Below are 57,671 nucleotides of genomic sequence, written 5' to 3' on the forward strand. Positions count from 1 at the left end.
CCAAGAGGAAGAACGGCGCGCGGCCAATTCGCGAGTCGGCCGAAGCCCGCCTGTTTTCCCTGCGGGCCTTGCGCGTGAGGCCAGTCGGTTGAGCGTTTTGAAGGGGTCATTTGAAGGGGGTGCTGCATTGCAGCATCTGGCTTGCGCAGGGTGTTCTTCTGGTTTGGGACCGGGGGCGCAGCGCAAGAAGAAGGAACAGGCGGACACCTACAGCGTGCCCGTCGCCTCCGGCCTGATCGCCGGCAACGCCCTGATTTCGGTCCTGATCATCCTGCTGGCCGCGCTGGTGGTGGCGATGAAGTAGGCACCCCGTCGGAATTTCTGCCAGCGCCATGGCCCGCCGGCACGGCGGAAAGCCGGGGGATGCCTCCCGGCTGGCTTTGTCGCCCCACTTGAGGGGTCGGATTCCCGAGCCTCCGCTGTGATTTTCGCCAACTCGTCCGTGGCGAATTGACCGGATGCCAACCCCTCGGGCAAACTTTGCTGTGATGCCAAGTCTTTCTCCGTGCCCGCTGTCTGGCCGACCGGAGGTCCGGATGCGGACCGACCGGGACGGCGGGGGTGGACTCGTGGGGCGGACCTTCGACGTCAAGCGCTTCGCAATCCACGACGGTCCCGGAATCCGCTCGACGGTGTTCTTCACCGGCTGCCCGATGCGCTGCGCGTGGTGCCACAACCCGGAGGCCTTCGCGCTGGTCGAGCCCGGGCATGCGGAGTCGGAGCTTTGCCTGCGCGACTGGACCGTCGAGGAGCTGGTCCGCGAGCTCGAGCGGGACATCCCCTACTACGACCGTTCGGGGGGCGGGATCACCCTTTCCGGCGGGGAGCCGCTGGAACAGGCGGAGTTCTCGATCGAGCTGCTGAAGACCTGTCGGCGTCGTGAGCTGCACACCGCGCTGGACACGAGCGGCTGCGCGGAGTCGGGAGTGCTCGAAAAGGCGGCGGCGAACTGCGACCTGATCCTCTACGACCTCAAGGCGATCGACGACGAGGTGCACCGCCGGTGGACCGGCGTGAGCAACGTGACCATCCTCGAGAACCTGGAGATGCTGGACGGCCTCGACGTGGAGACCTGGATCCGCGTGCCGCTGATACCCGGGGTGAACGACGATCCGGATGCCATCGAGGCAATGATCGGGTTCCTGCGCGGGACGAGGTTCCGGCGGGTATCGGTGCTGCCCTATCATCGGATTGCGGCGGGAAAATACGCTCGGCTGGGACTGACGAACCGGATGGCCGGCGTGGAGCCGCCGAGCGGGGAGGAAGTGGAAGCGGTGCGGGCGCAATTTGCCGGGGCGGGCTTCGACCCTTGGGTCGGTCGTTAGTTTTCAAATCCACATCCCATGAACGAACGAATCCGGAAACTGCGGGAAGCCACACTGGCGGCGGTGCCGCGGATCAGCAACGAGCGGGCGAGGATCGTGACCGAGACGGCCGCCTCGCCGGAGTTCGCGCGCGCCTCGGTGCCGATGCAGCGGGCGATGGTCTTCGCCAGCATCTTCGACCGCAAGGAGCTGTATCTCGGCGAGGGCGAGCTGATCGTCGGCGAACGCGGGCCGGCACCTGCGGCGGTTCCGACCTATCCCGAGATCTGCATCCACACCGCGGAGGACCTCGAGATGCTCGATGGACGCGAGAAGATCCCCTACCGGGTCGGCGCGGAGGAGAAAAAGGAACACCTGGAGACCATCCGGCCGTTCTGGGAGGGCCGCTCGCAGCGGGAGCGCATGTTCCGCGAGCTGCCGCCGGAGTGGCACGACTGCTACGAGGCCGGGATCTTCACCGAATTTCAGGAGCAGCGGACGCCGGGCCACACGGTGCTCGGCGACACGATCTACCGCAAGGGGATGCTCGACCTGAAGCTCGAGATCCGCGACGCGATCGCCGCGCTCGATTTCGAGGCCGATCCGCTGGCTTACGAAAGGCGCGAGGAACTGCGCGCGATGGACACCTGCGCCGACGCCCTGATCCGTTACGCGCAGCGATACGCCGGCCGGCTCGATGCCGAGACCGGGAATTGCGCGGATGACGAACGCGCGGCGGAGCTGCGGGCGATGGCGGAGGTCTGCCGCAAGGTGCCGGCCAACGCACCGGAGAATTTCCACGAGGCGCTGCAGTACTACTGGTTCGTCCACGTCGGCGTGGTCACCGAGCTCAATCCCTGGGACTCGTTCAACCCGGGCCGGCTCGACCAGCACCTGTGGCCTTTCTATCAGAAGGGGCTCGAGGACGGCACGCTCGACGAGGAACGGGCCCGCGAACTGCTGCAGGCATTCTGGATCAAGTTCCACAACCACCCCGCCCCGCCGAAGGTCGGCGTGACAGCGGCGGAAAGCGGCACCTACACCGACTTCGCGCTGATCAACGTCGGCGGCGTGAAGCCCGACGGCAGCGACGCGGTGAACGAACTCAGCTTCCTCATCCTCGACGTGATCGAGGAGATGCGGCTGCTGCAGCCGAGCTCGATGGTGCAGGTGTCGAAGAAGAACCCCGACCGCCTGCTCCGCCGCACCGCGCGAATCGTGAAGACCGGCTTCGGGCAGCCTTCGATTTTCAACACCGACGCCGTCGTGCAGGAGCTGATCCGACAGGGCAAGTCGCTTGAAGACGCGCGCACGGGCGGCTGCTCGGGTTGCGTCGAGGCCGGCGCCTTCGGGCGCGAGGCCTACTTCCTCAGCGGCTACTTCAACCTGCCGAAGGTGCTCGAGATCACCCTGCACAACGGAACCGACCCCCGCAGCGGAAAGAGGATCGGCATCGAGACCGGCGATCCGCGCTCGTTCAAGAGCTTCGATGAGTTCTTCGACGCCTTCGAGAAGCAGTTGCAGCACTTCATCAGCATCAAGATCCGCGGCAACAACCTGATCGAGACGCTGTTCGCGAAGTACATGCCCGTGCCCTTTCTTTCGCTGCTGCTCGACGACTGCATCGCCAACGGCCGCGACTACCACCAGGGTGGCGCCCGCTACAACTCGACCTACATCCAGGGCGTCGGGCTGGGCACCGTGACCGACGGGCTGGCGTCGATCCGCCACAACCTCTTCGAGACCGGCCGCTGCACCTGGGACGAGATGCTCGCCGCGCTCGACGCCGACTTCGACGGCCACGCCGAACTGCACCACGATTTTCTCGAAAAGACGCCGAAGTACGGAAACGACGACGACCGCGCCGACAACCTCACCTCGCGGGTCTTCGAGTCCTTCTGGAAGCACATCGACGGTCGGCCGAACGTCCGCGGCGGGTACCACCGCGTGGACATGCTGCCGACCACCTGCCACGTCTATTTCGGCAAGGTGACCGGCGCGCTGCCGGACGGCAAGCGGAGCGGCGAGACCGTCAGCGAGGGCATCTCGCCGGTACAGGGTGCGGACCGCCGGGGACCGACCGCCGTGCTCAACTCGGCGGCGAAATTCGACCACATCAAGACCGGCGGCACGCTGCTCAACCTCAAGCTCACGCCCACCCTTCTCGACGACAAGCAGGGCATCGACCACTTCGTCCACTTGGTCCGCGGCTACTTCGCCAAGGATGCCCACCACATCCAGTTCAACGTCGTGACCCGCGAGACGCTGCTCGAAGCCCGCGAGCATCCGGAGAAGCACCGCGACCTGATCGTGCGCGTGGCCGGCTACTCGGACTACTTCGTGAACCTGACGCCCGAGCTTCAGGAAGAGATCATCAAGCGCACCGAGCAGCAGGGATTCTGATCGGAGCGGGATGTGACCGGGCCTGGAAGGCCCGGCCACGCCCTAAATTTCCGGCATGTATGCCTCGAACTCGAGTCCGTTCGACAGGCAGGGACCGACCGGGACGTCCGCGAGGGTGACTTCCCGACCGACATTCAGCCGTTCGGCTTCCTCGAGCACGTAACAGGCGCTGACCGCATCCTGGATGGCCATGCCGACCGACTTGAAGACGGTGATCTCATCCTGGCTGGTCCGCCCCGACTTGGCTCCTGTCACGAGTTCCCCGAGTTCGGCATCCGGAGTGATGCCCGGGATCAGCACTTCGCCGGCCTCGCGGCCTGCGGCCGCCATTCCATCCACGACCACGTAGGAGCGGCGCATGGTGTCCTCGTCCAGCTCGCGCCGGTCCGGCCGGTAGGCGCCGATCGCATTCACATGCGTGCCGGGCCGCAGGACGCTTCCGTGAAACGTGGGCACCGGGCTGGTGGTGGCGGTGATCACGATGTCGGCATCCGCCACCCCTTCATCCGACTGCCGGGTCCGGGTGATCACCGGAGGATCCGGCATTGCACCGAACTCGCTCTTGAGGATCTCGACGGCTTCATCCGAAGGATCAAACACCGTCACATACTTGATGTTTCTCACCGTCATGGCCGCCAGCAACTGCTGGCGCGCCTGCACCCCGGCCCCGATCAGGGCGACCGCACAGCTGTCGGGACACGCCAGCAGGTCGGCGGCCAGCCCGCCGCCGGCACCGGTCCGGATGGAGGTCAGCTGGCCGGCATCGATCACCGCCCGGGGAGTGCCGGTGACGTCATCGAAGACCAGCACGATTCCCTGGACCAAAGGCAGTCCCTTGTCCGGGTTTCCCGCACAGGTCGTCACCAGCTTCACCGTCATTCCACGCCCCGGCAGACAGCATGGCTTGAGCAGCATGTCACCATCGGCCATCTCGACTTTTTGCCGGACCGGCATTTCGGTGCGTCCTTCGGCCAGCGCCCGGAATCCCTCCCGGGTCAGCTCGATGGCGCGGTCCATGGGGAGCAGCTCGGCAACTTCGCTGCCGGCGATCATGCGAATCGACATGGGTTCGGGGAATGGGTTGATCGCCGGGGCGACTGACCGCGCTCCCGGCGCCCGTCGACTCTGGCACAAGCGACCCCGAAGACAAGACGGGTCAGTGTCTTACCCGGAAGGTTCTGCAGAAAGCTCGAACCGGTCCGAAGCCGTCGCCCTCCCCGGCGTCCCGGCCCGGGCCTCAAAAGCTCTCCAGCGCCAGCCGGATGCCGGCGGCCTTGTGCAGGGTCTCTTCGTACTCCTTTTCCGGATCCGAGTCGGCAACGATGCCGGCACCGGTATGGAAATGCAGCCGCCCGCCCTCGCGGACGATCGTGCGGATGGCAATGTTGAACTGACTCTCGCCGTGGTAGCCGAGGTAGCCGATCGCGCCGCAGTAAAGGCCCCGCGCCTCCTGCTCGAGTTCGTGGATGATCTCCATCGCCCGCCGCTTCGGAGCCCCGGTGATGCTGCCGCCGGGAAAGCACGCCGCCAGGGCATCGACCGCGCCGACATCCCCGCGCAGCCGCCCGCGAACCGTGGAAACAAGGTGATGCACCTGGGCAAGGGTCTCGAGCCGCAGCATCTCGTCCACCTGCACGCTGCCGAACTCGCAGACCTGCCCGAGGTCGTTGCGCATCAGGTCGGTGATCATCACCAGCTCGGCGATCTCCTTCGGCGAGGTCTGCAGCTCGACGGCCGAGCGGCGGTCGTCCGCCGGATCGGCGAAGCGGGGGCGGGTGCCCTTGATCGGGCGCGTTTCGATCCCGCGCCCCGAAATCCGCAGGAAGGTCTCGGGAGAGGAGGAAAGAACCTCCTTCCCGTCCAGCGACAGCCAGGCGGCCATCGGCGCCGGCGACGCCTCGCGCAGGCGCTCGTACAGGGAAAACAACGACGAACCTCGTACTTCCGCCTCGAAGCGCTGGGCGAGGTTGACCTGGTAGATGTCGCCGGCCGCGATCCATTCACGGATCCGGCGCACGCCTTCGACAAACCGCCGGCGCGTCCAGGTCTCCCGCAACGGGCCGACGACGACGGGCTCCGCCGGGGTATCGGCGAGGCGCCCGGAAAGGTCGCCGACCTCGTGCCAGCCACCGTCGGGGGTGTGCACCAGCATCTCCGGATAGTCGCCGAAGACAAACCGCCCTTCGTAGTCCACCCAACCGCACAGGCCGCCCTCGGGAAATCCACGGTCTGCCGAGGGAAGCGCGCCACCGCGCTCGGCAAGGCGCGCACTCAACCGGGCACGGTCCGAAGGATCGTGAATCGAGCCTTTGAAGACTTCGGTGGGATCCGCGGCAAGAATGGACAGCGGCGCGCCCCGGTCGGAGGGCACATTCCCGGCCGTGTCGAAAAAGACGAAGCCGGGCCGGTGACGCAGGCGCGACGCCACCTCGCTCGGCGTGAGGGCGTCGAGCCGGGGCCGGCGGCGGGCAACGTTCGGCGTCACGCGTCCACCTCTACCGGCGCCCACTCCGCTGCCAAGCGCCAAGTTTCCGGCGGGAATCCCGTCTTGCTCCCGGCGGCGGCGCGCGCCTACCGTTGCCGGGTGAATCCGAGTGGCGCCCGAACCGGCCCCAACCTGTGCTTCCGGCTTTCGTGCTGGGTGCTCGGTCTGGTTGCATTCGTCCAGCTTCTCGCCGCGGGCGTGGCGCTGGCGATCCGCCTCGAGGCGAGCCGCGAGGTGGTGGTCGAGGAACGCATCGTCACCCGCCTGGTGAATGTCGCGCCCGAGTCCCCCGCGGCGGCGAAACCCGACCCGGTCGTCGCACTGCCGCCGGTTCCCGAGCTGGTCGCCGCGGACCCGCTGCCGCCGGCACGAGAGCTGGATGCCCCCGCCATCGCCGATCCACGGGTCGAGCGTCTCGTGACCGAGGCCCGCGAGGCCCGCGTGGCCGAGGACATGGGCAAGGCGATCGTGAAGCTCGAAGAGGCCCGGGCCAAGGACCCCGACGAGCCGAACGTGCACTTCGAGCTCGGCATGGTCTATGAAACGATGGCCGCCTTCGATCCCTCGCTGGCCGACAAGGCCGCGGCCGCCTACCAGGAGGTCTTCCAGATGGGCACGACCCGGGCGGGAGCGCTCTATCCGCTCGCCGCCAGGAAACTGCGCGACGGCATCTCCATGCCCACCGACATGCGTGGCAAGCTGGCACTGGGGCGGACCCGCATCTTCAAGGACGACCGCTTTCCCGATGGCGAGCGGGTCGTGCTCACGATCCCGGTGCGCGCGGCTCCGGGCCATGAGCCGAAGCCCGAGGACTTCATGGTGGCCGTGCACTTCTTCGACGAGTCGCCCCAGGGTGAGGTGATGAATGCGCTCGGCGAAGCGGCGGTGGCGGCCCAGGCGACCATCGCCTGGCCCACCGCCCCGATCGACTGGCTCGGCGGTGAGGAAGCGATGCGGGTGACCTACACCATCCCCCGCGCGACCCCCGCCGACGAGCATCTGTTCGGCCGCCGCAAGTACTACGGGCAGGTGGTCGAGCTGACCTACAAGAACGAGTTGATCGACAGTCAGGCATGGCCGCGCCACCTGGCCTCGCGCAGCCGGGTCGAGCCGGCCGGGCGTCAGGATCCGGTGTTTCTCGATGAGGACCTGAATTTCGACGGCTCCCTGCTGCCGCCGCTCGACGACGAGATCCCGCTGGAACCGGTCCTGCCCCCTTTCCCCGCCGAACGCTGAAGCCCGATGGAATCCCGCACGCTCGGCGACTACCGCCTGCTTGAGAAACTCGAAGAACGCGACGGCGAAGTGTTCTGGCTCGCCGAGCAGGCGTCGGTCGGGCGGAAGGTCCGGCTGGTCGAGCTGACCGATCCGTCCCGGCGCGAGGACTTCCTCGGCCACATCCGGGCCAAGGCCTCGGTCGATCACCCCCTGATCGGGTCGGTTTACGAGGCGGTCGACGACGGCGAGTGCTTCGCCGCACTGGAATTCGTCAGCGGCAGCACCCTGGCGGACCGCCTGAGGGCCCGTGAGGCCATGCGTCCCGCCGACCTCGCCCACGTCTTCCGCCGTACCGCCGAGGCCATGCTGCAACTCGAGGCCAACGATTGCGCCACCCGCCCCCTCACTCCCGGCGACATCCACTTCGACGCCCACGGCGTGGTCCGCCTCGACAACACCGTCCGCTCCGGCAAGTTCAATCCGGCCGTCGTCGAGGCGGACATCGTTCGTCTCGGCAGGGAGCTGCCGCCGCTGGTGGCCGACGGTCTGCCGGGTGCCAGCCGCGTGCTCACGGTGCTCGCGTGGATGCGCGGCGAAGGGGTGGAAAAGCCGCTGACCTGGAGTTCGATCCGCTCCTACGGCGAGCAGATCGAGGAACAACTGCGCGAGACGCGCCCGCTGCCCACCGCACCGCGCACGCAACCGGCAAAGCGGAAGTCCAAAGTCCCGGCGGTGCTGGCCATGGTCACCGGCCTCATCGTCATCGCTGCCGCCATCACCATCCTGCTTCCGAAGAATGAAGCGGAGGTTCCCGTCACCGAGCCCACTCTTCCCGATCCGGTCTTCATCCCGGCCGGCGTGCATCCGACTCCGGACGGCGACGAGGAATCCCTGGGGGCCTTTGAAATCGGTGCCTGCGAGGTGACCATCGGGGAATACCTCCAGTTTCTCCAGGTGCTCGAGCGCCTCGAACCCGGCGAGCGGGACGTCTTCGACGTCGAAGGCCAGCCCGCGGAGAAAAAGGGACACGAGCCGGACGACTGGCAGGCCATGCTCGATGCCGCCCGTGACGGGGCGATGTGGCGGGGCCGGCAGATGGATCTGTTCTGCCCGGTGGTCAACGTCGACTGGTGGGATGCCTCGGCCTTTTGCAACTGGAAGGGTGCCCGACTTCCCACCCAGGAACAGTGGTTCGCCGCCCTCCGGGCCAAGGCGACGAACCCCGGAGCCCTCCAGCCATCCGCGTGGGGCCCGGTCACCGAGATCGGCAATCAGGACCGGACACCGAACGGACTCCGGGGCATGGCGGGATCGGTCGCCGAGTGGACGCGCCGCCCGGCGGTCAATCCGGCCAACCCGCTCGGTCCCCGGCACCACGTCATCATCGGCGGGTCCTACGATCGCCCGGCCAACGGTGCCCTCGCCCGCGAGTGGACCCCCAACCGCCTCCAACGCCGGCCCGACCTCGGCTTCCGCGTCGTCTTGCGGCCGGAGTGAGCCTGTGGAAAAGCGGGTGGCCGGGAGCTCAAGAGCCCCAAGGGGACGGATCAGCCCTTCGGGTGCCGACGCTCGGGCCAAACCGCCCCCCGTTACCCGGGCCCGGCCCAAAACCCCTTGCACCATCGTGCCGGCGCGTGTTCACTCCGCCCGCTGTCAGGGGCCGTGGAGGTTCGGCAGGTGAATCCCGCCAGGCCTTGATCGGAGCAACGGTAGCTTGTCCGGATTTGCCGCGGTTCCCTGGCAGCACTTCCTTTTTCCGGGAAAGGCCGGACGCGCCGTGCCAACCGGCGGATCGGTCGGGTGGATCACGAAACCATTGATCCCCGGGACTTTCGGAAATTCCACCCCACCGGGGCATCCCGCGAGTGGGGATCAGTAGGTCGGGGCGAGCACGCTCACATCGACGCCTTCCTCGCCGGTGTAGCGGTAGTGGCCGATGATCTTGAAGTTGAACAGGCAGTTCTCCCACACCGGTCCTTCGCCGATGTTGTGGACGACCCATGGCTCGGAACGATTTTCGCCGGGACCCGGAACCACGATGCCGATGTGGCTGCGGCCTCCCGCCAGGCGCCAGGTCACCACGTCGCCGGGCCGGTAATCCCCCGCCTCACGGCTGGGCGCGTCCCCTTCGACGCCGCTGGTGAGCAACTCGGCACCCGAACGCCGGAAAAAACGTTGGAGATTGGCGGTCAGGCGGTGATCGATGTTGGCATCGGCCGACTTGCGCCCGAAAATCTGCGGGTACTCGGAAAAATTCCGGCTCATGTCCTCATGGACCCGCTGCTGGAGATCGACGCCCAAAGCGCGGTACGACCGGACCACCAGATCCTCGGCACGACCCTTGCCCGAGGGGATGTCTCCGTTGGGGTAGGGAATCTTGTAGTACGCATCCTCATAGACCACCGACGACTGGGTCCGCTGCAGCGCGGCGGCGGCGAGGCGATCACCGATGGCAGCTGACGGCTGGAGCTCGCCGATGAGGGCGTTGGCCCGCTCTGAAGTTGGCGCAACTTGCTGAGCCTGAAGGAGCGGAAGGAACGGCTTACCGAAGAAGTAGACGGCTCCGGCCGCCACCAGAAGCACCACCCAGCCGAGCAGGAAATTGGGTCGTTTCGCCGGCTTTTGCGGCCGGGGACCGATGTATTCGATTGTGTCGAGGCGATTGGATCTGCGGCGGGCCATCTGCGCTGTCGGTGTCTTACCTTACCGATGAACAATCGCAATACGCGAATGCATTAATCAGAATTTCGGACAATTCATTGAGCTGAAGCCATTAAGCTGACTCCCGGAGTCGACCTCGGGCGCAGCAGATTGTATGCCGTCGCCATGATAGCGATATCGTCGGACCGGGTGCTGGAATGGGGCGGGCTCGACCTGACGATTTTCGGAGTCCATCGGGACTGGTTCGGAAATCCCGTGGATCCGCCGGTCGGATGGAGCCTCGCCATTGATCCCGTCCGCCTCTGGTTCGTCGCGACCCGGCGGCAGCCGGCTCGCGGGCACCCCGATGCCGCCCCGGGCGCCTTCGCCGCCGGACTCTGGCGGCACGACGTGGCGGAGTTGTTCCTCGCAGCGCCCGAGGGTGGCCGCTACCTGGAACTCAATCTCGCGCCGAACGGTGCCTGGTGGAGCTGCGAGTTCACCGCTCCCCGGCGGAGGGCCCACGAAGAGGACCGGGAATGGCCGGACGTCCGGACCCACGCCGAAACGCAGGCCGATGGCTCGTGGATCACCGCGATGTCGCTGCCACTGTCGTCGCTGCGCGATCGCCTCGATTTCGGGCCGGGCACGATGGCCAATGTCAGCTTCATCCTCGATTCACCCGCACTGCGCTTCCTCAGCGTCACCCGCCTGGGTGGCGACGAGCCGGATTTCCACCAACCGGAGAAATTCGCCCCCTTGCGGATTCACGATGGTGACTTGCCGGGGTCGGGCAACGCTCCCTAGCTTCCTCGCGTGGCCGAACCCCTGCTGGTCGTGGCCCCGTCGACCTGGCGGGATGCCTGCTTCTCGCTGCCCGCGACCCGTGCGCTGGCCGACGTGGCCGAGGTGACCGTTCTCTGCGGGGCCCGCCAGGAATCCTTCTGGAGCCTCGCCGGTTTTCCGGAAGTCATCGCCCACGAGGAAAATCCGGGCCGGCTGGCCTCGATCGTGCCCGACCTGCCGCGAGCACTCCTGTGGGAGGGCGGTGCCGCGGCCAAGGCCTGTGCCAAGGCGGGCATCCCGCACCGGACCGGACTCCCGGCACCCGACCTCGCAAAACACCTGACCCACCCCCTCGAGCGAACGGTGGTTCCCGGCCCGCCCGAGCATCAGGTCCGGCGGTTTCTCGACACCGCCGCGCTGCTCGGAGCCCGACCGAACGAACCCCGGTGGTTCGAACCGCTTGCGAAATCGCGCGATGCCGGCACCGCGCTCATCGCCCCCGACAGCGACTTCGGTGCCCACTTCGAGTGGCCGCTGGAACGCTGGCTCGAGCTGATCGGCTCCATCGTGCCGGATCCCTCACAAGTGCGGATCGCACGGGGCCCTCTTGGCGGGCGGATCGCGGCCGAAACGGGCATCGAGCTCGTCGATCTGGCGGACCCGACCGGGGCCGGCCGCTTCGATTGGTTGATCGGCGCCGACGCGTCGCTCCCCCATGTTGCCGCCGCCTTTGGTACGACCTGCATCGTACTCTATGGCCCCGGCGATCCACGGTCCATCCGGCCGCTCGGCACGCGCCACGCGGCCATCCGCCGCAAGGTCGAGTGCTCGCCCTGCCTCGCCGATCGATGCCTGCTGGACGGACGCTGCCAGGCGGAACTCGGGATCGACCGGGTGAAGCGGCGGATCAGAGCGCATCTCCGTCCATGAGGAAGTGCAGCAGCATTCCCTGGAGCATCTGGTAGAAGTGGCTCCGGATCCCGGCGGACTTCACTTCGTCGTCCTCCTCGATGCCCTCGTTCTCCGAGAGGTGGTAGCGCTCCTCCAGGGCCAGGCGCGCCTGGTTCAAGCCGCCGAACCACGCTTCCGCATCTTCCCGCCCGATGAAGAAGGTCTCGCCGGGCGTGACCTTTCCCAGCACCCCGACGATGGTCTCCAGCTGGGCATTGAAGGATCCACGCAGCTCGGGCAGCACATAGTCGTCCCAGTCTTCGGCGAGGTCCGGGTCGATGCCGGCCGCCAGACGCGAGGCCAGATCGTCGTCGCGCGCATGGGCATCGGCCACGATCGCCCGCAGCACCGCCAGATCCAGTGCATCCTCGATGTCGATGCGGATCCTGCCGTCCAATGTGGGCGCGGCCTTCATTCGCCGGGCTTCTCCATCTTCGCCTGGAGTTGGTGGGACTGGAGCTGCTGGGTGTAGAGTTCCGCCTCCTCCCGGCCGCCGTTCCAGACCACCGAGCGGCCCTGCTCGTGCACCTCGCGCATGCGCCTCTCCGCGACGCTTTTCGGAAGGGACAGAACCTTCATGAAGACCCAGGTCACGTAGTCCATCAGGTTCACCGGATCGTCGTAAACGACCACGTTCCACGGCTGGTCCAGCGCCGTGTCCTGCTCCAGCAGCGTGTCGCTCTCGGGCATCGTTCAGACTTCGGCAGGCTGCTCGGCGGGCGCGTCGATCCATTTCCCGTGCTCACGGATCAGGTCGACCAGCCGGTCGACCGCTTCCTCGGCCGGAATGTTGAACTTCACCGCCTGCTTGCCGACGTAGAGGTTGATCTTGCCCGGTGCCCCCCCGACGTAGCCGAAGTCGGCATCCGCCATCTCGCCGGGACCGTTGACGATGCAGCCCATGACCGCGATGCGCACTCCCTTGAGATGGCCGGTGGCCTCGCGGATCTTCTGGGTGGTCGTCTGCAGGTTGAAGAGCGTGCGCCCGCAGCTCGGGCAGGCGACGTAGTCGGTCTTGAAGATGCGTGCGCCCGAGGCCTGGAGGATGTTGTAAGAGAGTCGTAGTGACTGGCCCGGCGCCGGCTCGCCCTGGACGAGGATGGCGTCGCCGATGCCGTCGCAGATCAGCGAGCCGATCACCCGCGAGGCCACCAGCAGGGTTTCGACGAAGTCGCCGCTCTCCTTCGCCGGTTGCAGCGTGTCCTTGAGCAGGATCGGGTGCCGGGCATCGAGGCGGAAGGCGAGCATGCGGAAGGCGTGGATGGTTTCCATCTCCAGCCCGTCGGCCACGGTCACCAGCTTCGGGGTTTCCGAGCGGTTGATCCCGGCGATGGCCTCCTCGTCGCGAGGATCGACGGCCACCACGCCGGATTTCTCCAGCACGATCTCCGGCTTGTAGTCGCCCATCTTGGCGATCTTGTGCGCCACGGCATTCCATTTTTCCTGGCTCGTGAAGACGCGGATCTCGCGGTCACCACCCAGCTCGTGGCCCATGACTTCCACCACCTCGGACCTACGGCGTTCATAGGAGAAAGGGTCGTAGGTGGGGGTGAGTGAAGTGGCTGCCCCGGCCCGGGGCAGGCCGTGGTTGCGGCGGCCCGCCGCAAGTTCTTCATAAACCGTTCCCACCCATTTCCAGCCGTGAAGCCCCGCCTTGACCGGATTCGCCAGCACATACTTCACCTGCGCCCGGAGATCCGCCGTGTCGCGCACGAGATGATCGTAGCTCTCCTTCTGCCATAGCTCTGCTTCCCGGCCCAGGCGGCGATTGAGCTCGTGCGCCGTGAAGCTTTTCCAGGTGTGGAGGATCCTCTCAAGTTCGTGGCCTTCCTTCGGTCGCAGGACGGCATGCACATGATTCGGCATCACACACCAAGCGAGGAGGTCGTAGCGCTCACCGTCGAAATGACCGAGACACTCCGCCATGACCGCCGCCAACTCTTCATTCCCGAACAGGCACTCGCCATGTCCGCGATCCATTTCGGTTTCAACGAGGTTCTCGCGCAGGCTGCCGAGCTCGTTTCGCAGATCGATCAACTCCCCACGAACGCTTCGCGAACCGGAGGACTTGGACAGCTTCTCCAGACGGGCGAGCAGCAGGTTCCGCTTCGAACGGTAGTCTTCGACGACCTTTGCCGGAAGTGAATCACCCAGCCTGAAGGTGACGGCGTAGGTTCCTCCTTTCACCCTCCAATGCGGAAGAAAGGAGGCATCCGCCTTCTCGACCAGATCCCAATCGATGGAAATGGCGGCACCATCCCTCTCCAAGGACCGGCTGCGGGCCGCAGCCTCCACGGCCTGCCCCGGGCCGGGGCAGCCACTCGCAGAAGCACCCGGCTGGAACGGCGCGGCCAGCGCCCTCGCCACGGGAATCTCATGGACGGAATCCTCGGTGAGGCTCACCCGCACCGTGTCGCCGATGCCGTCGGCCAGCAGCGAACCGATGCCGATCGCGCTCTTGATGCGGCCGTCCTCACCGTCGCCGGCTTCGGTCACGCCGACGTGCATCGGGTAGTTCCAGTCGGGGCCCTCGGCGTCGAGTCGGGCGACGAGCAGGCGGTAGGCCTCGATCATCACCTTCGGGTTCGACGCCTTCATGGAGAAGACGAAGTTGTGGTAGTCCAGCTCGCGGGCGATGCGGGCGAACTCGAGCGCGCTCTCGACCATGCCCAGCGGCGTGTCGCCGTAGCGGTTCATGATGCGGTCGGAGAGCGAGCCGTGGTTGGTGCCGATGCGCATGGCGCGGCCGAGCTCCTTGCACCGCTCGACCAGCGGCGCGAACTGCCCGCGGATCCGCTCCAGTTCCTCCTCGTACTGGGCGTCGCTGTACTCGCGGATCTCGAACTTCTTCTTGTCGGCGTAGTTGCCGGGATTCACGCGGATCTTCTCGACCCACTTGGCCGCCTCCATCGCGGCGTCGGGCTTGAAATGGATGTCCGCCACCAGCGGCACATCGCAGCCGGCGGCCCGGACCTCGCGAGCGATGTTCTCGAGGTTCTCCGCATACTTGCGGGTCTGGGCCGTGACCCGCACGACCTCGCAGCCCGCCTCGGCCAACTCGAGGATCTCCTTCACGCAGGCCGGCGTGTCGCGCGTGTCGGCGGTGATCATCGACTGGACCCGGATCGGGTGGTCGCCGCCGAAGCCCACGTGGCCGACCATCACCTCGCGGGTGCGCCGGCGGTGGTAGGCCAACAGGTCGGGGCAGTAGCGGAGCGTCTCGGACATCTGCGGATGAAATACACCACGGATCGGTGGCGGACAAGCGGAGGCCTCCGACGGACCGCGAGCTTCAGCTCGCCTCCTGTCAACGCACCGGGAGTGGTCGATGCGAGCCGAAGCTCGCGGTCCGACATCAGTGCATGCGGCGCTTGAGATTCAGCTGCGCCATCGACTTGGCGATGGTGGCCCGGAGGTGGCTCAGGTCCTCCGCGTCGTCGCTGTGGCTGATCTTGGCCAGCTTTTCCTGCGCGCGCTTCATCGCTTCCTCGGCCTGGGCCTCGTCGATCTCGTCCTCGCCGAGCGCCATGTCGGTAAGCAGGTTGACCCGCTGCTGGGTGATCTCCGCGAAGCCGCTGCCGACCGCGAGAGTGTGAATCTGCCCGCCCTGCTCGTAGCGCAATTCGCCGGGCTCGAGTGCCGTGATCAGCGCGGCGTGGCCCTCGAGCACCCCCATCTCCCCGTTCGAACCCGGCATGTAGACATTGCCGACCGGACCGGAAAACACGGTTCTCTCCGGGGTGACGATTTCGAGGTGCAGGGACATGGGTAAGAGCTGAAACGCTGGAATCCTGAAACGCTGAAATGAATCACTCCCGCTCGACGGTGTCGATGCCGGCCTTCATGTAGAAGTTGCCTTCCGGGACGTCGTCCCACTTCCCGTCGAGGATCTCGGCGAAGCCCTTGACGGTGTCCTCCATCGAGACCAGTGCCCCGGGCACGTTGGTGAAGACCTCGGCGACGTGGAAGGGCTGGGTCAGGAAACGCTGGATCTTTCGGGCGCGGAACACGCTCAGCTTGTCATCGTCCGAAAGCTCGTCCATGCCGAGGATGGCGATGATGTCCTGGAGGTCCTTGTAGCGCTGGAGCGTTTCCTGGACGCCGCGGGCCACGCGGTAGTGCTCCTCGCCGACGACTTCCGGGGCCAGCGCCTTGGAGGTCGAGGCCAGCGGGTCCACCGCCGGGAAGAGCGCCTGCTCGGCGAGCGAACGCTCCAGCACCACCGTCGCGTCGAGGTGGGCGAAGGTGTTCGCCGGGGCGGGGTCGGTGAGGTCGTCCGCCGGGACGTAAACGGCCTGCAGCGAGGTGATCGATCCCTTGTTGGTCGAGGTGATCCGCTCCTGCAGGGCGGCCATTTCCTCGGAAAGCGTCGGCTGGTAGCCCACCGCCGACGGCGTCCGGCCGAGCAGCGCGGACACCTCCGAGCCGGCCTGGGAGAAACGGAAGATGTTGTCGACGAACAGCAGCACGTCCTGGCCGGCCTCGTCGCGGAAGTGCTCGGCCATGGTCAGGGCCGAAAGGGCGACGCGCAGGCGGGCGCCCGGAGGCTCGTTCATCTGGCCGTAGCAGAGCGCCACCTTCGAGCCTGGGGCGAGCACCGGGTTGCCGCGGTCGTCGAGCTTCGGATGGCCGTTCTCGTCCTTCTCGGTGGCGATAACGCCTGATTCGATCATCTCCCAGTAGAGGTCGTTGCCCTCACGGGTCCGCTCACCGACGCCGGCGAAGACGGAGTAGCCGCCGTGCGCCTTCGCGATGTTGTTGATGAGCTCCATGATGACGACCGTCTTGCCGACGCCCGCACCGCCGAACATGCCGCCCTTGCCGCCCTTGAGCAGCGGGCAGATGAGGTCGATGACCTTGATGCCCGTGGGAAGGATCTCGGCGGCCGCCGACTGCTCGGTGAGCGAGGGAGCCGGGCGGTGGATCGGCGAGCGATGGTCGGGATCCGGCAGCGGCACGTTCTCGTCGACGAGGTCGCCGGTGACGTTGAAGATGCGGCCGAGCACCTGCTCGCCCACCGGCACCGCGATCGCCTTGCCGGTATCGGTCAGGGCCATGCCACGCTTGAGACCATCGGAAGTCGACATCGACACCGCGCGCACCCAGCCGTCGCCGAGGTGCTGCTGGACCTCGAGCACGAGGGTCGTGGGCTCCCCGTTGAGTTCGTATTCGACCTCGAGGGCGTTGTAGATCTCCGGAAGCTTGGTGGCTTTCGAGAAGTCGGCGTCGACGACGGCGCCGATGACCTGGACGATGGTTCCTTGGTTGGACATGGTGGAAGTGATCAGTGAGCGGTGATCAGTGATCAGTGGATGGTTTAGCGGACGTGGTGAAAAATTGAAAACGGTCGGGCTCGAGCACTGATCACGGATCACTGCTCACTCGGCACCTCTTACTCCATCGCCTTCATGGCGGTGGTGATTTCGAGGAGCTCGGAGGTGATGGCGGCCTGGCGGACCTTGTTGTACTCGAGGGTCAGCTCCTTGATGAACTTGTTGGCGTTGTCGGTGGCGGCCTTCATCGCGACCATCCGGGCGGAGTGCTCGGAGGCGCGGCTCTCGAGCAGCATCTGGTAGACCTGGAAGTTGATGTAGAGCGGCAGCAGGGCGTCGAGCACGCCCATCGGGCTGGGCTCGAAGAGGTAGTCGGCACCGGCACCCGCGCCCTCGACGATCTCGTCGTCGCCGCCCTCGACCTCGTTGACCTTGCCGATCGATTCGTGGGAGATCGGCAGCAGGGGCACGATGACCGGCTCCTGGGTGAGGGTGCTGATGAAGCGGGTGAAGGCGATGCTGATGCGGCTGTATTCGCCTTCGAGGAAGAGGTTGGTGAGCTGCTTGGCGATCGGGCGGGCCTGCGAGAAGGGAACCGGATCCCTGACCTCATGGTCGGCCACCAGGTGGTACTTCGCCTTGCCCAGCTGCACCCGCAGCTTGCGGCCGACGGTGACGATGTCGGCCTCGGGCTTCTCGGAGAGGATCTTGCGGCCGAGGTTGGTGTTGAGCGCGCCGCAGAGGCCCTTGTCTGTGGAGATGACGAGGATCAGCTCCTTGCCGCCCTCGCGGGTCCGGAGCAGGGGATGGACGTCGTCCTCGAAATTCGACTCGAGGTTGGAAAGGACCTTGTTGAGCAGTTCGGCATAGTCCCGGCCGGCGAGCGCCTGGTCCTGCGCCTTCTTCATCTTGGCCGCCGCGACAAGCTGCATCGCCCGGGTGATCTGGGCGGTGTTCTTGACCGACTTGATGCGTCGGCGGATGTCGCGGAGGTTGGCCATGGCTTAGCGTGGAGCTTGGAGCGTTGAGCGCGGAGTGGGTTTACTTCCAGCTGCCCTTGAAGTCCTCGAGGGCCTGCTTCACGACATCGACCATCTCGGTGTTCTTCTTCAGGTCGGGCTTCTCGTTGCGGATCTTGTCAAGGAGTTCGGTCTTGCGGGTCTCGAAGAACTCACCCATCGCGTCCTGGCATTCCTGCACGCGATCGACCTCGACGTCATCGAAGTAGCCGTTCTGCATCGCGAAGAGGTAGATCGACTCGAGCTCCATGGAGATCGGCGAGTACTGGTTCTGCTTGAAGAGCTCGACGATGCGCTGGCCGCGCTCGAGCTTCTTCTTGGTCCCGGCATCGAGGTCCGAGCCGAACTGCGCGAAGGCCTGGAGCTCGCGGAACTGGGCGAGGTCGAGCTTGGTCGTGCCGGCGACCGACTTGATCGTCTTGGTCTGGGCGGCGGAACCGACCCGGGAGACCGAAAGGCCGACCGAGATCGCCGGGCGGATGCCCTGGTAGAACAGGTCGGTCTCGAGGTAGATCTGGCCGTCGGTGATCGAGATCACGTTGGTCGGAATGTAGGCGGACACGTCGCCGGCCTGGGTTTCGATGATCGGAAGGGCGGTGAGCGAACCCCCGCCGGCGGCCTCGGTGAGACGCGCGGAACGCTCGAGCAGGCGGCTGTGGAGGTAGAAGACGTCCCCCGGGTAGGCCTCGCGACCCGACGGGCGCTTGAGGATCAGCGACACCTGGCGGTAGGCGACGGCATGCTTGGAAAGGTCGTCGAAGACGATCAGGCAGTCCTCGCCCTGGTCCATGAGATACTCGGCGATGGCGCAGCCGGCGTAGGGCGCCAGGTACTGCATCGCGGCGGCATCGGAGGCGGTCGCCGAAACGATGGTCGTGTATTCCATCGCCCCCTCGTCCTCGAGGATCTTCTGGATGCGGGCCACGTTGGAGAGCTTCTGGCCGATGGCGACATAGATGCAGTAGAGCGGCTTGTGGTTCTGCAGCTTGCCCTGCTCGGCCGCCTTGTTCTGCTTGGCCTGGGAAATGATGGTGTCGACGGCGATGGTCGTCTTGCCCGTCGAGCGGTCGCCGATGATCAGCTCCCGCTGGCCGCGGCCGATCGGGATCATCGCGTCGATCGCGGCGATGCCGGTCTGCACCGGGACCGAAACCGACTTCCGTTTGATGATGCCCGGGGCGATCTTCTCCATCGGATACCGGTCGGCCGCCTCGATCTCGCCCTTGCCGTCGATCGGCTCGCCGATGGCGTTGACCACGCGGCCGAGCACCTTGCGGCCGACGGGAACGGAGAGCTGGTTGCCGGTCGCCTGGCACTCGACGCCTTCGGTGACGTGGTTGTAGTCGCCCAGGAGCACGACCCCGACCTCGCTTTCCTCGAGGTTCATGGCCAGGCCGGTGACACCGCCGGGGAAGGAGATCATCTCGTTGAGGGAGACGTCGGAGAGGCCTTCGACCTTGGCGACGCCGTCACCCACCTCGCGGACGGTGCCGACGTTGGTCTTTTCGACCGAGGTGGTGACCTTGGAGATCTCCTGTTCGATTTCCTGGAGGATGCTGCTCATGGGATGGGGACCGTTGTCGTTTGTCGGTTGATCGTTCAGAATGCCTCGGCGAGGCGGTCGAGGCGGCCCTTCACGGTGCCGTCCCAGACGTCGCTGCCCACGCGGACCTTGAGTCCGCCGAGAAGCTCGGGATTGGTCTTGTATTCGTAGGTGAGATCGGCGCCGTACTGAGCGGCGAGGCCGGTGGCCACGCGCTGGCGGGTGGCCTCGTCGAGGACCTCGGCGCTTTCCACCACCACGTGGCGGCGGGCAAGCTCGAGGCGCACGAGGCGCTTGAGGGCGTGGAGCACGCCGCGGTAGCCGCGCGGCTTGGAGGCGGCCACCTGGCGCACCGCCTGGCCGAGCTTGGTCTCGTCGAGCCGGCCCTCCGACTGGCACATCCGGAAGATGCGTCGGGCGGTGGAATTGGCGGCCTTGGAGATTTTCATGGCGGGGTGCGGAGAAAAGGAGGCGGGTCAGCTCTCGACCTTGGCGAGCGCTTCCTGGTTGATGCGGGCCTTGTCCTCGTCGTTGAGGACCTTGCCGGTGACCTGCGCGGTGGTCGCCGCGACGAGGTGGCCGAACTCCTTCTTGAGTTCGGCGGCGATCTGCTGGCGCTCGGCCCTGGCCGCGGCCTCGGCCTTGGTGAGGATCTGCTGGGCCTGGTCGATGGCCTCCTGCGCTTTCGCCTCGGAGAGCGAGGCGGCGCTCTCGCGGGCTTCCTCAATCAGGCGCTTGGCCTCGTCGTTGGCCTTGGCGATGGCCGCCGCGGTCTGCTCCTCCGAATCGGCGAGCTGCTGCTCGATGCGCTTGAGCTTCTCCTCACCCTCGACGATGCGCGCGCGGCGCTGCTCGAGCATCTGCTGGATCGGCCCGAAGGCGAACTTCTTGAGGACCAGAATGACCAGGATGAAGTTGATGACCTGGGCAAAGAAAAGGGGCCAGCTGAAGCCAAAGGGTCCAAGGATGCCGTCACCGGACGCGGCGGCTGCGAGAAGGGTCATCATGGTTCGGAAAGGCTGGGCTTGGAGAGGGAATGGGTTCCACCCCGCTCACCACGACGGCGAACGGGATGGAACGAATCGGATCAGTCGAAACCGACGGCGAAGGCCGAAAGGATGAAAATTCCTTCCATGAGGGCCGCCAGGATGATGGAGATCACGAGGATCGGGGTGGCGGCACCGGGATTGCGCCCGGTGGCTTCCGCAGCCTTGGAGCCGAGGAGACCGATGCCGATGGCGGCACCGATGGCGGCGAGGGCAACGGCGAATGCTTTGGTGAATTCCATGGTCGTTGTTGGTTGGTGTTGTTGTGTTTTCCCGCGACGCCCACAGATCTTTGCCATGGTCCCGCCGCCGAAATCTGGATCAATGATGTTCCTCGTCGCCGTGGTCGCAAATGAGCTTGAGGAAGATCGCGCAGAGCAGCGTGAAGACGAGGGCCTGGACGAAGCCCACGAGCAGCTCGACGAAGTAGAAGGGCAGGGCCGGCAGGAAATGCAGGTACTTGTTCGGCATCAGAAGCATCAGCTTCTCAAGCGTCTGCTCGCCGCCGTAGATGTTGCCGAACAGACGGAAGCTGAGCGCCACCGGGCGGATCAGGATCGAGATCACCTCGAGCACGCCGACGAAGAGGAAGACCGGCACCATCAGCACCAGCATGATGCCGCCGAAGTCGCCCTTCGGCGCGAAGATGTGGGCCATGAACCCCTTGAAACCGTTCTCGCTGATCGCCCAGTAAAACCACAGCAGCGCGAAGGTCAGGGCCATCGCGGCGGTCATGTTGAGGTCCGCATTGCCCCCCCGCAGCAGCGGCGTGAAGCCGATGACCTCGCCGGTCTCCTTGTCCAGCATCTCCCAGCCGGCGGTGCCGACGCCCGGGATGAGGGCGAGGTAGTTGACCGTGATGATGAAAAAGAAGGTCGAGCCGAGGAACCAGAAGGTGCGCTTGGTGAGGTGCGCACCCAGCAGGCCCTCGAGGAACCCGTAGAGCGACTCGAACAACCACTCGGCGACGTTCTGGAGGCCGCTCGGAATGAGCTTCATCTGCTTGGTTGCCGCGCGGCAGAAAAGCACGATCACCCCGACCCCGATCCAGACGGCGATCATCGAGTTGTTGATCGGCAGATAATCGCTCAGCCGGGGCGCGTCGAGCGGCAGCGCGTGACCACCCGCCGCCAAAGCCGGCGCAAGGCTGGAGAGCCATGCGAGCAGCACGGAAAGGGTCAGGCGACGGGAAAACATGGCAAAATCATCCGCGCTCAGGTACGGCGCGCGGGGCGTTTATCAGACCGCTTCGCAGAGGAGCAAGGGCGATTTGTGAAAAATTTCACAAGCGGGACAAAGCACTGATTTTCCAACAATTAGGAAAGCCATCATAAGCCGGCGCGCGCGCCGTGCAGGGCGGTCTCGGCGGCGGCACCGGTGAGCAGCCCGCCACCGCCCAGGTTGGCCGTCGCGACGATGCGGAATCCCTGCTCCAGGGCCTGGTCGATGAGCGCCTCGGCCGGCAGGCACAGGCGGCCGCCGGATTCGATGAGCCGGAACTCGAGCCCGCCCTCGCCGTGGTAGGCGCGATAGACCACCTCGGTGCAGACGAGCCGGTCGCTCTTGCGGAAGTCGAAGACGAAGTCGTAGAGCTTGCCGGCGTGGCGGGCGGCCCGCTCCAGGGCGCCGGCGATGGCGGCGGGTTCCAGCGGCGGGCGCAGGATGACGAAGCGGTCGACCGCCAGGGTCTCGCCGGCCGGGCGGAAGCGCACCCCATCCTTCTTCGCCTCGAGGAAGCATGCGGGGTCGCCGGCCTCGGCGGGCAGCTCGATGCCCATCTCGCGGCGCTGGGCCTCGCTGCCGACGTGAAAGGCCGCGTGAGGCCAGAATCCCGGCAGGAAGAGGTTGCTGAGGGCGTCGTCGTGGCGGGTGATGAAGACATCCCCCGGGCGCGCCAGCTTCAGGGCCGCCTCGCGCAGTTCCGCGGTGACCTTTTTCGGACCCGGTCGATGACCCGGCTGGCGAAGGTCGGCGATGCGGCAGCCGGCGTCCTCGAAAACCCCGAAAACCGCCCTTTTCCAGGCCGAATGATGACGGCGGCGGAAGGAAAACCACCGATACCGGACCCGATCCGAAAAAATTTTCGACCCGCTGAGGGGCGGAATGGCGGCAATCCAGCCGTCGAGCCGGTCGACGAGCTCGCCGTAACGCCCGGTGCCCGCGCCGGCGTGGATCTCGTCGTGATGGGCCCGGTAGAGGGCCAGCGCGTCATGAAACTGGAGCAGCCGCCGCGGGCGGGTGGCGGCGCGGTAGATGAGGGTGAAGGTCTTGCGCGGAATGCCCCGGCACGGATCGGCCTCGTCGAGCTTCTTGCGCAGCAGCCGGGAGGTCAGGGCCGTCTCGATGGTTTCCCGCGCCCCGCGCAGCAGCACGGTGGCCGCCGCGAGCGCCACGACAAAGGACGGGAGGCGCTCCAACCATTGATTTTCCTTGGATCCACAGGATTCCTCCATGCTCGCGAGGGCTTCCAGCAGGGCCGCCCGGCCGGCCAGGAACGACCGGTAGCGGACCCGGATGCGCTCGTCCTCCCCCGGCGTGAAATAACCCCGCGCCCCGGCCGCCGCGAGGACCTCCGGAGACGCCGGCGCGCCCTCGAACGAATCCGCCGCCGCCAGCACCGCCGCCGCCGCGCGGGCCACCTTCGGGTCGTCTGGATGCGGGGTCGTCATGGTCGCGGATCGAAGGTCGTGAAGTACGATTGATCTAGTAATTGACCGGGCCCCGGAAAGCCCCTTAGCGCCCGGAAAGCCTTTCAGTAAAGGAAAAATCAGGCGTGCAGCGCGTTTATTTTAGCTTGTCAAACAAGCTTGATGCACGCATTAAGGTTCCTGCCATGAACAAAGCTGAACTTGTCGAAGCCGTCCAGAAAGCCCTCGGAGAAGATGCCACCAAGCGTTCCGCCGAGGACGCCCTGTCCGCCGTACTTGACTCCATTTCGGGTGCCCTGAAGGCCGGCCAGAAGGTGCAGATCATCGGATTCGGCACCTTCGACGTGAAGAACCGCGCCGCCCGCATGGGCCGCAACCCGAAGACCGGCGAAGCAATGCAGATCGCCGCCTCGAAGTCCGTGGGCTTCAAGGCCTCCTCGACGCTGAAAGGCGCGCTGTAAGCCGACCGTCCCGGCCGGGCCTTCCGCCCGCCGGGGTCCGCCAACCCCCATTGAACCTCAAACAGAAAACCCCGGCCAGATGGCCGGGGTTTTCTGTTTGGAAACAGGCTTCAGTCGATCAGAACCACGGCTTCTGGCCGGTGATGTAGGTCTTCTCGAACTCGTCGTCGGACTTGGTCAGGTAGAGGATGCCCTCGATCAGGCCGATGACGCCGACAATCGCCGTCGGAATGGCGCAAAGGAAGTAGCCGACGAGGCCGACCACCAGCATGATGATTCCTTCCTTCTGGTAGCCGAGGTAGAACTTGTGGATGCCGATCCAGCCGAGCAGGATGCCCAGCACGCCGGCGATGACCTTCTTGTCGGAACCACCACCGCCAGCCGGGGCGGGTTGGGGAGCCGGGGGTGTCTCGGCGGCCGGAGGCGTCTCGGGTGCAGGGGCCGGTTCAGGAGCCGGAGGCGGTGAATCTTCGGATTCCGGCTTTGGATTCTCAGGTTCGTTGGACATGTCGACCCCTTTCTACTAAATCCTGCGCGCACCGCAAGAAAGCATGAAGCCCCGCGTCATTCTCGCCCAAACCATCCAAGCCGATGGCTCGGAGCTCGTCCTCCACGAGCACGACGCGCGCCCCTACCTCACGGTCGACGGCATCCAGACCGCCGGTCCGGCCACCCGGGCCAGCGAGGAAGGCCTCGCACGGCTGGCGAGTTCGCCCTTCCGGCCGGTGCGGCAGCCGCGGGTTTGGATCGCCGGACTCGGGCTCGGCACGACGGTCCGCGCCATCGCCGAGGCCCTGCCGCAGAAGCGCGGCCACTTCCACGTCGCCGAACCCTGCCCCGAACTGCCCGGCTGGCTGGCGGAACATCTGGAGATCGATCCCCTCGAAGATCGGCGCGTGACCCTCGGTCGCGACGTCGGACCCGCGGGCCTGGAGTCCGCCGCGGATCCCTGGCACCTGCTGCTGGTGCATGCCGAGACCGCGCCACTGCTCGATCGCAAGCGGGCGCTCCACGAAGACCACCGCTGGCTCACCGCCGCCTACGACTCATTGCGCGACGGCGGCCTGCTGGCCATCGCCGCCGCCAAGCCGATCCCGAAGCTGGAGAAAACCCTCGCCCGCGTCGGCTTCGAGGTCATCCGGCACGAGATCGACATCGCCCCGAAGGCGAAAAAACCTCGTCTCCACCCCCTCTGGCTTGCGCGAAAGGGTCGACCGGCCGATTGATTCACCCCAGCACCCGATGAACACCCGATTTTTCATCCCCGTCCTCCTCGCTCCCGCCCTGTCCGCGGGCGAGTTCACCGTGGAATCCCGGCCGTTCCAGGTCGAACACCGCTTCCAGGCCACGGTCCTCCCCATCGACCCCCCGGTGCTCGAGCTCGAGCCGGAGACCTGGAGCAGCTTCGTGGTCGAAACACTGGTCGATCACGGAACCGGCGTGAAGAAGGGCGAGCGGATCGTGCTTTTCGAGACCGAGGCCCACGAGCGCCGTGTCGAGGACCTGCAGCGGGCGGTGAAAGCGAAGGAAATCGCCGTCGCCCGCCAGCAATTCGACCTGAAGAAGCTCGAGGAGGAACAGGCCATCGCTTTGGAAGCCGCCAGGCGCGCCATGGAGATCGCGGCCGAGGACCTCAAGTATTTCCGGGAGATCGGCCGCCCCGCCGCCGAGGCGGAGGTCGAGCAATCGCTGGTCGGGGCCCGCTTCCGCGTCGAGTCGGCCGCCGAGGAGCTCAAGCAGCTCAAGCAGATGTACGAGGCCGACGACCTCACCGAGGACACCGAGGAGATCATCCTCAAGCGTCAGCAGATCTCCCTCGAAATGGCGGAGTTCAGCCTCACCGAGGCCGAGCGCACGGCCAAGCAGACGCTCGGCACCCAGCTGCCCCGCCAGCTCGAAGCCCTGCAGCGCGCCGCCAGCCAGGCCGCCCTCGCCTTCAGCAAGATCGAGAAGGATCAACCCCGCGCCCTGGAAGAAGCCGCGCTCGCCCTGAAGGGTGCCGAGGCCGGGCTGGCGCGCGAAAAATTGGAGCTCGAGCGGCTGCAAAAGGATGAAGCCCTGCTCGAATGGAAAGCCCCCGCCGACGGCGTCGTCTTCCACGGCGGGCTCGACGGCGACGGCTGGGACTACGGCGACCTCGCCAAGACCCTAAAGGTCGGCGGCAGCGTGCCGCTGAGAACTCCACTGCTCTCGCTGGTCCCGAACGATGCCAGGACCCGCCTGAGCGCGAAAGTGGAGGCCGGAATTGCCGGCGACCTGCGCTCGGTCGAACCCCTCACCCTCCACATTCCGGGCGGCGGCGAGGCGACCGCCTCCCTTTCCTCCATCGACGAGGTCCCGGGGCCCGACGGAAAACACGCGGTCACCCTCGATGCCAATTGGCCGGAAGAACTCAAGTCGGAGGTCGGCACCACGGTCGAGTGCATCCGCGTTGCCCATCACCGGCCGGACGCCCTGACCGTGCCGCTGAAGGCCCTCACCCCCCGCCCGGCAGGCGGCTGGGCGGTGGAGCTGAAGCTCGCCGACGGCAAGACCCAGAACCGCCCGGTGAAACGGGGGCCGTCCGACGGCAAGCAGGTCGTGATCACGGAAGGCCTCGAACCCGGTCAGGTGATCGTCGTCCCGGAATGATCCGCCCGCTGGTCATCGTCGGCCTGCTCGCGGCACCCGCCGCGGCCCAGGAAAAACCGGTCGCCGAGGTCACCCCGGAAACGGTGGCCGCATCGCTGCGCAAGGGCGTCGAATTCCTGGTCGCCGACCAGAATCCAAACGGCTCGTGGGGCGGACCGACGCGCACCAAGGGCCTGAACATCTACGCGCCGGTCCCCGGGGCGCACCACGCCTTCCGCGCCGGCGCCTCCGGGCTGGCGCTCAGTGGGCTGATCGACAGCGGCGACACCCGGCCCGAAACCCTCGCCGCCATCGAGAAGGGTGCCGCCTGGATGGAGGAACACCTGCCGAAGCTCCGCCGCGCCGACCAGACCACCACCTACAACGTCTGGGGCCACGCCTACGGACTCAAGGCACTGACCCGGCTGCACCGTCTGGCCGAGGACGAGGCCGAGCGCTCCAAGTGGAAGCAGCTCGCCGCGCAGCAGATGGAGTTGCTCGAGCGCTACCACGAGGTCAACGGCGGCTGGGGTTACCTCGATCTCTTCGACGGCTTCACCAGCCAGCGGCCCAGCGGACTGCCGACCTCGTTTACGACCGCCACCGTACTTCTGGCGGCACACGAGGCGGAGGAGGAAATGGGTGTCGGGCTCGATCCGAAGACGGTCCGGCTGGCGATGGAGAGCATCGTCAAGCAGCGCACGCCGGACTTCTCCTACACCTACTCCTTTCCGCATCGCATGGCGCCGCGGCGCCCGATCAACCGCCCCGCCGGATCGCTGGCCCGCAGCCAGGTCTGCAACGCCGCGCTGCGGGTGCTCGGTGACGAGGCGATCACCGACGAGGTCCTGGAAACCTGGCTCAAGCGCTTCATCGACCGCGAGGGTTTCCTCAGCATCGGCCGCAAGCGGCCCCGACCCCACGAGACCCACTTCGCCATCTCCGGTTACTTCTACTACTACGGCATCTTCTACTTCACCGAGTCCGCCAAGCTGCTGCCGGAGGGCCGCCACGCCCACCACGCCGGGGAACTCGCGCGGGTGATCCTTCACCGCCAGGAAAAGGACGGCTCGTGGTGGGACTACCCGCTCTACGACTACCACCAGCCCTACGGCACCGGCTACGCGCTGATGGCGCTCGCATGGTGCCAGAGCAGCCTCGCCTCCGACCCCGAGTGAAGAGTCTCCCCCGTCGAAGACCTATTCACATTGCCGGACACGGTCGGATCCCGGCCAGTGTGGATTTCATGGTCTCCCTGGTGGCGAGCTGATCGTGGTGGGATTGGAGATTCAACCAGACTTCGGCAGGCCAACCGAAATAGCGTTCAAGACGAAGGGCCGTGTCAACGGTGAGAGCCCGCTTGCCCTTCACGATTTCGTTGATGCGGCGCGGTGGGACGCCGATGTCCTGAGCGACTCGATACTCGGACAGGCCGAGAGGGATCAGAAAATCCTCGCGGAGGACTTCGCCGGGATGGATTGGGGCATGTGTTTTCACAGGAGCGGATCAGTGGTAATCGATCACTTCGACTTCGTGCGGACCGTCCGACTTCCAGCGGAAGCAGACGCGCCATTGGTCATTGATGCGAATGGAGTAAGTGCCTTTGCGATTGCCCTTGAGGGCTTCCAGACGGTTGCCCGGCGGCACGGACAGTTGATTGAGTTCGGTAACGGCATGAAGTTGTGCAAGTTTCCGCAGGGCAACTCGCTGGATGTCCGGCGGGAGGAATCTCGTTTTCCGTTTCTCGAAGAAAAGGGCGGTCTTCTTGCAAGCGAAGGAACGGATCATGAAGACGGCTGAATAATAACGCGCGCCGTTAATACGTCAAGCAGTGCGTTCGTCCCTGGGTCGGGGAAACTCGCGCGGGTGATCCTCCACCGCCAGGAAAAGGACGGCTCCTGGTGGGACGACCCGCTCTACGACTACCACCAACCCTACGGCGCCGACTACTCGCTCATGGCCCTGGCCTGGTGCCGGGATGCGCTGGCAGAGTAGGACCGCCGATCTCCGAATCGGCATGCAGGTAAGGAGCCGATTCGGAGATCGGCGGTCCCTCACGAGTTGGCTGGGGTCTCCGAAACCACCGGCCAGGCGCCGCGAACCGACCCACGGTGACGGACAAGGTCCCGGAACCGCTCCGAGTCCGGATCGGGATCGATCGGAGCCTGCCCTGCGGCAAGATACAGACATCCCATATCCTCCGCCGGCAGGGCTCGCACCAGCTCACGGGAGGTTTCGAGCATGGCCAGCCACTTCTTCTTCAGGCTCCGAATATCCAGCGGCTCACGCAGTTGCAAGCGATCCAGGTCGGCCTGGGTGTAGGCCGAGTGACGGGCAACTTGCTCAAGCAGGAAGTCCGGCGTGAAGCCGGCATCCTTTCCGCAGGCGGCCCAGGCGAGCGCCCCCAGCGAGAGATAGGTCTCGTGAAGGTGGAGCACATCGACGAAATCCCGAACCTCGCTGCGGCCCGCCAGGGCCAGGACTTTGTTGGTTGCCGCATCCGCCGCATGAAGTCGAAACCCGAGATCAACGTCTTCCTCCACGGGAAAGAAGCGAAACGCGCTGTCATGAGCCCATTCGATCCTCAACCGTTTGTCTTCCTTCCGGACCACCGCCCGGAAGAAGGATGGCGTCCGGAGCATCCAGTCCAATTCATAGCCTGCGGCCACGAGCGTTTCCGCATCCTTCTCCGCACTCGACGCCACGCTCTGCTCGACGTCATGAAACAGGTCCAGATCCTTGGAGTACCGCGGGGACTTCTTGTCCCGATGCAGAACCGTTGCCCCTGCCAGAAAGCTCTCGGGGCTGCGGTTGGCCGCGATGCACCGCAGGATCTCGGCTTGAAATTCGCTTATCGGCATAGCTTCGCCGCGAGGATGAAGCCCTCGCGCCCTCCGTGCTGACGCAGACCCCGCACGATCTCGGGAATGTCTTCCAGACCGACCTCCAGATCCTCCCGCAGGTGCCAGAAGCACTGACCGTAAAAGCGTCGAAACGCCCGCCGTGCCTCGCGCACCCGGACCATGTCCCGCGCCTGCTCCGGACTAAGTCGACGCCGGCTCTTCGCGCCGCCCTTTCGCCCGATCTCAGCCAGATACTCACGCACCTGATTTGGCGTTCCACTCATCTCCTCCATATCAAAGCCCGCTTATGATCGTTCTGCAAGATCTATTACGATTGGGGTTCGCCCCGGCCAGGAACCCGCACGGTTGAATTTCCACCGCCAGGAAATGGACAGCTCGCGGTGGGACGACCCGCTCTACGACTACCACCGGCCCTACGGCACCGGCTACGCGCTGATGCCTCTGGCGTGATGCCGGGATGCGTTGGCAAAGGAGGACCGCGCCTCCTCTTGCCAGGACGCCTGGCGGCTTCACTTCGACTCGCGCCCGCCGGACCGGGGAACACCCGTATCGAAGGTGATGCCGACCACCTGTTCGAAGGGGCCGGGATGGTTCGACGTCGAGATCGTGGTGCAGGTCACCTCGAAGGTGTAGCCCGGGCGCAGGTCGGTCAGGTCGAAGAACGCGACGTCGAGGCCCTTGCCGGTCCATTCGTGCACCGGCGTGGTCGCCGTGGCGGTGCCACCGAAAGTCTGGCGGAGGGTGTAGGTGGCGGTGTTGGGGCCGCCCATGACGTCGAAGAGGACGCCCACGCGCAGGACTTCTCCCTCTGGGATCTCCTCCGTGATCTCGAAGGTCACCAAGGGGGCGCTGGTCTCTCCCGCATTCGCCTTGGCGTCGTGCAGGACCCCCTGGGTGGTGTCCTTGCCCGCAGGATCGAGCGGGTCGTCCCAGCGTCCGTGGGCATTGGCATTCGGAGCGACCTGGGCGGTGGTGGCGTAGGGTGGATCCGACACCGCATTCCCCACCTGGCCCACCCGCCAGCCATCGGTGCCCAGAATGTGGTCGCCGTCGACATCCAGCGGCTTTGGCGGCGAGGGATTGCGCCAGCCGACGCCCGGATCGTCCTCGGGGGACTCGATGTCGAACTGGGTGTCGACGTAGGTGATGGTCGCGTATTTTGCGGTCGCCGGGGTGGCGAAGCTCCACGCTTCGGCTCCACGGGTCCCGAGAAAGGCGTTGCCCGAATTGTCCCTGATGGCGGTGCCCTCGATCTCGACGTAGAGGTCGGTTCCAAGCGGCAGGTCGGCCACCGGGTTGATCGTGATCGTGTCGCCCAGGTAGGTCAGGCCGTCCGGCGGGTCGTCGACATCGAAGCTTTCGACCACGGTGCCGTCGGAGCGACGGATGTGAATCGCGCCGCTGCCGAAGCCGATGTTCTCCGAGAAGGTGATCACGAGATTGTCGGCGGGAAAGAAGTCGTCGGTCCCCGGCGGCGGAACCAGCGAGGCGATCACCGGCGCGGTTCGATCCGGCACGACGGTGGTGAAACTCCATGCCTCATCGCCGCCGAACCCCGCGAACGGGTTGCCGGCGAGATCGACGATGGCGGTGGCGTCCACTTCAACGGAGTAGGTCGTCGATTCCTCCAGATCCTCCGCCGGGTCGATCGTCAGCGTGCCTTCGGTCAAGTCCAGGCCGCTGCCGGGCGATCCGACATCGAAGCTCTGGACCGGGGTGCCGTCGCTTCGGCGAAGGTGGATCTTGCCACTGCCGAACACGACATGCTCATCGAAGACCAGGATGAGGTCGCGACCCGGACGGATCTCCGTGGCCTCACGCGGCGGGCTCACGAACTTGATCCGAGGTGCGGTGGAGTCCGGCTTCTCGGTCACGGCCTTGGGCGACCGGGGAGACGGACCGGCAGCTTTCGACTCGGCGGTGAAGCGGATCTCCGCGAGGCCGGTCCGGTGCCTTTCCCCCTTCCAATTGCGGTTGACCTCGAAGCGCACGTAGCGAACGCCCTCGCCGGGCAGCGGGGTCCCCGCGACCGTCGCCAGGTCGAAGCCGGTGTTCGGCGTGCCGGTGGCAGGCGCCCGGGGAAACTCCACCGGACCGTCTCCGAGGCGGATCCAGTTGGCGGCCTCCGCCCCCTCGGGATCCCCGGGAAAGGCGACGTTGGAAACATAAACGTCCGCCGTGCGAATGCCGGCGTCGGTGTCGTCATCGACCTTCAGGTTCCAGACGTGGATCGACTCAAGTTCGTAGCTGGCACCCAGGTCCCACTGGATGAACGAGTCCGAGGGATCGATCCTCTCGGTCATCCAGCCCGCGTTCTTCCCGCTCCCGTGCTCGCCATTCTCCAAACCCGAGCCATCGACCGTGTGGTTCGGATGCCATGCCGGGTGGCCCTTCTGATCAAAGGTGGAGAAGCTGAGGGAACCATCGGAGGAGCTGACGATGATCGCCTCGCCATCGATCACTCCACCCGCCTTGGTGGAGGTCTCGTCGCCGGTCCCTGAGAGCTCGGTGGGGCCTGCCGATTGTGGATCCCCTTCGAGCGTGTTGAGGTAGGCCTGGGCATAGGCATGGCCCAGATCGATGTATCCCTGGCCCGTGAAGTGGAGGTTGTCCTTCTGCATCTCCATCCCGTCCGTATCGATCAGATGGGCCTTCGGATCGGCGGCGGCGACGTATTCCTGCGCCGTCCGGACCGCCTCGACCGGGCGGGCGGTCTGCAGCAACGACAAACGGCTGAAGAAGAAGGGCAGGTCCTCACCCCAGCGCGAGCGCATGTCGGCGATCAGGGCTTGCAGATCGGCCTCGTACTGGGCCGTGGTCCGGAGGTTCCAGGCGTCGCGTTCCCCCTGCGTCCAGAGGATGCCGACGATCTCGTAGCTGTGCCCGGACCGGGTGAGGGCTTCCAGGGCGATCTCCACCACGTGCTTGAGCCGGGTGTAGCTCCTCCCATCCTCGAGATTCCACTCGTTCCACAGGCTGGTGCCCCCGTCGGAGTGCTTGATCAGGTAGAAATTCTCGCGAGGAAGCGCATCCGCGATGGCGCGGCCGAAGGTGACCTCCGGACCAAACACACGCCCGCTCCCGGGCTTGAGCCTGGAGAACTCGGATCCGCTGTAGAGCAGCACGTCCTCCTGCCGCTGCTGCAGATCCTCGGGCAGGGCCTCCAGTTTGGAGTCCGCGCCATACATGTTCGACTGCCCGCCGAGGATGAAGACCTTGTAGTGCTCGGCCTGCGCGAAACCGGCGACAAGGGCGACAAGCGCCAGGGTCCAGGTCTTGGGAGTGTTTTTCATGGGATGCAACGTGGGCGATGGGACCGTTTGTGGCCGGGCCTTCCAGGCCCGTCGCCCTCCATGGAATGAAACTTGGCGACGGGGCTGGAAGCCCCGGCCACAATTTTACTGCTCCTCGACGCGGAAGAACGCTCTCGGCGACCCGGAGAGCGGAGCCGGCATACCGAACGCGTGCTGGGTGGAGGAACCCTGAGATTCGATGTCAGTGGACACCGCGTGCGGGAAGCCCTGCAGATCTCCGGATCCCATGATCCGGTAGGTCTTACCGGGGCTCGAGGCCCAGGTCAGGTCACCGCCCGCCGGTCCCACCTGCGAACCGAGCATCCTGAGCTGGTTCTCGAAGATGCCGACCACCTCGGTATCGTAGTTCGTGTAGCTCGTGTAGGTGCCTCGGAACCAGACGACGCTGCGGTCGTAGCCGTGGTTCTCCGGCACGATCGGGCGGAGGTTGTCGCTCGTCGAACCCACCGTGACCGGCTGCCAGGAGAAGGTCAGGCCGCCGTCGGTTGTGGTGCCCTGCCAGATTTCGTAGCGATCATCCGTCGCCAGCGGCACGTTGTTGAGGTCTCCCAGGTTGAAGGGATCGGCGGCGTTGGTGGAGATGTAGATGACGTTGGGGTTGTCCGGATCGATGGCCATCCCGCCACCATAGTCATCTTCGGAGGAATAGAGGCCTCTTCCGCCATGGGCGACGAAGCGCCGCTGCCACTCCGTGCCGGTCCATCTCGCATAGTAGTAGTAGATGCGGTCGTGGTTCCAGCCGCTGCCGGTGACGTTGTCCACCTGCACCTGGAAAGCGCAGACCGGATGACCGTCGGCGCCGTAACAGATGTCCCAGGTCCAGCCGCGGCCGTTGGGGATCCAGTCGTCGGGCCCCTCCTCCGGACCCCAGGCCGCTGCGGAGTAGGTGTAAACCTGGGTGCCACGCTCACCGGAGTCGTGGTCAAGCGGCAAATCCGCGAAGGACTTGATGATGCTTCCATCCGAGGCCCGGAAATTGCCACCTTGGTAGTGAAGGTGGTAGATCGAGTTGTTATCGTTCCGGGGGTGCCCGTCGGTGTAGATCAGGTCGATCCGGTCGGTTCCATTGGATGTGTATTTCGGATAGGGCCGGTCACTGCCACCACCCCGGTCGATCACGTGGATCTGCGGGCCGAAGGTGGCCCCATTGTCGTCGGAAATGGTCAGGGTGGGATCCCAGTTGATGGCCCGGCTGAAGTGATAGATACGGTCGGATTCCCCGGTTAGTCGATAGGTGTTTGCGTAAGAGGTGCCGTAGGTCGATATCTCAGGGCCCCAGTCGCCGATCGAGGCGGGTTCGGTCACGGTGGAGAGGCGGCGGTAGGCGCTTCCGCCGTGCAGGGAATAGACGACCATCAGGCGATTGTCGGGAAGAACCGTGATGGACGGATTGTTGTGGTCATCGACCTGGGTGAATCCGGAAAGCTCGGTATGGGTGGTGGCGAGGGTGGCCGGATCGAAGCGGGAGATGCCGACCTTCCCGTTCTGCTTGACGTATCCGGTGTAGAGCTTGCCGAGGTGCCAGATGGACCGCTCGTCGTTGAACCAGGTCCAGACCCCGTCGGGGGCGAGCTGGAAGATATTTCCCGCCAGCAGGGCATTGGGGTCGGTGTTGTCCGTCGGGTCGGTGTTGTTCGCGACCTCGAGGCCGTCATTGATCCCGTCCAGGTCCGAGTCGGGATTGACCGGACTGGTGCCGGTGTCGGCGGCATTCACGAAGGTGTTCGTGTTCGTTTCAACGCCGTCGAGCAGGCTGTCACCGTCCGTGTCGTCGTCGAGGGGATCGGTCCCGGTGTCCGAGGCGCTGACCCAGATTCCCGTGTTGGTTTCCACGCCATCGAGCAGACCGTCGTTGTCGCTATCCTCATCCAGCGGATCGGTCCCGTTGGCGAATTCCTGGGCATCGTTGGCGCCGTCGGCATCGAAGTCGGTCACCGCGGGTGCGGCTCCCGTACCCATGACATCGGCGAAGCCGGTGACGCTGTCGTTGGGATCGGCGTCGATGATCGCCTGCTCGTAAAAGTCCGGGAGGCCGTCTCCATCCGTATCCTGGAACAACTGGTAGGAGGCCCCGTCGAACCAGACGCGCTCGGTGCCGAGACCGCCATTGCCGTCGTCATCGACGAAAAGCACGATCGCACCCGATCCATCGGCCACCGCCGTACCCACGTATCCGCGCAACCCGACGCGATCGGTATTGATGAAGCCGGTCAATTCGGCATGACCCACGGTCCTCGGGGGGACCACCAAGGGGTCGCTTTCAGCGGTGAATGTCGTGAAGTTGGTCCCATCCAGCGAAGCGCGAATCCCCGCACGCGGATTCGAAGCCGGATTCGGGATGATATCCCCGGTCACCGGGTCGAGGGTGTATCCAAAGCGGATGTAGTTGACGTAGACGTCGTACGTCGCCCCCGGGCTCAGGCCGCCGAGGGTCATGGCCAGGCCGACCGCATCCTCCCCGCTGTCCCAGGCCTCGAGAATAGTCACGCCTCCCTCGCCAAAGCCGTCGCGCTGGCGCCAGAGATTGTCCGAGCTGTTGCTGCCGGTGGTTGCAAACGGATCAACGAGTGGGTCGACGCTGCTGACATTGCCTAAATCTCCGGCAACCGAAACAAAGGTGAGGGCCGCATTCGGGTTGCCGACCAGGATATCCAAAGTCGCGGTCACTGGAGTGGGGATCACGCCGTCGGTGACGCTCACGGTGAAGGCGTTGGGGCCGAAATCTCCGCTGGTCGGCGTGCCGCTCAGGGTGCCGTCGCCGGCCACATTCAACCAGGCCGGACCGCTGACCTTGGCATAGGTCAGGGGGTCTCCGTCGCTGTCGGTCGCGCTGCCGTCCAGCGTCCCGGAGTAGGCCACGCCCTGGGTCGCGTTGGCACCGGTGATCGGATCGACGGTGAAGACGGGTGCGGCGTTCGTGTCAGTGACCAGAATCCTCAAGGTTGCCTGGTCGGGAGGCGAATTCCCGTCCGTCACGCTGACGATGAAATCATTCGTGCCCAGATCACCGATTTGCGGCGTCCCGGTCAGCTCGCCATTGCCGGCCACGCCCAACCAGGCCGGGCCGCTGATCTTGAGGAAGGTCAGCGGGTCGCCGTCGTCATCGCTGGCGGTGCCCACCAGGGTGCCCGAGTAGGGCACTCCGACCCTTCCCGTGTTGCCGATGACCACTTCGGCGGCGAAGGCCGGCGCGTCGTTGGTGTTGATCACCGTGATGTCGAGCGTGGCCTGGGTGGGCGGAGCGATGCCGTCGCTGGCACTCACGGTGAAGCTGTTGGCTCCCACGTCCGCATTCGTCGGCGTGCCGCTCAGCGTGCCGTCGCCCGCGACGGACAGCCAGGCAGGCCCACCGACCTTGGCATAGGTGATCGGGTCCTCATCGGCGTCCGTGGCGCTGCCGGCCAGCGTCCCGGTGTAGGCCGAATCCTCCGTGGCGTCCGTGCCGGTGATGGGATCGACCGTGAAAACCGGTGCTGCATTGCCACTGCCGCCCCCTGTGATGCTGAAGCCGTTCACCAAAGCGAAAGCCCCGCTGCTGCCCGCACCGTCCACAGACGTGTTTGTAAAGCGGAACTGCACATCCGCGCCCGTCGCCGTGAAGTCGAAGCTGGCAGTGACTGGACCCGAGGCATTCTCGGCAGCTTGTCCGGCACCGCCACCCGCGTAATTGACGAGGTCAAAGGCAGGCACCACATCGGTGAAAGATGCACCATCATCGCCCGAGAACTGGATCTTCATCTCCCCGGTCTGGTCTTCATGGTCCAGGTGCCAGCTCGTGAACGTGTAATTACCGGCTGCCAAGCCGGCGATGTCGATGGTGATGTAGCCGCCGGGCCCCGTGCTTGATTGACGCTGCCCCCACCAAGTTTGGGACATGCTCGCAAGAGGACCGGCATAGCCGTCGTTCCCTCCGCGGTTGATGGACCGCAGGGTGGTGCCCGCGTTGATGCCCGTGCCAGGTGCGCTAAGCGTCAGCCCCGCGATCGACAGATCGGACGGAAGCGAGTTGTCTCCGGACTCCCAGTTCGTGAAGCCCGTCTCGGATGGTGCGCCTGAGCGGGTGAGATTGATGCTGACGTCCACGGCATGAGACTGAAATGCTGACGCTGCGAAACAGAATGCGAGGAAGAGACTTTTTTTGATCATGAGATCATCTTGGAATCGAGGAGCGTCATGGCGGCTGCCAGTCAACAGGCGCTGGTGAGGGTCTTCAGGTGGGTTTTCGTTTTAGATGGAAAAGCGTGGGGGAAGGGGGCGGTTTCGTCTGGAGGGGTTGCATTGGGATTCGGCGATCCGCGCTGGAACGATGGCCGGTTGCACAACCAAGCTCGCCCTCGGATGGCGAAGTTACACCCCTGCCACCGTCCGGCCCGAGACGGGGGACTTGCGAATCGGTGACTCCAGTGGCTTCTGGAATCAAGCGAACCAAATAGAGCTTCTCAGCGCCGCCGACGACGAAGCAGCCCAAAGCCGGCTGTCACTCCAAGCACAAGGGCGGAGGAGGGCTCGGGGATGACGTCCAATTCGAAGCCGTTGACCACGGGGAAGACCCCTGAAACAGGTGATGAGCCCGGATCAACGGCCGTATTCGTGAACCGAAAATGCACGTCTGCCCCGGTCGAGGTGAAATTAAAAGATTGCACCACCGGAGCCGTGGCACCGTCATCCGTAACCGAGACAAGGTCGAAGGGCGAGACAACGTCGGTAAAGCTTGCCCCGTCGTCATCGGAGAACTCGATCTTCATCTGGCCGGTCTGATCATTGAAATCTAGGTGCCAGCTGGTGAAGGTGTAGCTCCCGGCCGACAAACCCCCGATCTCAATGGTGATGTATCCGCCAGGGGTCTGGGATCCTTCACGCTGCCCCCACCAAGTCTGATTAAGGCTCGGCAACACCCCGGCATATCCTGCCCCCGTACCCCGATCAATGGAGCGCAGGGTCGTGCCGGAATTGATGCCAGTGCTGGGCGCACTGAGGGTCAGGCCGGCGATCGACAGATTGGAGGGCAGATTGTTGTCATCCGACTCCCAGTTGGTAAACCCCGCTTCAGTTGGTGCGCCGGACCGCGTGAGGTTGATGCTGACGATGGCGGCCTGGCTCAGGCCGGCTCCGGTCGAGACGAGCAAGGCAGCGATGAGAACATTCTTGGTGATCATGGGGCGTCTGTAGCTGGCAAGTTGAGGCAAATCTGAAAATCTGCCATGGAAGGCACATTTTCGCTTGGTAAGCACAGGTTTCTCGATTCGTTACAGGGTTTTTGTCACTCAGTCCCCGCAAGGCGCCCGAACAGCTTCCCTCCGGCAGCCGCCCCCGAGTCGATGGTCGCGGTGACGGTATTGAGCGGGCTGCCCGCCGCCACCGAGAAGGTGACGTTGCTGGTGGGCCCGCCGCTGGTGTCCGGCACCTCGACGCCCGTCGGCGACGGCGTCCAGGTGGAAAGGTCGCTGCTGTGCTGCACATACAGCTTCGCGGTTCCGCGGTCGGCGACCGGCAGGCAGTCGAAGGTCATCTGCAGGCCCCCACTGCCGTCTTCGCTGACGGTCGGCAGGGCGCCAGTGGCGTCGTCGTCCGGATTGGCCACGCCGAGCAGGAAGGCGATGCCGTCCTGGACACCATCGCCGTTGAGGTCACCCTCGAAGGTCACCGTGCCCGGCAGGGTGCCGGAGTCCGCCCAGACATCGAACGGCTCGGTGGGGGTGCCCGTCGCCGTCCGCACCTCGAAGTTGTCGAGGATCCCTTGCATCAACGTGTAGTTCGAATACAGGGCGATGTAGTTCTCATCGGTTCCGGACCAGAAAAAGCTGCCGGTCGCCACCGGGCTTCCTCCGTTGATGAAGGCCTCGTAACTCACCGTGGTGTTGGCATTGAAGTCGGAGAACCCATGGAAGCGCACCGAAAGCGTGCCACCGCCATTCAGGTTGATGGTCTGCTGGTAAACCTGTTGCCCACCGCGGAAGATTTTGACCTCCGTGGTGCCGGTCGGGTCGTAGCCGAAGAAGAAATCCGATGTGAACAAGGTCGGGGAGCTGGTTGACCAGCCATCCAATTCTGCCTTGGAATTCCCCACCGCAATCCCGGAAAACCGGGTGCCGCCGCCGGAACCGGTGGCCCCGAGATCGACGGAAACCGTGAATTCCCCACTGCTTGCGATGGAGGAATCGATGAAGTTGTGATCGGGGTAGGCAAGCGAGTAGCCGCCGCCGCCGCCGCCCGACTCGCCGAGGCGCAGGGTATTCCCGGTGACGGTCGGTTCACCGGCACTCTTGACCTCGACCCAATCGAGGGTGCCCAGGGTGCCGGATTTCCCGGACGCTGAGGCGTTCAAGTCGCTGCTGTCGGGCCGGTTGAAGGTGTCGGCAAAAAGGGCGGGATCAAAGGCAGCGGTCGTGAAACTCCAGGAGGTGGTGTCGGTGATCCCGGCGTAGGGGTTGGTGGCAAGGTCGGTGATGGCGCCGGCGGGAATGTTGACATAATAGGAGGTGCTGAACGCCAGGTCAGCGGGCGGATCGATGGTGACCTTGTCGTTCGCGAAGGTCACGAGGGTGGAGTTGACGTCGATCGATGCCACCACGCTGTTGTCGCTGGCGAGGTGGATGGTGATATCGCCGGAGGCCCCGGCTTGGACATCTTCGTCGAATGTGGCCACCAGGCTCCCGGATGGCGGGGCGTCGGTCGCACCAACCGCCGGGTCGGTCGCGACCAACGTCGGATCCGTGGTGTCAGGCACATCAGCTGCAATCCCGAAACCATTCCAAATGAGCAAGCTCCTGGCGGTAATGGTACCGGAGATGGTCGCTTCGCCGTCTCCGTCGGCAGTCAGGGGCAAGGTAACAAAATTGCTGGCAAACCCGCCGGGGCCGGAGTCATCCCAAGCCAGCGCAGCGCTGCCTCCATTGGTTGTCCACGTGTTTTCACCACCATTGTTGGCGTTGTCGCCGTCGTAGGAATACACCGTCACAATGTAATCCTCGTTAGGAGTCAAGCCGGTGAGCGTGAATGTGACGGGTCCAGTATGATAAGCGAAATCCCTGAAGAGATCGAAGAGCGGATCCGATGTAGTGAAGCCCTTCGGGATCATCTTATCATCACGTTCGCGAGTCGACGTAAAGGCCGACGCAGTGATGGTGATGCCGTCACTTGTGGCTGATTCTGTGCCAATAACCCCAGTGTATCCGGCTTCGACCGGACCCGTGTTGGCAGGCTGCGGAACCACATCAGAACTGCCGTAATCAAACAGTGCATCTGCATGCAGGCTTGAGGCACCGGCCATTAGGGAGGTCACGAGTGTGAGGTTGAACCATTTCATGGATTGTACTCCTGCAAGCATCGCACGCGTTGGACTTTTCATGGAACTATTGGATCTAGGATTTTCGTAGGAATGTTTGGCTGCCGAGAGGAGATTTACATCGATGGCTGAACTCGAGGTTCTTGACTGGCGTCCAACCCGGAGATCGTGATGATGGATGGAGGGTCTGTTTGCCACTGGGTGACGTCGCCGGTGAGCATGACTTCACCTCCGGTGAAGGGGCGTGACAGGTCGCTTGGGCAAGAAGCGTCCGAAGTCCGCGATTTGGCGTTGCCACCAGCTCCGAAATCGAACGGAAAGGGACTGGCGGAAGCGGCAACGAGGAGAAGGGCGGAGAAGGCTGCGACGGGAGTTGTCACCTTCATTGTGCTTGGAGGCACTGACGGCGCAGAAGCAGGTAGCCGGTGCTGCTGTGAACAGCGGAGTTTTTGACTGAAATCTGACATCTCCGGGAAGCTGAGCACCGAACTCCGGGTTTCGTTTCATTTTTTTTGGTCGGTGAAGGGGCGAAAGCCGAAGCCTCCCCGCGTGGCCGGGCTTTTTCGGCCCAGAGGTGCGAGATCCGTCCCGTGACGGCCTGCCTCGAAGGTTGGGCCAACCCCCCGATCCATCGCAGACGAATGCATCCAAGTCAGGGGGAGCCTGCACCGCCGATCACTGTTTCAGTTCCACCATCGCCTTGCCCATCGCCTCACCGACGAGCATGTAGGTTTCGGCATTGCCGTGGTAGTGGAAGCTCTGGTTGCGGGGAGACTGCGCGGGCGGGCGGTAGAAGGGGCGGGTATCCACCGATGCGACCGTGCCGGCGAATTTCGGGTGCTTCCGGGGGTCGCCGACCGCCATCTGCGCGTTCCAAATGGTCTGGGCGCTGCTGCCGGGCTGCCAGCCCTCGCCGCCGTTGAATCCACAGGTTGCGACCACAAAGGGTGCGTTGGGAGCCTTGAATTCCTCGCGCAGCAGCTCGATCAGCCGTGTCAGGTTCTGCTCGTAGCGAAGGGCATGGGCCCCCGCCTGTCGGGAACTCGTCGAAATCCGACTCCACGACACCAGGTCCGCCCTGCGGACCGCCCGCGGAAGAGCCGCCAATGATGGCCGGGAAAAGGCCCGCCTATAGATCGTTCGTTGCCTGTTCCACCCGTTCCAACTGCCAGAATCGGCGCGGTTCATTGGTTGGCCAGGTGCCGAGCTCCAGCCAGCTGCCATCGCCCGGGACGCTCTCCGCCGGCGGGTCGCTAAAGTCGAGATTGGTGCTGGTCCGCAGGTCGTAGCGGAAACCGGCCCGCGTCCTGGCCGTGACCTTTGCCTGACCCGGGGTGCTCGCCATGTCGACGTTCCAGCGGATCGGGCTGTTGAAGTAGGCCCTGGCGTTCCACTCGACGACCGAGACCGGAGTTGAGTTGTTCTGCCCGGTAAAGCTCATCCCCATTCCGGGAAGCTTCTGGTAGAGCATCTGCAGCACGCCGTCGCGCTTCCAGCGCTCCTCATCATAGGTCGTCTCCCAGTTGCCCACGTTCTCGCTGGTGATGTTCATCCGCGTCCAGTGCAGGCGGTCGGGATCCTGGGCCAGTGGCAGCGAGAAGACCACGGTGATGCCGTCGAAACGGTTGTCGTTGTAGACGACGAGGATGCGGTCGTCGGCGTCGGTGAGGACGACCGGGCGCCCCATCTTGCTGGAGCCCAGCTGGCTTTCCGAATACTTGGTGGCCGGATTGTCGATGGCGCGGGCCGAAACGGTGCGCTGGTGCCATTCCGTTCCGTCGTGGAAGAAGATGTGGTACTGGCGGGTGTGGTCGCCGGTGGACGCATTGTCGGCCCACCAGTTGGCGATGATGGGGCGACCCGCGCTGTCGGTGGTCATGCCCGACTCGTTCATGATGCTGTGGCCTTCGGGCAGGTCCTTGACGATCTCCGGCACATGGGCGGCACCCAGATTCTGGAACCAAGCGGCTTCCACCACCGGCAGGTCGAGCGTGCTGCCGTCCGAGCGCTCCCAGTTCGTCCCGCCGTCCGGCGAGCGCAGGTAGACATAGCGGTGATTGGTCTGATAGCCCGATTGTCCGGCCTGCGAGTCGGCATTGTAGCGGAAGACGCCGGCCATGTGGAGCATGCCGTCGGGCCCGAGGGTCAGGCGGTCGGGATAGAAACAGTTGTCCGGGGAGTCGCCGCGGCCCAGCATCAGCGGCTGCTGGATGCCGCTGCCGTTGGCATGGATGGGCGCCCAGGTGTCGGTGTCGATGTCGTAGCGATGCAGATACCAGTCGCCGCTGCCCGAACCGCCCTCGCGATAGAGGAACACGACGTCGCCATCCGGCAACGTCTGGAACTTCGGATAGGTCACACCGTTTTCCTGCCCGGTCATCCCGGCGGTGCCGAGGCTCACCATGTTGATGGGAGCGGCGCCCGTCACCGGCGCGTCGCTCCTGGCGTAGAGCAGCGGATGGCCATGGACCCCCCAGGCCATGTGGAGGATGCCATCACCGTCGATCGCGCAACTGATGACGTTGTGGGTGTCGTTGATGTTGAAGGACACGAAATCGGTGGAGAAGATCTCCCACTGGGCTTCTCCAAGGGTCCGCCGCCCCACCACCACCGTGTTGTTGTCCGGGTGGCTCGCATCCGTCGCATGACGCCTGTAGTAGCTGATGAACTGCTGGTCACCGACGGTGATCAGGTTGTTCTGGGCGAAGGCGATCGAGTTGATCGCCGATCCGGCGTAGCCGTTCTCGTCGGTGTTCTCGTTGCCATCGGTGACGGGAATCAGGGAGACCAGCGGAAAGTCAGTCGCATCGGTGGGATCGGTTCCGGCATTCAGCTCGGCGAGATTGCCGATGCCATCGCCGTCGAAGTCGTCCTGCGGGCCCTGGCCGAGGCCTCCGAAGAGCGATCGCTCCAGGTCATCGTCAAGACCATCGGCGTCGGTGTCGTCCGGATCGGACAGCCCGTTGGCCGGGTCGGTTCCGGCGATGAGTTCCTCGGCGGTCGTGAACCCGTCGCCGTCCGGGTCGTCGGCGGGACCGTAGGCGGTCGTGCCGAAGGTGGCCAGCTCCCAGGCATCCTCGTAGCCGTCCCGATCGGCATCGAAGGGCGTGTGATTCGGATCGTTGGGATCCGTGCCCGCCGTCTCCTCGGCCTCGTTGTCGTAGGTGTCGAGATCCGGGTCGTCGTCGCCATCATACTTGGCGAGGATCTCCGCCTCCGTTTCGCCCGGGCTCTCCCGGAAATGGAGAATCTCCCAGGGATCCGCCAGGCCGTCGCCGTCGGTGTCCGGCGCCACGAACAGAAAATCGCCGGCACCGCGGGCGATGCTGCTGATCCGCACCTCGTCGATGCGGCCCTCGAGGTTGTCGGACGGACTTCGGTATTCCTGACCGACGCCGAAGGTGGTCGCGATGCCGCCGAGATCCGAAGTCATGGTGTCCGATGCGATCTCGTTGGCCTCGGTGTGCACGGGATCGACCCGCGTCCAGAACAGCTTGAGGTTGTCGACGGTGCCCGCGTTCCCGTCGTAGGCCACGGCGACATGGAACCACTCGTTCGCCACGAAGGCGTGGTCGCCCGTGGTCGGAATGGTCCCGAGTATGGACTGAGACCCGGCGCTGACATTGATGAAGCGCAGGTTGCCTCCGTCGATCCGGAACTGAAACGGTCGGTCAGCTGCGTTGCCGCTGGCATTCTCCATCGTGATGATCTGCTGGAGGTCCGTGACGTTCGCAATGCGGACCAGGGCCTCGAAGGTGAAGGCTCCATCGGGCCCGGTGACATCGCCCACCGGAATCACCGATCCCTGGAAGCCGGCATCGGCCGCCGCGCTCACATCGCCAGCATTGCCAAAGCCGGGATAGGCCGCCGCACCCAGAACCGCACCGGCAGAGGGCGTCAGGCTGAAGCTGTCGACCACGCCCGCTGCGGGGGCAGCCGGACCGGGATCGGCCTCGTCAAAGTGCCAGAGGTGAAGTGTGTGGAGGTCCACCGAGTAGGGCGCTAGGGAGGCGGTGGACGCCGACTGCGTGGTGAAGTTCCACGAATTGTCACTGATCCCGGCAAATGCGTTGCCTGAGCCGTCCAGAATCGCCGTGTCGGAGATCTGCACGTAATACTCAGTGTTAGGCTCGAAGTCGCTGGGAGTTTCGACCATGACGGTCTCATTGACGATGCTCACCGCCAGCGAACTTGCCACGTCGAAGGCCTCGACGACACTGTCATCGGCCGATCTCAGGATGGTGATGTTGCCACTTCCCTTAACGATCACCTCGTTGAACGTGATGCTGACATTCGAGTCCACCCCCACATTGCCCGCGCCTAGCCCAGGGCTACGAGCGATGACCACAGGCGGATCCGTGTCTGACCCGCCACCACTCCGGGTCAGCGAGAAACTGTTGATCTGTCCGCTACTCAAGTCCGTGACGGCAAAACCCACCGAATTGATGGTCTCGGTCAGGAGAGTCTCTTCACCACGCACCGCAACAAATCCCGAGCCGGTGTCGGCAAACCACGCCGCGGTCCAGTTGCCCGTACCTCCCGTGGTGTCGAGCACGATGCGCATGTCCAGATTCCCACCGAAGGTCGTACCGGCCGTAGACCAGGCAGCACCATCCGCAATCCCGGCATTCCCGGAGGAGACCGTGGGGTCGCTACCCCGGAAAGCTGAATTCGCAGCCGTTGCACCACTCCCGCGGGCGAACATCCATGCAACCCCCGTCACCGAACCATCGCCGATCGTCGATGGTGCCGGCGCCACGTTGTTGGAAATGAACCGCGAGTTTGAGCTGTTCAGTGTCGATTCACCATAGGCAAAGCCGAACGCCAGCCAATTTTCGTTCGTCGAGGCAAGTGACCCGATCGAGGCCTCCAGCGTGTAGACAAAGCCATCGACCGGCGTGAAGGACAGGGTGGCCGTCGAGCGGCCGCTCCCGAAGCTGCCATCCGCCTTGTAGGTGGTGCCAGCAGTCCAAGTCTCCCCACCCGTGGTGGTATTCGGGGTCGTTCCGTTCAGGTCGGTGCCGCCGCTGTCTTTGAAATCTTCGGAGAAAAGCGTTTCCGCATCGGCGAAAGAGGCGAATGCCAGCAGGGCAAATGCGTGAAATCCGATCGACTTGACGGCACTCATATCTGTGAAAGAGACCAAGGTTGGCTGCTTGAGCACCTCGCAAGAAATGCCGCCCCGGATTGCCCGGGGCAGCCCCGCCATCGAGATTGGTCAACCACGTGCCGTTTGGTTCAACGGCGGCGGCGGAACAGGGCCAGCAACCCAATTCCGCCAAGCAGAGCGGTAGAGGGCTCCGGGACCTGGGTCAGCGAGAAGCTGTTGATCTGTCCGCTACCCAAGTCCGTGACGGCAAAACCCACCGAATTGATGGTCTCGGTCAGGAGAGTCTCTTCACCACGCACCTCAACAAATCCCGAGCCGGTGTCGGCAAACCATGTCGCGGTCCAGTTGCCCGTCCCTCCCGTGGTGTCGAGCACGATGCGCATGTCGAGATTTCCGCCGAAGGTCGTCCCGGCAGCGGACCAAGGACCACCATCCGCAATCCCGGAATTCCCGGAGGAAACCGTGGGGTCGCTACCCAGATAAGCTTCATTGGCCTGCGTTGCACCGCTCCCGCGCGCGAACATCCATGCAACCCCCGTCACCGAACCATCGCCGATCGTCGTTGGTGCCGGGTTCACGTTGTTGGAAATGAACCGCGAGTTTGAGCTGTTCAGTGTCGATTCACCGTAGGCGAAGCCGAACCCCAGCCAATTATTGTTCGTCGAGGCAAGTGAACCGATTGATGCCTCCAGCGTGTAGACAAAGCCATCGACCGGAGTGAAGGACAGCGTGGCCGTCGATCGTGCGGTACCGAAGCTACCATCCGCCTTGTAGGTCGTGCCAGCAGTCCAAGTCTCCCCACCCGTGGTGGTGGGGGGGGGCGTTCCGTTCAGGTTGGTGCCGCTGCTCCCCCCGAAATCGTCGAAGAAGAGCGTCGTGGATGTGGCAGGACTAGTGGCGAGCGCAAGGCCTGCAAGTGTCGCCAGAATCAGGTTGGGAGTCGTTTTCATAATTCAGTCAGCAAGGTGGTGAAGCAAAGATGCAGCTTGGGGTTGGAGAGACAGTTTTCTAGTTGCGGATCCGGAAGAAATCCGCCCCGTCGGCGTTCGGATCCACGTCACTCGAAGCAATGGTCAGGGTGTTGCCGCTGATGGTCGAATTCACATCGATGAAACCGCCGAGGTCATCCGACCGCTGCGCCGTCAATCCGGCCGCCGGTCCGTCGAGGGTGAGGACCACATTGCCGTCGATGTCGAACGCGATATCGATGATGTCCGGCAGCTCGCCGCCGGGAACTGAGGTCAGCGAGAAGCTGTTGATCTGTCCGCTACCCAAGTCCGTGACGGCAAACCCCACCGAATTGATGGTCTCGGTCAGCAGGGGCTCTTCGCCGCGCACCTCAACAAATCCCGAGCCGGTGTCGGCAAACCACGTCGCGGTCCAGTTGCCAGTGCCTCCCGTGGTGTCGAGCACGATGCGCATGTCCAGATTTCCACCAAAGGTCGTCCCGGCAGTGGACCAGGCAGCACCATCCGCAATCCCGGCATTCCCGGAGGAGACCGTGGGGTCGCTACCCAGGAAAGCCGTATTGGCCAGCGTTGCACCGCTCCCGCGTGCGAACATCCATGCAACCCCCGTCACCGAACCATCGCCGATCGTCGTTGGTGCCGGGTTCACGTTGTTGGAAATGAACCGCGAGTTCGAGCTGTTCAGTGTCGATTCACCGTAGGCAAAGCCGAGCGCCAGCCAATTATCGTTCGTGGTGGTGAGCGAACCTACCGAGGCATCCAGCGTGTAAATGAAGCCATCCACCGGTGTGAACGGCAGGGTGGCCGTCGACCTGCCACTTCCAACGCCACCACCGGCAGCATAGGTCGCCCCGGCCGTCCACGTCGCACCACCCGTGGTCGTGTCCGGGGTGCTTCCGTTCAAGGAGTCGCCGGGGGCAAGCGCGGGTGACTCGGGATTGGTGTCCGGGTCGAAGTCATCCGCGTAAATGACGGTCACGTCGTTCTCCTGCACGGTGAAGTTGGTAAGCGTGCTGCTTCCGCCGACGGTGCGCAGATCGCTCCAGATGCCGATGGCGGAACCATCCGCCGTCAAGTCCACCCCTGCTGCCGAGGTCACGTTCGTGAGGTAGTAGGTCACGACCTCGCTGGTCGAGATCCCACCGAAGGACCACCCAATCGCTGATTTTTCGATGAACAACGTGTCGGTATCCGCGGCAATCACCACGTCGTTGATGGTGCCGTAGGCCGAGGCACCATCAAAGGTGAGGAGCTGCGCGGTTCCCGTGCTCTTGAAAAGCCAGGCAAAGAGATTTTCGCGAACCGCAGGCGTCTCCGCGCTGGCAACGGCCAGACCAAGCGAGTGAGTGACGCCCGAACCAAAGGCGTCGAGCTCCACCAAGATCCGATCACCCACAGTGAGTGTGGCGAATTCGTCGGTCAGGAAGGCCTCCTGGCCGATCGGATTGCTGGTGTGTGAATTGTACGCGGCCGTGATGTCCGGCCCGCTGGTGTTGAAGTCCTGTTCGAGCTCGTTGCCGGAGCCCGCCGGCAGCAGGTTGCCGCTCTCACTCCAGCCGCTGAAGTCGGTCACGATCGTCTGGGCTCCCGCGGAACCGGGGGTCAGGCCCAGCAAGGCGGCAGCGGAGGTGAGGAGTGTGAGAGTCCTGTTCACAGTTGGTGTCCGTGGCTCGGTCGGTACATGATCATTGGGATAGCGCCAATTTTCTGGTTCGTTACAGTTTTTTGGTGGGCGAAGTGGATCCCTGTAGCCGGGAGGCGACGGGCTGTGGTTGCGGCCCGGGTCAACGGATTGCCTGCGTGAGAGCCGCCCATGGTGGCTGAGGCAAGGCCCGGCGCCACTGACGGGCGGATGGGTCGTTGGACCCGATTCTTCAAGATCACCGCTTCATTTCCACCATCGCCCTGCCCATGGCTTCTCCGACGAGCATGTAGGTTTCGGCATTGCCGTGGTAGTGGAAGCTCTGGTTGCGGGGAGATTGCTCGGGCGGACGGTAGAAGGGGCGGGTATCGACCGAGGCGACATTGCCCGCAAGCTTCGGGTGCTTGTCGGAGTCCCCGACCGCCATCTGGGCATTCCAGATGGTCCGGGCGCTGCTGCCCGGCTCCCAGCCCTCGCCGCCGTTGAAGCCGCAGGTTGCGACCACGAAGGGTGCGTTCGGAGCTTTGAACTCCTCGCGCAGCACCTCGATCAGCCGTGCCAGGTTCTGCTCGTAGCGGATGGCATGGGCACCGGCCTCGCCTTCGCCGGCTTCGCCACCGTCCTTGTGACCCTGCCACCAGCAAAAGCCGGCGATCTCATAACCCCGATCCTGCCAGTGGGGGAACTTCTCATCGAAATTTGCCAGCACCTCCTTGGCGGCGTCGAAGCACTCGTCATACTGCTTCCCGCCATACCAGGAGCTCTCCTCAGGCTCGGTCCCCTTCTCCCAGCGCCCGGCCCGGTCCTTGTAGCCCGCGTAGATGTAGGTGGTCCCGTCGGGCTCGGTGTGCTCGAAACGCTCGGACCCGGGCGGGAGAAAATCCCAGCCGAGCGAGCGGTTGCCCTGGCTGGTCTTGAGCAGGAGCACCGGCTCGTCGTGGAAATTGCCGACCATGTGGCCAAAACCGAGCTCGGGACCGATGCTTTCCTTGTTGGCACCGCAACCGACGTTCAGCCACTGATGGGCGGTCGCCGTGACGACGCCTTTGTACCAGACATCATCGCGGGGAGCGAAGCGGCCTTTCTCGTCGATCAGGTAGGGGAACTTCCCCTCGATGTTCACGACGGTCTTCAGGGTGCCGGGGATGTCCACCCGGCCGAACCAGCCGAGCCCGTCCGCCTTGTCCGTCAGATAGGTGACCTTGAAGGACACCTCCTTGTCCGCATCCAGCTTGATGGATTTCTGGACGGCAAGTTCTCCCGGCTTCTGGTGCCACACCTCCCGGCCATCCACATGCATGATGGCGTTTCTTGAATCGCCCAGGCCGGGAAAGAATTCATAGATGCCCGTCTCTTTCACCTGGAGTTGACCCCGCACGATCTGGGTGCCGCCGCCGGGGTATTTCTGCGGGGAAACCCCGCCGAATGTTTCCAGCTTCACCGTCCGGATCGGCGTCATTTCGTCGTAGTCCTTGGAAGGATCGTAATCCCCTTCGTAAACGGAGAGGACCGGGTCGATGAACTCGTCGCCCCAACGGCGACTGCCGCCACTGACCTGGCCGATGCCGACCATGTTCGACTGGCCCGCCAGGATGTAGACCTTCACCGGTGCCTCGGCCGCATGCAGCTCTTCGCCCGTGAGCAGGACCATGGCTGCTGCGAAGAGTGGAAAGATGCCACGTGCTTTCATCGAGGGGATGAAGCTGGCTGCTTCGTGTGCGCTCTTCTTGTTTGTCATGACGAGATGGGGTTTCCGCGGTCGGGGTTTTCCGAGCTCCGGCTTCAGGATGGGGAATGGCATGCCGGGCTCAGCGCAAGGTGGCCGTTGCCCGGACAAAAACGGCCCCGGGCGCGGTGCCGGTGATCGTCGCAGTCACGGTGGTCGTCCCCGGCGTCGGCTGGTTCTCATCCGGGACAAGGCTGACCGACGTCCCGTTGATCTCCGCACCCGAAAGATGCCAGGCCGACAGGTCCAGCGACCATTCGTAGGAACCGGTGACATCGGCAAGCGGCTGACCAGGCTGAGGGTGGGTAAAGGTCAGGCCACTGCCGGTCACGGAGGCGACCGCCAGTCCGGGATTCGATTCCGTGGGCAGGGTGCCGAAGAACGCCTCGACTCCGTTGTCCAGGCCGTCGCCGTCGGCATCGTCGTCGAAGCCGGTCAGCGCGCCGACATCGAAACCTCCGATCCAGTCGGCGAAGGTGCCACCTCCGATCAACTCGACCATCGCGCGGCCCAGCGCATCGCCGACCAGCAGGTAGGTGCCGGCGCGCTGGTTGTAGTGACCGTTGGAGGCACCACCCTCGCTGAGCGGATGGGCATAGACGGTCTTCACGTTTCCGGCGAACTGCGGGTAGTTGCCCGATTCGCCATCCACGGCAAGCTTGGCGTCGAGGATCGCCTTTTCGGCGGCATTGGTGCTGTCCAGCGGCGTCTGGCCGAGCGTGGCAAGGACGAAGGGGGCATCGGCCACGACCTTGCCGGGGTAACGATTCTCATAGTAGTTGCGCAACGAGGTGATCAGGTTGACCAGGTTCTGCTCGTAGCGCGTCGCGAGACCCAGGTCGTAGCGGTCCTTGTCGCCCTGCCACCAGACGAATCCCGCGATCTCAAAATCCTGGCCAGCGAAGGGTTTCCCGGGATCCGCGTACTCGGCGTCCCAGTTGTCGAGGATGTCCACCACGTTGGTGTACGGCGCATCCGGATGCGCCCATTCGCTTTCGTCCATGAAGAAGCGATCGAATTCCTTGCCGGCATACCACGCGCCCTGAGTCGCCGGGATCGGCAAGCCGTATCCGGAGTAGTTGGTGCCGTTGTAAGCGTAGGACGGGCTGTCGGGCGGCAGGACGTCCCAACCGAGGCTGCGGTTGCCGGTGCACGACTTGAGCAGGAGAACGGGCTCGTCGTGAAACCATCCCATGATCTGGCCGAAGCCGAGTTCCGGACCGAAAAACCTGCTGTCTTTGCCGAAGCCGGGGACGAGCGGTCCATCGCCGACGGCCGATATGACCCCGCGATAGCGGACGTCCTGGCGGGCGATGAAGTTTCCGTCTTCATCAATCAGGTTCGGGAACTTGTTCTGGCGGCGGGTCATCGTCTCCAGGGTGCCGTCACCAGCACCGCTCACGGTGCCCTCGCCGACCATGTTCGACTGCCCGGACATGATGTAGACCTTGACCGGCTTGTCGCCGGCACCGGGCGAACCGTCGTGGGTGGGCAGAGGGTAGGGAACGTTGGGCTTGTCGCCCGGGTCATGCGGGTCGGTGAAGGAGGCGTAAATCTCATACCAGTCGCCGGCCCCGTCCTGGTCCGTGTCCGCCAGCAAGGGGTTCGTCCCCGGATCATCCGCATCAATGAAGATCCCCGATTTCGTTTCGACTCCGTCCGGGAGGCTGTCGCCATCGGTGTCCGCAAGCAGCGGGTTGGTTCCGGTGTTGCTGCCCGAAACGAAGGTCCCGGTGTTGGTCTCCACACCATCCTTGAGGCCGTCGCCGTCGGTGTCGTCGGCCGCAGGATGCGTTCCCGTGTTGGTCGCGCTGACCCAGATCCCGGTCGCGGTCTCGACGCCGTCGTCGAGCCCGTCGCCATCGCTGTCCGCGAGGATCGGATTCGTGCCCAACTGGAACTCCTCCCCATTGGTCACGCCGTCGCCGTCGGGTCCATCCAGGCTGGGATCCGCTGCGGTCGGAGAGTTGAAATACAACTGCTCCCACCAGTTCGGCAGGCCGTCGTCGTCATCGTCCTCGGCGACGGTGCTCACCTCGAAGTTGTCCGCCCGAGCCGTGTGCTGGGTGTAGTTCGAGTAGAGGTGGATGTAGTTCTCATTGGTGCCCGACCAGGTGAAGGATCCGGTCTTCACGGGTGAGCCACCGTTAATGAAGGCCTCGTAGCTCACGGTCGTGCCCGCGTTGAAGTCGGAGAAACCATGGAAGCGGACTGACAGCGTGGCGCCGGCATCCAGGTTGATGGTTTGCTGGTAGGCCTGAGTGCCTCCCAGGAAGATCTTGACCTCCCGTGTGCCAGCGGAGTCGTAGCCGATGAAGAAGTCCGAGGAGAAGGAGACCGGGTTGTTGACGGTCCAGCCGGTGAGGTCGGTCAGCGCACTGCCGACCGCGAAGCCATTGAAGCGGGTGTTGCCACCCGAAGGGGCGGTTTGGCCGATCTCGACGGAGACGGTGAACTCGCCCTGGGTGGCGATGATGCCGTCGATGAAGTTGTGGTCGACCCAGGCGATCGACCAGCCACCACCGGCACCGGTCTCACCCAATTGCAAGCGATCGCCGACGATCTCCGGAGAGCCGCTGTTGCTCTTCTCAATCCAAGCCAGCGCGCCGAAGCTTCCCGACTTGCCCACGGATGAAGCATTCAGGTCGGTGCTGTCGGGGCGGTTGAAGTTGTCCGCGAAGAGGAACTCCTGACCCTTCACGGGCATCAGGAAAGCTGCGCTGGACAGCACAATAAGGAGTGCCCTATTGAAATTGCTATTCATCGATTCAGGTCCAACCAGGGCACACACACCTCCGCAGCGGAAGCATGCGGAAAAGGATCGCTTCAATCGTTATCGACTCCTTCGACGGAACGGCCCTTCCGAATATCGCCGGCGGGGCACCAAACCCAGTGTGGCCAGTGCCAGAAGCGCGCAAGAGGCGGTGAGGATGGAGTTGTTCATGTGTGTTGCTTTACTATCGAGCGCCGATTCCCGGGATTCGTTACATGGATTTTGCGGTCGCCGGATGCTTTCCTCTGGTTTGGCTACCGCGGTCCCGTGTTCCGCTTCACGGAGAGGGTTTCGGAACGAGCATCCTCGAATCGGACACCCCTGGCCGAGGGCGCAGAAGGGGATCACCTCCTTGAGCATGCAGGTGCCCCCGTCATCGAGATGGGTGCGGGTCGTGGGTCGGCGGCTGTTTCTCAGATTCCCTCCAAGGTCGATCAGGATCGGCACGAGCAGGGTGAGGACCTCGCCTGCGGTCGAGGTTCGCGAGGTGGGTGAGCAGCCGACCATTTCTGCGATTCACCTGACGGAGTGTCGGCCTCCGTGAGCTCGGGTCAGGGTTTCACCACCGTGATCCGAACGAACAGGGCTTGGAGGTCGCCGATATTGCCATCGACCGCGTCGATGGTCGCCTTGTCGAGCGGGACGGTAATGTCCGCGCCGGTTCCCGGGTGCGATGAGTAGCTTGTCCAATCGGCGAGATTGGTGCTCCAGAAGATCTCATAGTCCCGGTCGGCGACCGTTGGCCAGGTGACCGAGAAGGTCGTGGCGGCATCCTGAGTGTCGATGACCCGGAAGACACTCCCAGGGTCGTTGGGATCGGTGCCGGCGATGCTTTCGGAGAGGTTGTCGGCACCGTCGCCGTCGTTGTCGAGAGAGGCGTCCTTGGGCGAGTCGCGGTCGAGCCCGTGGGTGGTCTCGAAGCTGTTGCTCATGCCGTCGGCGTCGTTGTCGGGCTCGCGGCCATCGAGGGTGACGGCGCCGGTGGTGCGCAGCTGGTCGAGGGCACCCAGCAGGTCGCGGCCGGTCAGGCTGACCAGTTCCGCGCGGATGGCCGCGTCGCCGGTGAGGCCTGAGATGCGATTGTCGTCCTCGCCGAGGTCGACGGGCATCTCGAAGAGCTGTTTCGGCGTCCCCTGGTCGATCCCGACGGCGCTGGAGATCGTGCTGTTGTCCGAGTCCCACGAGGTGTTGTTGCCGCCGCCTCCGGTGGAATCGATCAGCTTCCAGCCGTCCGGGGTCTTGAGGGCGAGGTGCCCGTTGATCGAACACAGCACCACGCCGCCGCGCGCCTCGCCCGGCTTGCGCTGGCCGCGCAGAACGTTGAGGAACGATTCCCCGTCCGGAGCCGTGCTGTCAGGCAATTCCTCGCCGAGGAATCCCGCGATGGTCGGAAAAATGTCCACCTGCGAGATGACCTCATCCGTAACCACCATTCCGGCCGGGGCCTGGCCGGGCCAACGGACGATGAAGGGCACACGGGTGCCCCCGTCCCAGATGTCGCGCTTGGCTCCACGCAGGGGACCGTTGGCATCGTCGCCGTTCCCCAGCGTGTTGCTCATGGCGGTCGTTTCGGGGCCATTGTCGGCGGTGAAAATGACCAGGGTGTCGTTGGTCATGCCGTTGTTGTCGATCGCGGCGAGGATCCGTCCGATGCGGTCGTCCACCTCGGCCATCCAGCGCTGGTAGTCGTAGCTGCCGTAGGTGCCGGTGTTGAACTCGGGCGTGATCGCCCAGGGGAGGTGCGGCGAATGAAGTGCCACGTAGGCAAAGAACGGATCGGTGTCATTCGCGGCGACGCGTTCGTCGATGTAGCGTTCGAAGTCCGCGACCAGGACCGGGCCCGCGTCGATTTGCCGGTAGGAGGGATCCCCGAGGCTGGCGCGGGAGTCCTTCGGCCCGACGACGGTGGAGTTGAGATCGCCTGTTGTGAACCACTGGAAGGTGTCCGAAGCGGTGGCATCCCGGAAGTAGCCCTTGCGGCCGTTGGGCAGCTTGTCCCCGTACTCGTTGCTGGGTCCCGAGTCTTCGACCCAGTATTGGACCACATCATCGTGCATGTAGACGTACGGCCCGAAGTTGATCGCCACGGGCAAGCCGCGGTAGTAGTCAAAACCGTTGTCCGTCGCATGACCTTCGATGCGACGGGTCCAGTCCACTGCGGAGGGATCGCTTGGGTTGTTGGTGATCCGGTTGTTGGTCCCGGGCGCATACCATTTGCCACCCATGTGCCACTTGCCGAACGCGGCGGTGTCGTAGGTCTGGGTCTTCAGGAACTCCGCCAGTGTGACATCGCTATCGAGAGGAATATTGTCGATGCCGCTCTTGAAGCCATAGAAGCCCGAGATGCTCTGGAAGCTCCGCCAATTGTAGCGTCCGGTAAGCAGCGAGTAGCGCGAGGGCGTGCAGACGGCGTTGGCGGAGTGGGCCTGGGTGAAGGTGACTCCTTGATCTGCCAGACTATCGACATTCGGTGTCGGCGACGCGCTTGGGGTGCCGAACAGGTTGCCGTAGCGGGAGATGTCCCCGAATCCGAGATCGTCGGTGTAAATGATGAGGATGTTCGGCTTGGCCGGGCTGGGCGTGTGATCAGGGCAATCGTCCGGATCGTTCGGATTTGAACCCAGTGCGGTCTCGGCCTCGTCGCGGTAACTGTCGCCATCGGTATCGACGAAGGGAGCCGTGAAGCCGCTGTTCGGAGGCAGAGCATTCGGGTCGGTGCCCAGCGTGATCTCCGTGCCATCGTTGACTCCGTCACCGTCGGAGTCCGGCTCGTTCGGATCGGTGGGCTCGCCCGGTGGCGATCCCTTGACGCCCGCCGTCCATGGATTGAGCGTCCCGTTCACCTCATCGCCGTCGTTCAGGCCGTCGTCGTCCGTGTCGGAGTCCTGGGGATCGGTTCCCTCTTGGAACTCTTCAAGGTTGGTCAGCCCATCGGGGCCGCCGTTGGCATCGTTGTCCAATGCGGCATCCGCCGGGTCATTCTTGTTCAGGCCATTGGCATCTTCCCACGAGTCCGGCATGTCATCCCCGTCGGTGTCCACCGTGGAAATGCCCTCGAGTGTTATGCGGCCCATGTTGAGCTGGGCACCCACTTCGCCCTGCATGCTGGCATAGATGCCCGCGGTCGCCAAATCCGAGTAGGTCAGGTTTGAAAGCGTGCCGGTCTGGTTCAGCTCAGGGCTCAGGCCGGTTGACGAAATCTGCCATGTATCGTCAGCAAAGACGCTGATCCTCACGGTAAAGCCGTCGAGGAACGAGGCGTTGGGAGGCTGCGGAGTAGTGAGGTTCGAGGCTGTGACGCTCACGCCGCCGGTGTTCTCGGCCATGATATGGGAGCCCCAGGAGGCAGAACCCGGGACGTAGCCGAAGCTGGTGGGATCATTGACCCAAAGGCTGTTACCCGCGGTGCCGGTGGCGCTGTTGCCCGAGACCACACCGAAAAAGAGACCGTTGAAGTTGAGAGCTGCCACCGTGCCGGCCACACTCATTGAGTCCACCACGAAAGTGGCGGTGAATCCCGAGTAGGACGAGAGATCCACGGTGCTGCTGCTGTTGAAGCCGATGTTGTGGGAGTCCGCAGGTTGGGGAGAGGCCCTTTCCCCGGTGATGATGAGTCCGGTGCCGGTGTTGGCGCTACCCGCGACGAGATTATCGACGTTGTTCTCCACCACCTGGATGGCGGGGCCGACGTCCGTGCCGCCGAAGGTGTAGTCGATGAGGGTCGCACTGGCAGGCGGAGGCTCGACCGTGATCGCCGTGTCATCGACGATGGCCGCATCGGTGTTCAGCGGATTGCCTGCCGCGTCGTTCAGGGTCGCACCCGCGTTCACCTGGAACTCCAGCGTGCCGACGTTGTCCGGGGTGACCACCACTTCGATGACACCGGGGGAGGTCTCGGTAATTGAAAGGAAGCTGAGACTCACGTCACCGCCCGCATCCGAGAAGTCGGTGGGGTTGAAAGTGGTGTGATCCATGTCCTCGTTGAAAGTCAGCGTGTAGGTGATCGCCGTGCCCACCGCGACCGGTCCGCCCGACCGATCGTCGATGATGGCGCTTGGGGCGAGGGTTGGCGGGGTCGTGTCTCCCGACGGAACGAGGGCGCTCACCGTGATGCGGTCCACCGTGATGGATTCGCCGAAGACATCGGTCCCCTGCAGGCTGACAAAGGGCGTCAGGTCCGTGGAGATGGCGGCGTAGTCGAGCATGCCGGCACCCGAAGTGATGAGGCTGCCGGAGCCATTCAGCTCGGTGCTGAGCCCGGTCGATGTCACTGCCCATGTATCATCATCAAAGACGCGGATGGTGACGGTGAAGCCGTCCTTGTAGGATGCATCAGTGGGAGCGGTCCCGAGCGAGGTGTTGACCGAGTTGGCGTCGTTGCCCGTGCCATTGTTTCCATTGATCTGGCCCCCTTCCGCATCCTGCCGCACAAGGTTGGGGCCATAGCTGGCACCCCCAGCAAGGTAGCCGAAGCCGTGGGGATTGTTGACCCAGAGGCTGGTTCCGCCGGTATTATTGGCGTCGGTGCCGGACACCACGCCGAAAAACAGACCGTTGAACGCCAAGGAGGAAACATCGACGTCCGTGGCACTGACCTCGAAGGTGATCTCGAATCCGGTCGCTGTTGGCTCGAGTGCGCCCACGTCGATGGAACTTGTCGCATTGAAGCCGTAATTGCTGTTGATAAAGTTCCCAGAAAAGCTGTTGCCCGGCGTGATGACTCCGGTGGACAGGTCCGAGGAGCCACCGCTGCCCAGGCCGTTGGCCACCTGCTGGAAAGTCAGACCGCCCGTGTCGTTGGCCAGCCCGTCGAAGGTGTGGTCGATGAGGGTGCTTGTCGTTGTTGGAGGCGGCGGAGGTGGAGGATTGGCCTCCAATGACAACATTCCCGCGGCGAGGCCCTGACCGAGGGCGATCTGTCCGTTGTACTCGAAGTGGATGGCATCGCCGGCCCTGACCTGGAAGCCGTCGGTATTCACGAAACCGACCTGGTTCATGGCGGCGGCAACGGCTTCCTGGGCTTGCCGCACCCTGTAGGAACCTGTTCCGGGAGTGGTGATCTGTGCGCCGTATTGGCTGTCGGACAGTCCGCTCAGGACAAAGGGCGCGCTCGTTCCTCCAAAAAGGTCGTTCCGCACCCGATTGATCAGGTTGGTCAGGTTCGTCTCGTAGTTGACCGCGTTTCCGTCGGTGTCCGCTTCACCCTGGACCCAGATCATTCCGCCGAGCTCGTAGGTGTCACCGGCCGACGTCAGGGCCGCCAAGGCGGTTTGCACGGTGGAGACGAAGGTCGTGTATTGGGTGCCGCCAGAGGCCCATTGGGTGTGGAGGTTCGTCCCGCCTTCGGTGTATTTGATAAGGGCAATGTTGACCGCGGGGTCGTTGTCCGCCATGGCCCGCCCGAAGGAGACTTCCGGCCCGAATTCCCTTGGATAAACCGGACTGGTCGTGCCGTGACCGGATCCCGTGTCGAGGTCGATCCAGGCATCTTCGGTCAGGTGGCCGACATTGCTGACCGCCTGGGTCCGGTGCCAGTAGAAGCGGACATCGCTTTGCGCTGCGTTGTATGGGCTACCGAGCTGCGAGGCATCGCCCCGTCCAT

General features: G+C 64.5%; 43 protein-coding genes, 1 other RNA gene and 1 pseudogene (1 of these 45 running past the window's edge). 13 read left to right on the plus strand and 32 right to left on the minus strand.

Features of this window, described 5'->3' with window-relative positions:
* The 3 genes from ACG2LG_RS13070 to hypD form a co-directional block, all read left to right on the plus strand.
* Nucleotides 1–304 (plus strand): hypothetical protein (locus tag ACG2LG_RS13070; RefSeq protein ID WP_396259656.1); only part of this gene is annotated, 304 nt, incomplete at its 5' end.
* Between the two features lie 184 nt (nucleotides 305–488).
* On the plus strand, nucleotides 489–1,325 hold the full coding sequence (locus ACG2LG_RS13075; RefSeq protein ID WP_396259658.1) for a glycyl-radical enzyme activating protein: 837 nt from the start codon (nucleotides 489–491) through the stop codon (nucleotides 1,323–1,325).
* Nucleotides 1,326–1,343: 18 nt separating this feature from the next.
* The gene (gene hypD, locus ACG2LG_RS13080) at nucleotides 1,344–3,707 is read left to right on the plus strand and encodes a trans-4-hydroxy-L-proline dehydratase (protein ID WP_396259659.1); all 2,364 of its coding nucleotides are present in this window, start codon (nucleotides 1,344–1,346) and stop codon (nucleotides 3,705–3,707) included.
* A gap of 42 nt (nucleotides 3,708–3,749) precedes the next feature.
* On the opposite strand, the gene ACG2LG_RS13085 is transcribed toward hypD, so the two are convergent.
* Nucleotides 3,750–4,772: an ornithine cyclodeaminase family protein gene (locus ACG2LG_RS13085; protein ID WP_396259661.1), complete on the minus strand. Its 1,023-nt coding sequence runs from the start codon at nucleotides 4,770–4,772 to the stop codon at nucleotides 3,750–3,752.
* A gap of 172 nt (nucleotides 4,773–4,944) precedes the next feature.
* Entirely contained in the window at nucleotides 4,945–6,192 is a 1,248-nt protein-coding gene (gene pabB / locus ACG2LG_RS13090) for an aminodeoxychorismate synthase component I (RefSeq protein ID WP_396259663.1), read from the minus strand.
* 99 nt (nucleotides 6,193–6,291) lie between these two features.
* On the opposite strand from pabB, the gene ACG2LG_RS13095 reads away from it, so the two are divergent.
* From ACG2LG_RS13095 to ffs, 3 genes are all read left to right on the plus strand, one after another.
* Entirely contained in the window at nucleotides 6,292–7,428 is a 1,137-nt protein-coding gene (locus ACG2LG_RS13095; RefSeq protein WP_396259664.1) for a tetratricopeptide repeat protein, read from the plus strand.
* Between the two features lie 6 nt (nucleotides 7,429–7,434).
* Nucleotides 7,435–8,907: an SUMF1/EgtB/PvdO family nonheme iron enzyme gene (locus ACG2LG_RS13100; RefSeq protein ID WP_396259665.1), complete on the plus strand. Its 1,473-nt coding sequence runs from the start codon at nucleotides 7,435–7,437 to the stop codon at nucleotides 8,905–8,907.
* 154 nt (nucleotides 8,908–9,061) lie between these two features.
* An RNA gene (gene ffs / locus ACG2LG_RS13105) (signal recognition particle sRNA small type) lies at nucleotides 9,062–9,156 on the plus strand.
* A 126-nt stretch (nucleotides 9,157–9,282) separates the two neighbouring features.
* Here ffs and ACG2LG_RS13110 read toward each other — a convergent pair.
* Nucleotides 9,283–10,092: a DUF1287 domain-containing protein gene (locus ACG2LG_RS13110; protein ID WP_396259666.1), complete on the minus strand. Its 810-nt coding sequence runs from the start codon at nucleotides 10,090–10,092 to the stop codon at nucleotides 9,283–9,285.
* A gap of 144 nt (nucleotides 10,093–10,236) precedes the next feature.
* Here ACG2LG_RS13110 and ACG2LG_RS13115 point away from each other — a divergent pair, with 144 nt between their 5' ends.
* Nucleotides 10,237–10,857, plus strand: a complete 621-nt coding sequence (locus ACG2LG_RS13115) for a hypothetical protein (RefSeq protein ID WP_396259668.1) — start codon at nucleotides 10,237–10,239, stop codon at nucleotides 10,855–10,857.
* Nucleotides 10,858–10,866: 9 nt separating this feature from the next.
* A complete protein-coding gene (locus ACG2LG_RS13120; RefSeq protein WP_396259670.1) occupies nucleotides 10,867–11,766 on the plus strand; it encodes a glycosyltransferase family 9 protein in 900 nt (299 codons plus the stop codon).
* On the opposite strand, the gene ACG2LG_RS13125 is transcribed toward ACG2LG_RS13120, so the two are convergent.
* The 13 genes and pseudogenes from ACG2LG_RS13125 to ACG2LG_RS13185 all read right to left on the minus strand — a co-directional run bounded on the left by ACG2LG_RS13125 (nucleotide 11,744) and on the right by ACG2LG_RS13185 (nucleotide 23,337).
* The gene (locus tag ACG2LG_RS13125; protein ID WP_396259671.1) at nucleotides 11,744–12,202 is read right to left on the minus strand and encodes a hypothetical protein; all 459 of its coding nucleotides are present in this window, start codon (nucleotides 12,200–12,202) and stop codon (nucleotides 11,744–11,746) included. The two genes, ACG2LG_RS13120 and ACG2LG_RS13125, sit on opposite strands and share 23 nt — an antisense overlap.
* Nucleotides 12,199–12,477 carry an ATP-dependent Clp protease adaptor ClpS gene (locus tag ACG2LG_RS13130; RefSeq protein WP_396259673.1) on the minus strand — a complete coding sequence of 93 codons (279 nt, stop codon included), beginning with the start codon at nucleotides 12,475–12,477 and terminating at the stop codon, nucleotides 12,199–12,201. Before ACG2LG_RS13130 ends, ACG2LG_RS13125 begins: the two co-directional genes overlap by 4 nt.
* 3 nt (nucleotides 12,478–12,480) lie before the next feature.
* On the minus strand, nucleotides 12,481–13,767 hold the full coding sequence (locus ACG2LG_RS13135; RefSeq protein ID WP_396259735.1) for an REP-associated tyrosine transposase: 1,287 nt from the start codon (nucleotides 13,765–13,767) through the stop codon (nucleotides 12,481–12,483).
* A gap of 354 nt (nucleotides 13,768–14,121) precedes the next feature.
* A pseudogene (gene ispG, locus ACG2LG_RS13140) lies at nucleotides 14,122–15,015 on the minus strand ((E)-4-hydroxy-3-methylbut-2-enyl-diphosphate synthase); the annotation flags it as partial.
* 127 nt (nucleotides 15,016–15,142) lie between these two features.
* The gene (gene atpC, locus ACG2LG_RS13145) at nucleotides 15,143–15,553 is read right to left on the minus strand and encodes an ATP synthase F1 subunit epsilon (protein WP_396259674.1); all 411 of its coding nucleotides are present in this window, start codon (nucleotides 15,551–15,553) and stop codon (nucleotides 15,143–15,145) included.
* Between the two features lie 43 nt (nucleotides 15,554–15,596).
* Nucleotides 15,597–17,060 (minus strand): F0F1 ATP synthase subunit beta, encoded by a 1,464-nt coding sequence (gene atpD, locus ACG2LG_RS13150; RefSeq protein WP_396259676.1) that lies wholly within the window; start codon nucleotides 17,058–17,060, stop codon nucleotides 15,597–15,599.
* Nucleotides 17,061–17,179: 119 nt separating this feature from the next.
* On the minus strand, nucleotides 17,180–18,061 hold the full coding sequence (gene atpG / locus ACG2LG_RS13155) for an ATP synthase F1 subunit gamma (RefSeq protein WP_396259678.1): 882 nt from the start codon (nucleotides 18,059–18,061) through the stop codon (nucleotides 17,180–17,182).
* Nucleotides 18,062–18,101: 40 nt separating this feature from the next.
* A complete protein-coding gene (gene atpA / locus ACG2LG_RS13160; protein ID WP_396259680.1) occupies nucleotides 18,102–19,643 on the minus strand; it encodes a F0F1 ATP synthase subunit alpha in 1,542 nt (513 codons plus the stop codon).
* A gap of 35 nt (nucleotides 19,644–19,678) precedes the next feature.
* Entirely contained in the window at nucleotides 19,679–20,071 is a 393-nt protein-coding gene (locus ACG2LG_RS13165; protein ID WP_396259681.1) for a FoF1 ATP synthase subunit delta, read from the minus strand.
* Nucleotides 20,072–20,098: 27 nt separating this feature from the next.
* A complete protein-coding gene (locus tag ACG2LG_RS13170; protein ID WP_396259683.1) occupies nucleotides 20,099–20,629 on the minus strand; it encodes an ATP synthase F0 subunit B in 531 nt (176 codons plus the stop codon).
* A gap of 80 nt (nucleotides 20,630–20,709) precedes the next feature.
* Nucleotides 20,710–20,910, minus strand: a complete 201-nt coding sequence (locus tag ACG2LG_RS13175; protein ID WP_396259685.1) for an ATPase — start codon at nucleotides 20,908–20,910, stop codon at nucleotides 20,710–20,712.
* A gap of 79 nt (nucleotides 20,911–20,989) precedes the next feature.
* A complete protein-coding gene (locus ACG2LG_RS13180) occupies nucleotides 20,990–21,865 on the minus strand; it encodes a F0F1 ATP synthase subunit A (protein WP_396259687.1) in 876 nt (291 codons plus the stop codon).
* A gap of 131 nt (nucleotides 21,866–21,996) precedes the next feature.
* Nucleotides 21,997–23,337 carry a YiiX/YebB-like N1pC/P60 family cysteine hydrolase gene (locus tag ACG2LG_RS13185; protein WP_396259689.1) on the minus strand — a complete coding sequence of 447 codons (1,341 nt, stop codon included), beginning with the start codon at nucleotides 23,335–23,337 and terminating at the stop codon, nucleotides 21,997–21,999.
* 164 nt (nucleotides 23,338–23,501) lie between these two features.
* Between ACG2LG_RS13185 and ACG2LG_RS13190 the strand changes: the two genes are divergently transcribed.
* Nucleotides 23,502–23,777, plus strand: a complete 276-nt coding sequence (locus ACG2LG_RS13190; protein WP_396259691.1) for an HU family DNA-binding protein — start codon at nucleotides 23,502–23,504, stop codon at nucleotides 23,775–23,777.
* 118 nt (nucleotides 23,778–23,895) lie between these two features.
* Here the strand turns inward: ACG2LG_RS13190 and ACG2LG_RS13195 are convergent, their stop codons facing one another.
* Nucleotides 23,896–24,285, minus strand: coding sequence for a TM2 domain-containing protein (locus ACG2LG_RS13195; RefSeq protein WP_396259692.1), 390 nt, complete (start codon nucleotides 24,283–24,285; stop codon nucleotides 23,896–23,898).
* 43 nt (nucleotides 24,286–24,328) lie between these two features.
* Here ACG2LG_RS13195 and ACG2LG_RS13200 point away from each other — a divergent pair, with 43 nt between their 5' ends.
* Genes ACG2LG_RS13200 through ACG2LG_RS13210 form a run of 3 tightly spaced genes read left to right on the plus strand, consistent with a single transcriptional unit; the run spans nucleotide 24,329 to nucleotide 27,565 of the window.
* Nucleotides 24,329–25,003: a hypothetical protein gene (locus ACG2LG_RS13200; RefSeq protein WP_396259694.1), complete on the plus strand. Its 675-nt coding sequence runs from the start codon at nucleotides 24,329–24,331 to the stop codon at nucleotides 25,001–25,003.
* 16 nt (nucleotides 25,004–25,019) lie between these two features.
* On the plus strand, nucleotides 25,020–26,408 hold the full coding sequence (locus ACG2LG_RS13205) for a hypothetical protein (RefSeq protein WP_396259695.1): 1,389 nt from the start codon (nucleotides 25,020–25,022) through the stop codon (nucleotides 26,406–26,408).
* Nucleotides 26,405–27,565, plus strand: a complete 1,161-nt coding sequence (locus ACG2LG_RS13210) for a prenyltransferase/squalene oxidase repeat-containing protein (protein ID WP_396259697.1) — start codon at nucleotides 26,405–26,407, stop codon at nucleotides 27,563–27,565. The genes ACG2LG_RS13205 and ACG2LG_RS13210 overlap by 4 nt, the downstream gene beginning before the upstream one ends.
* A gap of 25 nt (nucleotides 27,566–27,590) precedes the next feature.
* Here the strand turns inward: ACG2LG_RS13210 and ACG2LG_RS13215 are convergent, their stop codons facing one another.
* Nucleotides 27,591–27,884 (minus strand): HigA family addiction module antitoxin, encoded by a 294-nt coding sequence (locus tag ACG2LG_RS13215; RefSeq protein ID WP_396259698.1) that lies wholly within the window; start codon nucleotides 27,882–27,884, stop codon nucleotides 27,591–27,593.
* 9 nt (nucleotides 27,885–27,893) lie between these two features.
* Complete coding sequence (locus tag ACG2LG_RS13220) at nucleotides 27,894–28,175, minus strand: type II toxin-antitoxin system RelE/ParE family toxin (protein WP_396259700.1); 282 nt, start codon at nucleotides 28,173–28,175, stop codon at nucleotides 27,894–27,896.
* Between the two features lie 78 nt (nucleotides 28,176–28,253).
* On the opposite strand from ACG2LG_RS13220, the gene ACG2LG_RS13225 reads away from it, so the two are divergent.
* On the plus strand, nucleotides 28,254–28,382 hold the full coding sequence (locus ACG2LG_RS13225) for a hypothetical protein (protein ID WP_396259701.1): 129 nt from the start codon (nucleotides 28,254–28,256) through the stop codon (nucleotides 28,380–28,382).
* Between the two features lie 59 nt (nucleotides 28,383–28,441).
* On the opposite strand, the gene ACG2LG_RS13230 is transcribed toward ACG2LG_RS13225, so the two are convergent.
* From ACG2LG_RS13230 to ACG2LG_RS13290, 13 genes are all read right to left on the minus strand, one after another.
* A complete protein-coding gene (locus ACG2LG_RS13230; RefSeq protein ID WP_396259703.1) occupies nucleotides 28,442–29,248 on the minus strand; it encodes a nucleotidyl transferase AbiEii/AbiGii toxin family protein in 807 nt (268 codons plus the stop codon).
* Nucleotides 29,239–29,514: a hypothetical protein gene (locus ACG2LG_RS13235; RefSeq protein ID WP_396259705.1), complete on the minus strand. Its 276-nt coding sequence runs from the start codon at nucleotides 29,512–29,514 to the stop codon at nucleotides 29,239–29,241. Before ACG2LG_RS13235 ends, ACG2LG_RS13230 begins: the two co-directional genes overlap by 10 nt.
* 246 nt (nucleotides 29,515–29,760) lie before the next feature.
* On the minus strand, nucleotides 29,761–32,544 hold the full coding sequence (locus ACG2LG_RS13240; protein WP_396259706.1) for a sialate O-acetylesterase: 2,784 nt from the start codon (nucleotides 32,542–32,544) through the stop codon (nucleotides 29,761–29,763).
* Between the two features lie 105 nt (nucleotides 32,545–32,649).
* A complete protein-coding gene (locus ACG2LG_RS13245; protein WP_396259708.1) occupies nucleotides 32,650–36,648 on the minus strand; it encodes a putative Ig domain-containing protein in 3,999 nt (1,332 codons plus the stop codon).
* Between the two features lie 356 nt (nucleotides 36,649–37,004).
* Nucleotides 37,005–37,721, minus strand: coding sequence for a PEP-CTERM sorting domain-containing protein (locus ACG2LG_RS13250; RefSeq protein ID WP_396259709.1), 717 nt, complete (start codon nucleotides 37,719–37,721; stop codon nucleotides 37,005–37,007).
* Between the two features lie 104 nt (nucleotides 37,722–37,825).
* Complete coding sequence (locus ACG2LG_RS13255; protein ID WP_396259711.1) at nucleotides 37,826–39,643, minus strand: Ig-like domain-containing protein; 1,818 nt, start codon at nucleotides 39,641–39,643, stop codon at nucleotides 37,826–37,828.
* Between the two features lie 882 nt (nucleotides 39,644–40,525).
* Nucleotides 40,526–40,957, minus strand: coding sequence for a hypothetical protein (locus ACG2LG_RS13260; RefSeq protein WP_396259713.1), 432 nt, complete (start codon nucleotides 40,955–40,957; stop codon nucleotides 40,526–40,528).
* Nucleotides 40,958–40,979: 22 nt separating this feature from the next.
* The gene (locus ACG2LG_RS13265; protein WP_396259715.1) at nucleotides 40,980–44,978 is read right to left on the minus strand and encodes a BNR-4 repeat-containing protein; all 3,999 of its coding nucleotides are present in this window, start codon (nucleotides 44,976–44,978) and stop codon (nucleotides 40,980–40,982) included.
* Nucleotides 44,979–45,088: 110 nt separating this feature from the next.
* Entirely contained in the window at nucleotides 45,089–45,910 is an 822-nt protein-coding gene (locus ACG2LG_RS13270) for a PEP-CTERM sorting domain-containing protein (RefSeq protein WP_396259717.1), read from the minus strand.
* 58 nt (nucleotides 45,911–45,968) lie between these two features.
* A complete protein-coding gene (locus ACG2LG_RS13275) occupies nucleotides 45,969–47,582 on the minus strand; it encodes a hypothetical protein (RefSeq protein WP_396259718.1) in 1,614 nt (537 codons plus the stop codon).
* Between the two features lie 226 nt (nucleotides 47,583–47,808).
* The gene (locus ACG2LG_RS13280) at nucleotides 47,809–49,260 is read right to left on the minus strand and encodes a sialate O-acetylesterase (RefSeq protein ID WP_396259720.1); all 1,452 of its coding nucleotides are present in this window, start codon (nucleotides 49,258–49,260) and stop codon (nucleotides 47,809–47,811) included.
* A 118-nt stretch (nucleotides 49,261–49,378) separates the two neighbouring features.
* On the minus strand, nucleotides 49,379–52,003 hold the full coding sequence (locus tag ACG2LG_RS13285; protein ID WP_396259722.1) for a hypothetical protein: 2,625 nt from the start codon (nucleotides 52,001–52,003) through the stop codon (nucleotides 49,379–49,381).
* A 617-nt stretch (nucleotides 52,004–52,620) separates the two neighbouring features.
* Nucleotides 52,621–57,671 carry the 3' portion of a sulfatase-like hydrolase/transferase gene (locus tag ACG2LG_RS13290; protein ID WP_396259723.1) on the minus strand. The gene runs 121 nt beyond the window's last position, so the window shows 5,051 of its 5,172 coding nt (coding positions 122–5,172); its start codon lies beyond the right edge, outside the window; it ends in the stop codon at nucleotides 52,621–52,623.

Source organism: Haloferula sp. A504, from assembly GCF_044385805.1.
Lineage (GTDB): Bacteria > Verrucomicrobiota > Verrucomicrobiia > Verrucomicrobiales > Akkermansiaceae > Haloferula.

Coding starts and splice junctions, on each gene's coding strand:
- ACG2LG_RS13075 (WP_396259658.1), top strand. CDS start 489: ATGCCAAGTCTTTCTCCGTGCCCGCTGTCTGGCCGACCGGAGGTCCGG.
- hypD (WP_396259659.1), top strand. CDS start 1,344: ATGAACGAACGAATCCGGAAACTGCGGGAAGCCACACTGGCGGCGGTG.
- ACG2LG_RS13085 (WP_396259661.1), bottom strand. CDS start 4,772: ATGTCGATTCGCATGATCGCCGGCAGCGAAGTTGCCGAGCTGCTCCCC.
- ACG2LG_RS13100 (WP_396259665.1), top strand. CDS start 7,435: ATGGAATCCCGCACGCTCGGCGACTACCGCCTGCTTGAGAAACTCGAA.
- ACG2LG_RS13110 (WP_396259666.1), bottom strand. CDS start 10,092: ATGGCCCGCCGCAGATCCAATCGCCTCGACACAATCGAATACATCGGT.
- ACG2LG_RS13115 (WP_396259668.1), top strand. CDS start 10,237: ATGATAGCGATATCGTCGGACCGGGTGCTGGAATGGGGCGGGCTCGAC.
- ACG2LG_RS13125 (WP_396259671.1), bottom strand. CDS start 12,202: ATGAAGGCCGCGCCCACATTGGACGGCAGGATCCGCATCGACATCGAG.
- ACG2LG_RS13130 (WP_396259673.1), bottom strand. CDS start 12,477: ATGCCCGAGAGCGACACGCTGCTGGAGCAGGACACGGCGCTGGACCAG.
- ACG2LG_RS13135 (WP_396259735.1), bottom strand. CDS start 13,767: ATGGATCGCGGACATGGCGAGTGCCTGTTCGGGAATGAAGAGTTGGCG.
- atpC (WP_396259674.1), bottom strand. CDS start 15,553: ATGTCCCTGCACCTCGAAATCGTCACCCCGGAGAGAACCGTGTTTTCC.
- atpD (WP_396259676.1), bottom strand. CDS start 17,060: ATGTCCAACCAAGGAACCATCGTCCAGGTCATCGGCGCCGTCGTCGAC.
- atpG (WP_396259678.1), bottom strand. CDS start 18,061: ATGGCCAACCTCCGCGACATCCGCCGACGCATCAAGTCGGTCAAGAAC.
- atpA (WP_396259680.1), bottom strand. CDS start 19,643: ATGAGCAGCATCCTCCAGGAAATCGAACAGGAGATCTCCAAGGTCACC.
- ACG2LG_RS13165 (WP_396259681.1), bottom strand. CDS start 20,071: ATGAAAATCTCCAAGGCCGCCAATTCCACCGCCCGACGCATCTTCCGG.
- ACG2LG_RS13170 (WP_396259683.1), bottom strand. CDS start 20,629: ATGATGACCCTTCTCGCAGCCGCCGCGTCCGGTGACGGCATCCTTGGA.
- ACG2LG_RS13175 (WP_396259685.1), bottom strand. CDS start 20,910: ATGGAATTCACCAAAGCATTCGCCGTTGCCCTCGCCGCCATCGGTGCC.
- ACG2LG_RS13180 (WP_396259687.1), bottom strand. CDS start 21,865: ATGTTTTCCCGTCGCCTGACCCTTTCCGTGCTGCTCGCATGGCTCTCC.
- ACG2LG_RS13185 (WP_396259689.1), bottom strand. CDS start 23,337: ATGACGACCCCGCATCCAGACGACCCGAAGGTGGCCCGCGCGGCGGCG.
- ACG2LG_RS13190 (WP_396259691.1), top strand. CDS start 23,502: ATGAACAAAGCTGAACTTGTCGAAGCCGTCCAGAAAGCCCTCGGAGAA.
- ACG2LG_RS13195 (WP_396259692.1), bottom strand. CDS start 24,285: ATGTCCAACGAACCTGAGAATCCAAAGCCGGAATCCGAAGATTCACCG.
- ACG2LG_RS13200 (WP_396259694.1), top strand. CDS start 24,329: ATGAAGCCCCGCGTCATTCTCGCCCAAACCATCCAAGCCGATGGCTCG.
- ACG2LG_RS13205 (WP_396259695.1), top strand. CDS start 25,020: ATGAACACCCGATTTTTCATCCCCGTCCTCCTCGCTCCCGCCCTGTCC.
- ACG2LG_RS13210 (WP_396259697.1), top strand. CDS start 26,405: ATGATCCGCCCGCTGGTCATCGTCGGCCTGCTCGCGGCACCCGCCGCG.
- ACG2LG_RS13220 (WP_396259700.1), bottom strand. CDS start 28,175: ATGATCCGTTCCTTCGCTTGCAAGAAGACCGCCCTTTTCTTCGAGAAA.
- ACG2LG_RS13230 (WP_396259703.1), bottom strand. CDS start 29,248: ATGCCGATAAGCGAATTTCAAGCCGAGATCCTGCGGTGCATCGCGGCC.
- ACG2LG_RS13235 (WP_396259705.1), bottom strand. CDS start 29,514: ATGAGTGGAACGCCAAATCAGGTGCGTGAGTATCTGGCTGAGATCGGG.
- ACG2LG_RS13240 (WP_396259706.1), bottom strand. CDS start 32,544: ATGAAAAACACTCCCAAGACCTGGACCCTGGCGCTTGTCGCCCTTGTC.
- ACG2LG_RS13250 (WP_396259709.1), bottom strand. CDS start 37,721: ATGATCACCAAGAATGTTCTCATCGCTGCCTTGCTCGTCTCGACCGGA.
- ACG2LG_RS13255 (WP_396259711.1), bottom strand. CDS start 39,643: ATGATCCCGAAGGGCTTCACTACATCGGATCCGCTCTTCGATCTCTTC.
- ACG2LG_RS13265 (WP_396259715.1), bottom strand. CDS start 44,978: ATGAGTGCCGTCAAGTCGATCGGATTTCACGCATTTGCCCTGCTGGCA.
- ACG2LG_RS13270 (WP_396259717.1), bottom strand. CDS start 45,910: ATGAAAACGACTCCCAACCTGATTCTGGCGACACTTGCAGGCCTTGCG.
- ACG2LG_RS13280 (WP_396259720.1), bottom strand. CDS start 49,260: ATGAAAGCACGTGGCATCTTTCCACTCTTCGCAGCAGCCATGGTCCTG.
- ACG2LG_RS13285 (WP_396259722.1), bottom strand. CDS start 52,003: ATGCCCGTGAAGGGTCAGGAGTTCCTCTTCGCGGACAACTTCAACCGC.